Annotated in this window: 50 protein-coding genes (1 of these 50 running past the window's edge); 31 read left to right on the top strand and 19 right to left on the bottom strand. The window is 31.4% G+C overall.

Features of this window, described 5'->3' with window-relative positions; all coding sequences use genetic code 11:
- Both GCL60_RS01975 and GCL60_RS01970 read left to right on the top strand, forming a co-directional pair.
- Positions 1-560, top strand: the 3' end of a protein-coding gene (locus tag GCL60_RS01975) for a sensor histidine kinase (protein ID WP_153418183.1). It extends 1,132 nt beyond the left edge of the window; only the last 560 of its 1,692 coding nucleotides appear in the window; its start codon lies beyond the left edge, outside the window; the stop codon is at positions 558-560.
- A gap of 186 nt (positions 561-746) precedes the next feature.
- Positions 747-1,727 (top strand): RNA-dependent RNA polymerase family protein, encoded by a 981-nt coding sequence (locus GCL60_RS01970; RefSeq protein ID WP_153418182.1) that lies wholly within the window; start codon positions 747-749, stop codon positions 1,725-1,727.
- On the opposite strand, the gene GCL60_RS01965 is transcribed toward GCL60_RS01970, so the two are convergent.
- Both GCL60_RS01965 and GCL60_RS01960 read right to left on the bottom strand, forming a co-directional pair.
- On the bottom strand, positions 1,714-2,904 hold the full coding sequence (locus tag GCL60_RS01965; RefSeq protein ID WP_153418181.1) for a metallophosphoesterase: 1,191 nt from the start codon (positions 2,902-2,904) through the stop codon (positions 1,714-1,716). The two genes, GCL60_RS01970 and GCL60_RS01965, sit on opposite strands and share 14 nt — an antisense overlap.
- Before the next feature lie 18 nt (positions 2,905-2,922).
- The gene (locus tag GCL60_RS01960) at positions 2,923-3,921 is read right to left on the bottom strand and encodes an extracellular solute-binding protein (protein WP_153418180.1); all 999 of its coding nucleotides are present in this window, start codon (positions 3,919-3,921) and stop codon (positions 2,923-2,925) included.
- Positions 3,922-4,027: 106 nt separating this feature from the next.
- Here GCL60_RS01960 and GCL60_RS01955 point away from each other — a divergent pair, with 106 nt between their 5' ends.
- The 3 genes from GCL60_RS01955 (at position 4,028) to sppA (ending at position 8,417) form a co-directional block, all read left to right on the top strand.
- Positions 4,028-5,332, top strand: a complete 1,305-nt coding sequence (locus GCL60_RS01955) for a 30S ribosomal protein S1 (RefSeq protein WP_161998041.1) — start codon at positions 4,028-4,030, stop codon at positions 5,330-5,332.
- Positions 5,333-5,494: 162 nt separating this feature from the next.
- The gene (locus tag GCL60_RS01950) at positions 5,495-7,258 is read left to right on the top strand and encodes a 30S ribosomal protein S1 (RefSeq protein ID WP_153418178.1); all 1,764 of its coding nucleotides are present in this window, start codon (positions 5,495-5,497) and stop codon (positions 7,256-7,258) included.
- A gap of 118 nt (positions 7,259-7,376) precedes the next feature.
- Positions 7,377-8,417: a signal peptide peptidase SppA gene (sppA, locus tag GCL60_RS01945; protein WP_153418177.1), complete on the top strand. Its 1,041-nt coding sequence runs from the start codon at positions 7,377-7,379 to the stop codon at positions 8,415-8,417.
- Between the two features lie 4 nt (positions 8,418-8,421).
- Here sppA and GCL60_RS01940 read toward each other — a convergent pair whose 3' ends face one another.
- Positions 8,422-8,721 (bottom strand): YggT family protein, encoded by a 300-nt coding sequence (locus GCL60_RS01940; protein ID WP_153418176.1) that lies wholly within the window; start codon positions 8,719-8,721, stop codon positions 8,422-8,424.
- Between the two features lie 184 nt (positions 8,722-8,905).
- On the opposite strand from GCL60_RS01940, the gene GCL60_RS01935 reads away from it, so the two are divergent.
- The 4 genes from GCL60_RS01935 (at position 8,906) to GCL60_RS01920 (ending at position 13,122) form a co-directional block, all read left to right on the top strand.
- Entirely contained in the window at positions 8,906-9,910 is a 1,005-nt protein-coding gene (locus GCL60_RS01935; RefSeq protein ID WP_153418175.1) for a cyclic nucleotide-binding domain-containing protein, read from the top strand.
- A gap of 69 nt (positions 9,911-9,979) precedes the next feature.
- A complete protein-coding gene (locus tag GCL60_RS01930; protein WP_153418174.1) occupies positions 9,980-10,993 on the top strand; it encodes a chemotaxis protein in 1,014 nt (337 codons plus the stop codon).
- Positions 10,990-11,949, top strand: a complete 960-nt coding sequence (locus tag GCL60_RS01925; RefSeq protein WP_161998040.1) for a Crp/Fnr family transcriptional regulator — start codon at positions 10,990-10,992, stop codon at positions 11,947-11,949. The genes GCL60_RS01930 and GCL60_RS01925 overlap by 4 nt, the downstream gene beginning before the upstream one ends.
- Before the next feature lie 132 nt (positions 11,950-12,081).
- Positions 12,082-13,122, top strand: coding sequence for a trypsin-like serine protease (locus GCL60_RS01920; protein WP_153418172.1), 1,041 nt, complete (start codon positions 12,082-12,084; stop codon positions 13,120-13,122).
- 6 nt (positions 13,123-13,128) lie between these two features.
- On the opposite strand, the gene pstB is transcribed toward GCL60_RS01920, so the two are convergent.
- The 4 genes from pstB to pstS are packed head-to-tail and all read right to left on the bottom strand — an operon-like array spanning position 13,129 to position 16,924.
- Complete coding sequence (gene pstB, locus GCL60_RS01915) at positions 13,129-13,989, bottom strand: phosphate ABC transporter ATP-binding protein PstB (protein WP_153418171.1); 861 nt, start codon at positions 13,987-13,989, stop codon at positions 13,129-13,131.
- Positions 13,986-14,834, bottom strand: a complete 849-nt coding sequence (gene pstA / locus GCL60_RS01910; protein ID WP_153418170.1) for a phosphate ABC transporter permease PstA — start codon at positions 14,832-14,834, stop codon at positions 13,986-13,988. The genes pstB and pstA overlap by 4 nt, the downstream gene beginning before the upstream one ends.
- Positions 14,831-15,760 (bottom strand): phosphate ABC transporter permease subunit PstC, encoded by a 930-nt coding sequence (gene pstC, locus GCL60_RS01905; protein ID WP_153418169.1) that lies wholly within the window; start codon positions 15,758-15,760, stop codon positions 14,831-14,833. Before pstC ends, pstA begins: the two co-directional genes overlap by 4 nt.
- Positions 15,761-15,817: 57 nt before the next feature.
- Positions 15,818-16,924 (bottom strand): phosphate ABC transporter substrate-binding protein PstS, encoded by a 1,107-nt coding sequence (gene pstS, locus GCL60_RS01900; protein WP_153418168.1) that lies wholly within the window; start codon positions 16,922-16,924, stop codon positions 15,818-15,820.
- 303 nt (positions 16,925-17,227) lie between these two features.
- On the opposite strand from pstS, the gene GCL60_RS01895 reads away from it, so the two are divergent.
- A complete protein-coding gene (locus GCL60_RS01895; protein WP_153418167.1) occupies positions 17,228-17,887 on the top strand; it encodes a Dph6-related ATP pyrophosphatase in 660 nt (219 codons plus the stop codon).
- A gap of 10 nt (positions 17,888-17,897) precedes the next feature.
- Here GCL60_RS01895 and GCL60_RS01890 read toward each other — a convergent pair whose 3' ends face one another.
- A complete protein-coding gene (locus tag GCL60_RS01890; RefSeq protein ID WP_153418166.1) occupies positions 17,898-18,890 on the bottom strand; it encodes an ABC transporter substrate-binding protein in 993 nt (330 codons plus the stop codon).
- A gap of 216 nt (positions 18,891-19,106) precedes the next feature.
- On the opposite strand from GCL60_RS01890, the gene GCL60_RS01885 reads away from it, so the two are divergent.
- The 6 genes from GCL60_RS01885 (at position 19,107) to GCL60_RS01860 (ending at position 25,506) form a co-directional block, all read left to right on the top strand.
- A complete protein-coding gene (locus GCL60_RS01885; RefSeq protein WP_153418165.1) occupies positions 19,107-19,904 on the top strand; it encodes a substrate-binding periplasmic protein in 798 nt (265 codons plus the stop codon).
- Positions 19,905-20,048: 144 nt separating this feature from the next.
- Positions 20,049-20,825: an amino acid ABC transporter ATP-binding protein gene (locus GCL60_RS01880; RefSeq protein ID WP_272914804.1), complete on the top strand. Its 777-nt coding sequence runs from the start codon at positions 20,049-20,051 to the stop codon at positions 20,823-20,825.
- A 21-nt stretch (positions 20,826-20,846) separates the two neighbouring features.
- Positions 20,847-22,394: an ABC transporter substrate-binding protein/permease gene (locus tag GCL60_RS01875; RefSeq protein WP_153418163.1), complete on the top strand. Its 1,548-nt coding sequence runs from the start codon at positions 20,847-20,849 to the stop codon at positions 22,392-22,394.
- Complete coding sequence (locus GCL60_RS01870; protein ID WP_153418162.1) at positions 22,391-23,890, top strand: M17 family metallopeptidase; 1,500 nt, start codon at positions 22,391-22,393, stop codon at positions 23,888-23,890. Before GCL60_RS01875 ends, GCL60_RS01870 begins: the two co-directional genes overlap by 4 nt.
- A 270-nt stretch (positions 23,891-24,160) precedes the next feature.
- A complete protein-coding gene (locus tag GCL60_RS01865) occupies positions 24,161-25,015 on the top strand; it encodes a DUF2079 domain-containing protein (RefSeq protein WP_153418161.1) in 855 nt (284 codons plus the stop codon).
- The gene (locus tag GCL60_RS01860; RefSeq protein ID WP_237639041.1) at positions 24,985-25,506 is read left to right on the top strand and encodes a hypothetical protein; all 522 of its coding nucleotides are present in this window, start codon (positions 24,985-24,987) and stop codon (positions 25,504-25,506) included. Before GCL60_RS01865 ends, GCL60_RS01860 begins: the two co-directional genes overlap by 31 nt.
- A 5-nt stretch (positions 25,507-25,511) precedes the next feature.
- Here GCL60_RS01860 and GCL60_RS01855 read toward each other — a convergent pair whose 3' ends face one another.
- A complete protein-coding gene (locus GCL60_RS01855) occupies positions 25,512-26,639 on the bottom strand; it encodes a glycoside hydrolase family 26 protein (protein WP_153418159.1) in 1,128 nt (375 codons plus the stop codon).
- Positions 26,640-27,103: 464 nt separating this feature from the next.
- Here GCL60_RS01855 and GCL60_RS01850 point away from each other — a divergent pair, with 464 nt between their 5' ends.
- Positions 27,104-27,988, top strand: coding sequence for a follicular epithelium yolk protein subunit (locus GCL60_RS01850; protein ID WP_153418158.1), 885 nt, complete (start codon positions 27,104-27,106; stop codon positions 27,986-27,988).
- Here the strand turns inward: GCL60_RS01850 and GCL60_RS01845 are convergent.
- On the bottom strand, positions 27,982-28,278 hold the full coding sequence (locus tag GCL60_RS01845) for a hypothetical protein (RefSeq protein WP_153418157.1): 297 nt from the start codon (positions 28,276-28,278) through the stop codon (positions 27,982-27,984). The genes GCL60_RS01850 and GCL60_RS01845 overlap by 7 nt on opposite strands.
- 225 nt (positions 28,279-28,503) lie before the next feature.
- Between GCL60_RS01845 and gltX the strand changes: the two genes are divergently transcribed.
- The 3 genes from gltX to GCL60_RS01830 all read left to right on the top strand — a co-directional run bounded on the left by gltX (position 28,504) and on the right by GCL60_RS01830 (position 34,223).
- Positions 28,504-29,955 carry a glutamate--tRNA ligase gene (gene gltX, locus GCL60_RS01840; RefSeq protein WP_153418156.1) on the top strand — a complete coding sequence of 484 codons (1,452 nt, stop codon included), beginning with the start codon at positions 28,504-28,506 and terminating at the stop codon, positions 29,953-29,955.
- A 7-nt stretch (positions 29,956-29,962) separates the two neighbouring features.
- Complete coding sequence (locus GCL60_RS01835) at positions 29,963-32,722, top strand: M16 family metallopeptidase (RefSeq protein WP_153418155.1); 2,760 nt, start codon at positions 29,963-29,965, stop codon at positions 32,720-32,722.
- Between the two features lie 70 nt (positions 32,723-32,792).
- Positions 32,793-34,223 carry a sensor histidine kinase gene (locus GCL60_RS01830; protein ID WP_153418154.1) on the top strand — a complete coding sequence of 477 codons (1,431 nt, stop codon included), beginning with the start codon at positions 32,793-32,795 and terminating at the stop codon, positions 34,221-34,223.
- 2 nt (positions 34,224-34,225) lie between these two features.
- On the opposite strand, the gene GCL60_RS01825 is transcribed toward GCL60_RS01830, so the two are convergent.
- The 5 genes from GCL60_RS01825 to GCL60_RS01805 form a co-directional block, all read right to left on the bottom strand.
- Complete coding sequence (locus GCL60_RS01825) at positions 34,226-35,845, bottom strand: beta-ketoacyl synthase N-terminal-like domain-containing protein (RefSeq protein ID WP_153418153.1); 1,620 nt, start codon at positions 35,843-35,845, stop codon at positions 34,226-34,228.
- A gap of 252 nt (positions 35,846-36,097) precedes the next feature.
- Positions 36,098-37,183 carry a L,D-transpeptidase family protein gene (locus GCL60_RS01820; protein WP_161998038.1) on the bottom strand — a complete coding sequence of 362 codons (1,086 nt, stop codon included), beginning with the start codon at positions 37,181-37,183 and terminating at the stop codon, positions 36,098-36,100.
- A 35-nt stretch (positions 37,184-37,218) separates the two neighbouring features.
- The gene (locus GCL60_RS01815) at positions 37,219-38,238 is read right to left on the bottom strand and encodes an adenosine kinase (protein ID WP_153418151.1); all 1,020 of its coding nucleotides are present in this window, start codon (positions 38,236-38,238) and stop codon (positions 37,219-37,221) included.
- A gap of 65 nt (positions 38,239-38,303) precedes the next feature.
- The gene (locus GCL60_RS01810; RefSeq protein ID WP_153418150.1) at positions 38,304-39,302 is read right to left on the bottom strand and encodes a hypothetical protein; all 999 of its coding nucleotides are present in this window, start codon (positions 39,300-39,302) and stop codon (positions 38,304-38,306) included.
- 20 nt (positions 39,303-39,322) lie between these two features.
- Complete coding sequence (locus GCL60_RS01805) at positions 39,323-41,680, bottom strand: TonB-dependent receptor (protein WP_161998037.1); 2,358 nt, start codon at positions 41,678-41,680, stop codon at positions 39,323-39,325.
- 297 nt (positions 41,681-41,977) lie between these two features.
- Here GCL60_RS01805 and GCL60_RS01800 point away from each other — a divergent pair, with 297 nt between their 5' ends.
- Positions 41,978-43,627 carry an ArnT family glycosyltransferase gene (locus GCL60_RS01800; protein WP_153418148.1) on the top strand — a complete coding sequence of 550 codons (1,650 nt, stop codon included), beginning with the start codon at positions 41,978-41,980 and terminating at the stop codon, positions 43,625-43,627.
- Here the strand turns inward: GCL60_RS01800 and GCL60_RS01795 are convergent.
- Positions 43,624-44,028: a hypothetical protein gene (locus GCL60_RS01795; protein ID WP_153418147.1), complete on the bottom strand. Its 405-nt coding sequence runs from the start codon at positions 44,026-44,028 to the stop codon at positions 43,624-43,626. The two genes, GCL60_RS01800 and GCL60_RS01795, sit on opposite strands and share 4 nt — an antisense overlap.
- A 219-nt stretch (positions 44,029-44,247) precedes the next feature.
- Between GCL60_RS01795 and GCL60_RS01790 the strand changes: the two genes are divergently transcribed.
- The 5 genes from GCL60_RS01790 to GCL60_RS01770 all read left to right on the top strand — a co-directional run bounded on the left by GCL60_RS01790 (position 44,248) and on the right by GCL60_RS01770 (position 48,912).
- Positions 44,248-44,511 (top strand): glutaredoxin, encoded by a 264-nt coding sequence (locus GCL60_RS01790; RefSeq protein ID WP_153418146.1) that lies wholly within the window; start codon positions 44,248-44,250, stop codon positions 44,509-44,511.
- A gap of 52 nt (positions 44,512-44,563) precedes the next feature.
- On the top strand, positions 44,564-45,271 hold the full coding sequence (locus tag GCL60_RS01785) for a hypothetical protein (RefSeq protein ID WP_153418145.1): 708 nt from the start codon (positions 44,564-44,566) through the stop codon (positions 45,269-45,271).
- A 113-nt stretch (positions 45,272-45,384) separates the two neighbouring features.
- Positions 45,385-47,484, top strand: coding sequence for a transketolase (gene tkt / locus GCL60_RS01780; RefSeq protein ID WP_153418144.1), 2,100 nt, complete (start codon positions 45,385-45,387; stop codon positions 47,482-47,484).
- A gap of 5 nt (positions 47,485-47,489) precedes the next feature.
- Positions 47,490-48,053, top strand: a complete 564-nt coding sequence (locus tag GCL60_RS01775) for a phosphatase PAP2 family protein (RefSeq protein WP_153418143.1) — start codon at positions 47,490-47,492, stop codon at positions 48,051-48,053.
- Between the two features lie 34 nt (positions 48,054-48,087).
- Positions 48,088-48,912 carry a PDDEXK family nuclease gene (locus GCL60_RS01770; RefSeq protein ID WP_153418142.1) on the top strand — a complete coding sequence of 275 codons (825 nt, stop codon included), beginning with the start codon at positions 48,088-48,090 and terminating at the stop codon, positions 48,910-48,912.
- Here the strand turns inward: GCL60_RS01770 and GCL60_RS01765 are convergent.
- Positions 48,830-50,797: a hypothetical protein gene (locus GCL60_RS01765; RefSeq protein WP_153418141.1), complete on the bottom strand. Its 1,968-nt coding sequence runs from the start codon at positions 50,795-50,797 to the stop codon at positions 48,830-48,832. The two genes, GCL60_RS01770 and GCL60_RS01765, sit on opposite strands and share 83 nt — an antisense overlap.
- Before the next feature lie 216 nt (positions 50,798-51,013).
- Here GCL60_RS01765 and GCL60_RS01760 point away from each other — a divergent pair, with 216 nt between their 5' ends.
- The 4 genes from GCL60_RS01760 (at position 51,014) to GCL60_RS01745 (ending at position 54,516) form a co-directional block, all read left to right on the top strand.
- Positions 51,014-51,247, top strand: coding sequence for a KH domain-containing protein (locus tag GCL60_RS01760; RefSeq protein ID WP_148698833.1), 234 nt, complete (start codon positions 51,014-51,016; stop codon positions 51,245-51,247).
- 88 nt (positions 51,248-51,335) lie between these two features.
- Positions 51,336-52,505, top strand: a complete 1,170-nt coding sequence (locus GCL60_RS01755) for a hypothetical protein (protein WP_153418140.1) — start codon at positions 51,336-51,338, stop codon at positions 52,503-52,505.
- 168 nt (positions 52,506-52,673) lie between these two features.
- Entirely contained in the window at positions 52,674-53,879 is a 1,206-nt protein-coding gene (locus GCL60_RS01750; RefSeq protein WP_153418139.1) for a hypothetical protein, read from the top strand.
- A 160-nt stretch (positions 53,880-54,039) separates the two neighbouring features.
- Positions 54,040-54,516, top strand: a complete 477-nt coding sequence (locus GCL60_RS01745) for an Hsp20/alpha crystallin family protein (protein ID WP_153418138.1) — start codon at positions 54,040-54,042, stop codon at positions 54,514-54,516.
- A 265-nt stretch (positions 54,517-54,781) separates the two neighbouring features.
- Here the strand turns inward: GCL60_RS01745 and GCL60_RS01740 are convergent, their stop codons facing one another.
- Both GCL60_RS01740 and GCL60_RS01735 read right to left on the bottom strand, forming a co-directional pair.
- Positions 54,782-54,925 (bottom strand): hypothetical protein, encoded by a 144-nt coding sequence (locus tag GCL60_RS01740; protein ID WP_153418137.1) that lies wholly within the window; start codon positions 54,923-54,925, stop codon positions 54,782-54,784.
- Between the two features lie 447 nt (positions 54,926-55,372).
- Complete coding sequence (locus tag GCL60_RS01735; RefSeq protein WP_153418136.1) at positions 55,373-56,728, bottom strand: RNA polymerase beta'' subunit family protein; 1,356 nt, start codon at positions 56,726-56,728, stop codon at positions 55,373-55,375.
- A gap of 423 nt (positions 56,729-57,151) precedes the next feature.
- Between GCL60_RS01735 and GCL60_RS17245 the strand changes: the two genes are divergently transcribed.
- The coding region (locus GCL60_RS17245) for a DUF6242 domain-containing protein (RefSeq protein ID WP_202613983.1) at positions 57,152-57,671 on the top strand (520 nt) is incomplete at its 3' end.

Raw genomic sequence — 57,671 nt, 5'->3', positions numbered from 1 at the left:
ATATTGATACTATAAAAAATTACATAGATATTATAGAAAAAGTTGCGCAACAAATTGCAAAAATTGTATTAGGATTAAGATCCTTTTCCCGCTCAGGTGATCAAGATAAATTTATTTTAACTTCTTTACGTTCAATTTTTGATAATACTTTTATTCTTTGTTCTGAAAGACTCATACAAAGAGAAGTCAAATTAATTGACGAATTAAACGATAATAATTTATCTATAAATTGCCGTTCTGTTCAAATTTCTCAAGTACTTTTAAATTTAATAAATAACGCATGTGATGCTATTATGAATCAAAATGATAAATGGATAAAAATATTTGTGGATCAAACAGAATCCGTTATAAAAATCAATGTCATGAATAGCGGTGAAAAAATTTCAAAAGATATTCAAGACAAAATAATGCAACCCTTTTTTACAACAAAAGACATTGGCCAAGGAACAGGTTTAGGATTAAGTATTTCTAAGGGGATTATAGAATCTCATGGAGGAAAATTGTATTTAGACACTTTATCTAAGCACACCGTTTTTATAATAGAAATTCCAAAAAAATAACTGTTAACTTCATTTTATTTTACCGAAACAAGACATTATCAAATCTACTTTGGAGTTTGATAATGCAATTTAAAAAGACAAATAAATTGTTTTTTTACAAAGTCGGAAAATTTTGACTCTTTTATGAGATAATTTTATTATAATATTTATACCATCTAAGATCACAATTCTAGCTTGAGGGATTCCATGCCTGCTCATCATTGCCAAGATATAATGCGTATCTTATCAGAATACTCTTTAAAGTCTGAATTTAAGCAAGAGAGGCAAATTGCCAGAGAACTTTTTTCTATTTCAACGGGTAAAGTGAATGATGATGATCCTTTTTTTGAACAAAGAATGTTTTCTTTCCAAGAGTTTTTTATTTTTGAATATCGACTATCTGAAGGCTTTTCAGGTTCAACAGTTTTTGAAACATTTTTGTATAATGGGCAGTCCTGCTTTTCTCTTAAAGAAATAGCAAAATATGAACAATTTAGAAACTTCAGACATTCTCTATTTCAGGTTGAATATCATAAAGATGATTGTTTAATTGTAAAAGATTTAATTTCTGAGAGAGTAGATACTGTTTATCCCTTACCTGAATATTCTTTTGCTGGATTTGATTTAAAACAAATATTTGATGGCAGATTGATAAATTATGAAGGTAAGAATTATTTTACTAAAACATTTATATTACATTCTAAATTGGTTAGACATATCATTGAAAAATGTGTAGATGAATTTTTAAAAGGAAGTATATATTGTCAAGCACAAAAAATGATTGATTGGAGAGAAGAACTTGGTAGACGTAACAATTTATTATCATCAGTTACAAACCAAAAATTACAAATTCAAAATGCGGGGAGAAAAAAATCAATAGATTTACTTAACGTAACAAAAAAACTTGCTGAAATGCCAAGAATTATTAGTTCAAGAAATTTAATCATGTCCCTTGGCATGAAAGACGAAGCATCCCCGTTTGTTCCTGAAACCCCATTTTACGATATTTTACCTCTTCTCCATGGCCTCGCTTACTGTGAAATTAGAAGTTATCGTTACAAACATATAGATCCAATAAAAATTTATGAAATGGGTACAGACAAGCACCTTGATATTCCTGGAATACCTAAAGTACCAAAAAATATCATAGAAAGAGAAATAGATGACTATGGTGCTAAGCCTGCTTAAAAAAGATATGAGTAATTTCGGAATCAGAACCTAATCGTGAAGGCGGTCCCCAATAGCCTGTACCACGGCTAACATAAACCCACATTTTTTCATATAAAGTTAAACCTGGACGAAAATATTGAATAAAATGAATCATCCAAGTCATAGGCCACATTTGACCACCATGAGTATGACCGGAAATTTGTAAGTCATAAAAATTGAGTTTTGCAGCTTCAAATGCACTATTTGGTTGGTGGGCTAATAATATTTTTAAGTCAGATTTTATGGAAGCATTTTCTATAGATTTTATATAGTCTGTTTTCTCATTTTCATTAAATTTTATTGCAGCTAAATCTGTTAGTCCTGCAATAACAACATTTGCATTTCCAATAGAAATTGTTTTATTTGAATTTCCTAAATAAACACAACCAATGGATTGCATAAATTGAATCCATCCCGTTGCATCCCAATAATATTCATGATTTCCTGTAACATAATAAATGCCATATTTTGCTTTTAATGTTGATAGTGGTTCTACCCATTCTTTAATTTGATGAACAAAACCATCTACAAGGTCACCTGTGATTACAATGATATCTGGATTAAGAGAATTCACCCTTTCAACCACAGCATGAACATAACTTAAACCGATCGTTTGACCTATATGAAAATCAGTTAATTGAACAATATTAAAATCTTTTAAATCAGAATGTAAATTTAAAATGGGAACAAAAACTTTTTTTACCTCTGGCGTTTTTCTTGCATTATAAAAAGCAATTCCTGTTAAAATAGACGCACAGCCTACTGAAATCATGTGTAAAAAGCTTCGACGTTGGGAATGAATTTTATTTTTTTTAATTTCTTTTTCAAGAAAACTTTTTCTTTTAAAAAAATATATTACTTTATTTAAAAGAAAAAATAAATCTGCTATAAAAAAACATATTAAGAAAAAAAGCATGAGTCCTAAACAAGTATAACTTACCCATTCTAAATAATAGAAATAGTTAGGTAAATGTCCTTGCCAACGAAAAAATCTAGACCCCCAAAATCCTATGTTTAAAAGAAACATAAATATAAGAACAAGAATATAAACGTTTCTTTTTTTTTGAGGTTGAATAACTAAAAGAAAACACCTAACTAAATAGAAATAAGTAAAAATTAAAAACAAAATAAGAATAGTTATTCTTATTAAATCCATTATAAACCTCTTAATAGATTATTTTTTGTAAAAATCATTCAAAATATTTTCTATCCTTCTTGGAATAGGAATATCATCATCATAAGGCACCCAGTTTTTAGTTGCTGAACCTTCATAATTTAAAACGTTATAGCTTAAATAATTTTCATTTACAATTAAGGAGTCTTTTTTGATATTTAAATATTTTATAAAATTTTGAGCTAAAGCTTCTTGAACCGTGTCAGAAACAATCGCAATTCCGATTCTATCATAATATGTTACTTTAGAAGGCACTACAAATTTAAGATCTGGCACAACTTTTTTTAACCTAAAATAATCGGAACGAAAAATAACAGCTGCTTCAATTTTGTTACCTAAAAAAGCAAGCTCTAAAGGATAGTCAATATTTGCACTTTGAAGTTTTAAATTTTGTAACCATTTTAATGTGGGTTCGGGTATAAACCACGAAGCTGTTGTAATTTCTTTACCAGTAGCGAGTAATGCTAGCAGTAATTGATGTTTTGGAAAGTTAGAAACATATATTCTTTGTCTCCAATATGGAATTTCATCTGGAGATATTATCCAATCCCATGATGGTTGTGTTTGTTTTAAAATAAAATTCTTTTTATTATAAGCAATCCCCATTGGATCTGCCAAAAAAGTAAAATAGGAACGGCCATCTGAATTTAACCTTGATTTAACTTGCAATGGATACTTTCCCGCTACGTTAGCTGAAAAAGTAACATCTTCATTTAGAGATCTTAATTGGCGTTGTAAAAACAATCTTTGTAAGATTCGTTCATCGGATATCACAAGATCATAGTTTCTTAATCCAGCCCGTAACCTCGATTCATATTCATAACGACTTCCTACAAATTCAATCCTTACATTGCATTGGTTATCTTCTTCAAATTGCGAAATGATTTTTGGTGACATTACACCTATGGGAGCAAGAATATTTAAAATAGGCTTATAGGTAGCGGAATGAGCGATAAAAGGAAATAATAGGGTGATTGCAAAAATAAAAAATTGAGACAACTTCTGACTCCTTCCTTAACAATTGATCTTATATTCACATTATGGCACAAAAGCTTACGTAATGCTTGGCGCATATGTTAAAGCAAACAATAAGGACAAATCAGCAATGGCAAAATTTAGGTACATTGATAAAGAAGAAAACGCACGTGACCCTTTCGCTTCAGAAGCAGAAGAATCTAATGAATTTGAACAGCTACTACAGGATGATAAACACACGCCAACTTCACGTAGATACCGCATGGGTGAATCTGTTGAAGGAAGCGTTGTTTCCATTAGCTCAGAGTTTGTTTTTATTGACCTTGGTGGAAAAAGTTCCGCAACTTTATCCATAGAAGAATTTACAAGCGCTTCTCAATCTGTGCCTAAAGTAGGAGATACAATTTCTGCATTTGTCAGAACGGATAATGGCTCTGAAATCCTTTTAACACGCACACTTCGTCGCAATGAAGTGGATGATTCTTTATTAAGAAACGCTTTTGAAGCTAAAATACCTGTTGAAGCAAAAGTAGAAAAAGTGATTAAAGGTGGATTTGAAGCTACTGTTGGTGCAAAAAGATGCTTTGTTCCTTTAGGACAAATGGATCTAACACATTTTGATAATCCTGAAGTTTATGTTGGAAATACTTTTAAGTTTACAATTACTGAATTAAAAGGAAGAAACGTTGTTTTATCTCGTAAATCTATTTTACGCCAAGAATTAGACAGCAAAATTTCTTCTGCTCTCGAAAAACTTGAAGTTGGACAAAGTCATTTAGCAACCATTACGCGCTTAGTAGACTTTGGCGCCTTTGCCTCAATTGATGGAATTGAAGGACTTATTCCATTAAGCGAAATGGCATGGAAAAGACTTAAAAAAGCCGATGAAGCTGTTCGTTTAGGCGAACAAGTTAACGTTAAAATTATAAAAATCGAACGTACTCCAAAATTAAAAATAGCATTTACAATGAAAGAAGCTGGCGAAGATCCTTGGATATCCAATGCAACTCGTTTGCATCCAGGTGCCGTTCTTCAAGGAACAGTCGTTCGCATGATCGACTCAGGTGCTTTTGTAAATGTAGCAGATGGTGTTGATGGGCTTGTACCTATTCACCAAATTACATGGGAAAAAAGAATAAACCATCCTAAAGATATTTTAGCAGAAGGACAATCTGTTAAAGTTCATGTGTTAGCAGCTGATCTAGGCGCTCACCGCTTAAGTTTATCTATTAAAGGCCCTATGCCTGAAGAACTCATTAATAAATTCAAAGGTAAAAAACGCGATGAATTTTCAAATATGAGCGATGAAGACAAAGCTTTAATGAAACAGTGGGAAGAATATAAGTCAAACGAAGCTAAGGTGCTAATTCCAACAAATCGTGACGACACAAGTATCTTCGCTTCTGCTTTCAAACACGCAAAAAAGAAGAAATAATAATAACTATACAAGATAATTCAAATGTGCTACGTTCGTCCCGACTTACGCAATATTTTGCGTATCTATATTTAACGTAGCTATATCATTAGCTTTTTCCCGCAAAACAGCTCTTTCTTATACAAAATGTTTTACGGCTATTTAGAAAGGTATTCCGCTCATATGGCAAGTCTCCACTCCGATATTTCCAAGAAAAAAGTAAATTACAACTCCCTTGAATGGTTAGACGAAGACGTCGACTTCTTATCCCAAGAAGAAATTCCAGACGGATTTGCTGCTTTATTTAAAGCGCAAGAAGAATCCCAAAGCGTGATCAAAGAAGGTCAAGTTGTTAAGGGTCGCGTTATCGAAATTAAAGATGACAGCGTTGTAATTGATATCGGCCACAAATCTGCTGGCGAAATTCCAAAAAGCGAATTCACATCTGAAAACGGCATTTTCTCACTTAAAGTTGGTGATGTTATTGACGTTTTTGTTGACGTTTTTGAAGATGACGAAGGCGAACTTGTACTTTCTAAAGACAAAGCAGACATGCTTAAAGCTTGGGATCGTATTTCTGACGCATTCGAAAAAGACGAACTCGTTGAAGGTAAAATCGTTGGCCGCGTAAAAGGTGGTCTTTCTGTTGATATCGGCGTGAAGGCATTCTTACCTGGCTCCCAAGTAGATCTTCGCCCTGTGCGCAACCTTGAAAAACTTCTTGGCCAAGTTCTTCAATTCAAAATTATTAAATTCAACAAAAAACGTGGAAACATTGTTCTTTCACGTCGCGTACTTTTAGAGCAAGACCGTGAGCGTATGCGCAGCGAAACTCTAAAGGGACTACAAGTTGGTTCTTCCATGATCGGTATTGTTAAAAATATCACAGATTATGGTGCATTTATTGATCTAGGCGGCATTGATGGCCTTCTACATATCACAGATATGTCTTGGGGACGCCTCAATAGCCCATCTGAAGTTTTAAATGTTGGTGACGAAATCAATGTTAAAGTTCTTAGCTTTGATCCTTCCAGCAACCGCGTTTCTCTCGGCTTAAAACAACTTCAAAATGATCCTTGGGTTTCTGTAGCTGAAAAATACGCTTCCGCTCAACGCCTACGTGGTAAAGTAGTTAGTTTAACTGACTACGGCGCTTTTGTTGAATTAGAGCCAGGCGTAGAAGGCTTAATCCACGTTACTGAAATGACATGGAACCGCCGCATTAAACACCCAAGCAAAATTGTAAACATCGGTGACGAAGTTGAAGTTGTTGTTCTTGCTGTTGATCTTGAAAACCACCGCATTTCTCTTGGAATGAAACAAACAGAACCAAATCCATGGGAAATTGTTACTCAAAAATACCAAGTAAATGACGTTATTCGCGGTAAAATTCGCAATATCACAGACTTTGGTATCTTTGTTGGTATCGAAGAAGGTGTTGACGGTTTAATCCATGTATCTGACATCAGCTACACAGAACGCATTAAACACCCACAAGATCTTTACAAAAAAGGTGACGAAGTAGAAGCAAAAGTTCTTCAAATTGATGTTGAAAACATGCGCTTTTCACTTGGCATTAAACAATTAGGCGAAGATCCATATGAAGTTGCTGCGAAAAAACTAATGCCTGGAACAAAAGGCAAAGGTAAAATTACTCGCATGGCTGAATTTGGTGCCTTTGTTGAAATCGCTCCAGGTGTTGAAGGTCTTGTTCACACAACTGAACTTGAAAACCCAAATATAGCTATTGATACAGACATTGATTACATTATCCTAAGTGTAGATTATGCTGAACGTCGTTTTGAACTTTCACAAAAAGCAGCAACTCGCGGTCTAGATGAAACTCATAACAAAGCCATTCAAGCGGCTTTAAATAATGAAGCATCTCCACAAAATAGCTTTGCTGAAGCATTTGCTAGAGCAAAAGCAACAAAAGATAATATCTAATCTTTATATTATTTTTGATTCCCGAAAATTTTAGACTCTTGAATTTTGTGATACTGTAGCAAAGCTCAAGAGTTTATTTATTTTGGTATATAAATTCAATTCATTTTGAAAGGTATTTATGAGTTCTCATCAAGAAGATCAAAACACAATTTCAACAAAACGCTCTCATTCTTTTCTTACAGCAATCAAATCTGTTTTTGCTACTATTGGAGTTATTTCCGTAGTTTTATTTGTCATATTTGTTGGTATTATTTCTATTTCTATTTATAGCTTTTCAAGTGGAATAAAAACATTTTCCTCTTCAATGGGCGGAGCTTCAAGCTCAGCAAAAACAGGCCTCACTTTTACAACACCAAACACCTCTTCTCCTTATATCGCTGGGATTCGGCTTTATGGAGAAATTACTCCTGAAAATTCAGCATTAGTCATTGAAAAATTAGAAACAGCACGAGACGATAAACATGTTGTAGGTATTTTATTTGATGTGAATAGTCCAGGAGGCTCTGTTGTCCCAAGCCAAGAAATTTATGACACCATAAAAGAAATCACAAAGGTAAAACCTGTTGTTACTTATGTTAGAGAAGTTGCTGCAAGTGGAGCTTATTACTCAAGCGCATCCTCCAGTAAAATTATTGCAAATCGGGGCAGTATTATTGGAAGCATTGGTGTAATTATGAACGGATTTGAAGCAGATAAACTCATTCAATTTTTAAAAATAAATCCCTTTGTAATTAAAACAGGAGCCTTAAAAGACACAGGATCTCCAACGCGACCCATGAATGAAAAAGATAAACAATATCTTCAAGAATTAATTGAAGAAACAAGAATGCAATTTGTTGATGATGTAAAACAAGGCAGAAAAACAAGTGATGCTACTATGAAATTTATGTCTGATGGACGAGTTGTATTAGGGCCACAAGCATTAAACTTAAAATTAATTGATATCATAGGCACAAAACAAACTGCCATTTCCGAATTAGTTACTTTAGCAAAAGTAAAAATCACTCCAGATGTTTTTTATTATGATGATATACAATCATTTTCAGAATTATTTGCTCAAAAATTTGCAGGAAGCACAAACAATATAATTAGAGATTCTTTTTCTGAAAACTTCAAAAACACAAAATTACAAAATAAAATACCTAAAGCAGAATATTAATTAACTAAACGTAAAAGCCAAGATGATTTGCCACCGTTTGTACAATAATCATAAGACAACCAACAATTAATATTAAAACAATAGGTGACAAATCGTAAAATCCGTGTTGACTTCTAACAATAAGTTTTGGAAATTTTCTAGTTATGAATCGACAAGGTGGAGAAGTGAGAGCATTCAAAAATCCAACTAATGGATTTGATGGATTAGCCCCTACCAAACTTAAAATCCCAGTAATAATTAAACACAACATATAAAAATATAATAAATAATAAGCAATTTTAAATACAATCTCAATTAATAGCATGCCTCTCTCCTTGAGGAATCAAAAAATAGTTAAGAATAAATAAACATTTGATATTCTACCAAATGTTTATTTATTCTTAAAGCAAAACAGAATTTCGTCAATTTCACTTTAATATAGATTTTATCTTAAATTCCGAAAAGAATCCTAGGCTGATAATTCTTTTCATTGAAAATGGAAATCATAAGTGAAAAACGCAAGCATTGTGCTTCCACCTAAAACTATAGTTGTACAAGAAGGAGATGAAACAAAAGGAATTTATGTTATTCAAGAAGGAAAAGTAGAGCTTTTTAAAACTATTGAAGGACATGAGTATCCACTAGGAGAAATTGCAAGAGGTCAAATAATTGGCCTATCCACACTTCTTTCTAAAGAAAGACATGTTGTTACGGCAAGAACGGTTGTACAAACGGTTGCATTATTTTATCCATTAGAAGCCATAAACCCCTATTTTAACGAAGTGAATCCCATTATTAATATATTTATTAAATCAGCAACGGAAAGAATAAAGTTTTTTAGCCAACAGCTCATAGAAGTTAGAGTTAATGAAAAAAAACTCATTAAAAGTACGGGTTCTCCTCATCAACACGGCTCACAACTAGCCTATTTGCTTGCTGCCTTTGTAAGACAAGGAACAATCGAACATGATGATAACAAAATATATCCTTTAAAATCTTTTTTAGTAAACGGTGAATTAATTTTAAATAAAAAATTTGATTATTTAGAAAAAATATTTAATTTGTATTCTACTGGCGGTCTCATAAAAACCATATTTGATAAAAAATATGGTAACATCATATTATCTCCAAATGTTCAATTAATAGAAGATTTTGCTGTATTCTCAGCTAATATTGCAAAAAAAGGCCTCACTGGATTTATTCCCATTAAATGCCATAAATGGGTTAGTGGCTTAATTCGTATACATAAAAGATTCAAAGAAAATAGTGGATCATTTTTGAAAGTCGATTTTGCAAATTTAATAAATAAAGAATTGGGAAGAGAAGATGGCGATGATATTTTAGTACAGTTGCTATCTCTAAAACTTTTATCTGAAAAAGGCGCCGATCAAGCAAGCATGAGAATATTATTAAATGCATCTATGCTGCAAAAAAGAGTCATTTTTGAAAGTATTTCCCGTGGCATTAATGACATTGATAAAATAAAACCTGATGAAAAAAAGACAGTAGCCTAAATCCTTACCTCTAGAAATAAGCCATAATACCGATATAAGAAAAAGACTTATCCTTTTTTAGGAGATTGTGTGGTTAGCATCGGTAGACCCATGTTTCAAGTGGGTAGTAATATCTTTGAGCTAATTGAATTTACTGCAACCAAAACAAGTGCAGTAACATCTTCTGATAGAAAAACACCTATTTTATATGGAGTTAACGTTGCTAAAGTAAGAGAAGTCATTCGGCTTCCCACTATTGTTCCCTGCTTAACAAATGCCCCTGAAGTATTAGGCGTATTTAATTTAAGAGGCGCTCCCATTCCTGCAATTCATTTAGCTAAAGCTTTAGGTTATGACGATGAAGTCGTTACACCCACAAGTCAAGTTATCGTAACAGAGTTTTCAAGTAGAAAAGCGGGATTTGTCGTTGCAGGAACAAGAAGAATTAGAAGAGTTAGTTGGGATAAAGTTCTTCCTCCTTCAAGCGATGCTTTTAATACAATTACGGGAATGATGTTAATTGAAAATCAAGACTTTATTTTCATTTTAGATTTTGAACGTATTTTACTTGATATTGAAAGCAGAAGTGGAGGACAAGGAACTTCTTCATTTGCTATTGATAATCCCATGAATTCAAATCAAAATACAGGGATGGCTAATTCAGCTACTGCAAATAATAATAACTCACAAAATAATTCAAAAAGGCCTTTAATTTTAGTTGTTGATGACTCACCAACAGCAAGAAGAGCAATCTGTGAATTATTAAGAGGAATGCAGCTCGATATTATTGAGTATACCAACGCAGAGGCCGCATGGCAGGATCTTAGCAATTCAGAACCAGGATCTGATTTAAGCAAAGTACAACTTATTGTAAGCGATGTAGAAATGCCGAAGTTAGATGGATACTCCTTTGTGAAACGAATCAGAGGTAGTGAAAAATTAAAGAAAATGCCCATCATACTTCATTCCAGTCTTACGGGTGATGTAAACAAAGAACGTGCTAAACAAGCAGGAGCTGATGCTTACGTCGGAAAATTAAACCGCAAAGAAATAGTAGAAGCCTTAAAAGCAGCTTTACCACCTTCCTGGACAGGTGCATCGTGAAACCAGAAACCCTCACATTTGCTCCTAAACAAATCATTTTTAATGAAGGTGATCAAACAAATGGCATTTATCACGTTCAAGAAGGTGAAATTGAGATTTTCCGTATAAGAGAAAATACAGAAGTCATTTTAGGTACCTTGAAAGCAGGTGATGTTTTAGGTACGATCACACTTTTCTCTAGAGAACCAAGAACAGCAACGGCTCGTGCTGTTACTCAAACTGTGGCTATTTTTTATCAGAATGATGGTCTTGCCGAAGCCTTTAAAACTCTGCCTGGTTGGAGCCAAGCAGTCATGAAAGACGCCATTAATAGATTAAAACATGTAAATGATTTACTGATTGCTACAAAATTAAATGAAAAAAATTTACTTCGAAATATTGGAACATCTCATCATCATTCTGCTCAATTGGCTAGTTTACTTGCTTCTTTTGCACGTAAGTCCTGCATTATGAATGATCTTAACATTCCAATATTACAAATGAATGATTTTTTAACTTTAGCTGAAAATATTTTAATGAAAAAATTTAGCTATCTAGAAAATATTTATAAAGCTTTTATTGATTGTGGATTAATAAAAGAAATTGAAGATAAAAAATATGGGAAGATTTTATCGAATCCTAATCCTCAAATTCTCGAAGATTATTCTTTGTTTTCAATTAATGTTGTAAAAAAAGGAACAAATTTATTTACTCCAAAAAAATACCATCCATGGATGTCCTCTTTAGCAAGAATTAGTCGTAAAAATAATAATCAAAATAAGTTTAAAAAAAGTGAAATTGCAATTCTTCTCCAAACTGATTTAGGAAGACAAGATGGCGAAGTTATGATTGCCGATTTAGTTCAAAATGAAATAATAGAAGAAGCAAATGATTTTATTCAATTTGTCCCAACAAAACTTCAAAAAACAGTTGTATTTGAAAGTTTATCCCGAATCATTAAAGATATAAAACCTTAATTTAAATATTTTAAATTATAATCCAAATTTTCTTTTAATTAATTAAAAATATAGTAGTAAAAAAAACAACGAATATTTTATCTAAAATTAAAAAATATTTTCGTTAATAAAAATAATTTACATGAGGAAAACATGAAATATTTCAGTAATTTATTATTATTTTTTATTATAATTTCAAATACAATACACTCTTGCAATAAAAAAGAGAATGAGTCTATTAAATCAAATAAATACTGCGAAAATATAGACTCTTTATCCTATTCTAATAGCAACAAAATTGTAAATGGATGTGAGTTTAATGAAAATATATTAAATATTTTTCCAGAATCAAAAAGCGTTGTTTCTATTGTTTCTGGTTCAGGATTATGCTCTGGTACATTTATAGCAGAAAATATTATTTTAACAGCAGCACATTGTTTTGACATAAACAAATTATCTGAAAATAAAAAAACAATAGACAATGAAATTAAAAATATAACTATATATTCAGACTTATCTCATGAAATTTACCCTTTGAATAAAAATGAGTTAAATACTTCATCTATTTCATCTATAACCATACATCCTTTTTTCCAAAAATATTGTTCAAATAAAAACAATATTTCAAATGGATTTCATAAATGCAATTTTGCTGATTTAGCCTTATTAAAAACAACAAAAAAAGCCAGTGAAATAGGAGCAAAAGTATCTAAATTAACAACTAATGATTCTAAAGACGAAACCATTATTATTGTTGGATATGGAAAAAATAATGACATAGAAATACCTACTAAAAGAATAAAAAAATGGGCTTTTTCTAGAATTTATGAGTTTAATTTTATTCAATTTAGCTTAAGTAACATAACAGTTGACAATAATTCATATATTTCTTTAGGAGAATTTTATAAAACGATTATGTCACCGTTCATAACGCCCTCCTATTTAGATGATCCTAGAAAAGCATTTCTTTTTATTGAAGATGATAATTATGGAATTTGCCAAGGCGATTCGGGAGGACCTCTTTTTGTAAAAAAAGGAAATGAATTTTTAGCCGTTGGAGTAGTTCATGCAAATATTGGAAAAGCCCCTCAAATATGTGAATATAAAAAGAGCATAAATATTAATATTGGAGCTTATAGAGAATGGTTAATAAATGAAACTAAGTTATTAGGAGAAAATATTACTTTTTATTAATCTATTTTAACCAAATTTACCATGAACATAGTCAAGCGACTGTTTATCTTTAGGATTTGAGAAAAATGTTTTTGTATCTGATGCTTCTACAATTTCTCCGTTTGTCATAAACACAGTATCATCACTAGCGCGCATCGCTTGTTGCATATTGTGTGTTACCATAACAATTGTAAAATCTTTTTTAAGTTCCATTAAAAGATGTTCAATTTTTTGTGTAGAAATAGGATCGAGAGCAGAACAAGGTTCATCTAATAATAAAATATCAGGCTTTACAGCAATAGTTCTTGCAATACATAAACGTTGTTGCTGTCCACCAGAAAGTCCTAACCCTGAAGCATTTAAGTGATCCTTCACTTCGTCCCATAAAGCAGCAGCCCTTAAAGCCCATTCTACTCTATGTTGTAGATCTTTTTTACTTAGTTTTTCATGCATCTTAACAGCAAATGCAATATTTTCATAAATTGACATTGGAAATGGGGTCGGCTTTTGAAAAACCATTCCAATTTTTGTACGCAATTCATTTAAATCTACATTAGATTCAAGAATATTTTTTCCATGTACAAGGATGCTACCATAAGCTTTTTGCTCTGGATATAAACTATAAATTCGATTTATTGTTCTTAATAATGTTGATTTTCCAGATCCTGATGGACCAATTAGAGCCGTAATTTTATTTTTGCGAAAAGAGATATTGATATTTTTTAGACGATGTTTGTTACCATAATAAAAGTTAAGATCTTGAATAGAAATTTGTGAACTATCTCTTAATACAACCAAATTATCTAACCCCCCTTCTGTTTCGGGAATTCCTGATGAAGATTGACCTGAAAAAGCAGGATTTTTAGTAGAATTTAGAAAAAAGTTCATGAGCGTTTTCCCCCAGACTTAGCAAAATAGCGAGTTAAAATATTTAAAAATAAAACTACGACTGTAATAAGGAGCGCCCCACCCCAAGCAAGATCTTGCCAATTATGATATGGGCTCATGGCAAATTGATAAATAGTAACTGGTAGGTTCGCAATTGGTTGTGAAAGACTTGTACTCCAAAACTGATTGTTTAATGAAGTAAAAAGTAACGGAGCCGTCTCCCCCGAAATGCGAGCTATAGCTAATAATATTCCTGTTAGAATACCTTGTTTTGAAGCTCTCCAAGCAATGTAAACAATCACTCGCCACTTTGGTAAACCAAGAGCAATGGCTGCTTCTCTTAGCTCATTTGGCACTAAATTAAGCATGTCTTCGGCACTACGTGTAATGATAGGACAAGCAATCATAGCGAGAGAAATAGCGCCCGCAAATGCAGAGTAATTACCCATGGGATGAACAACAACCGTATACACAAATAGACCAACAATAATAGATGGTGCACTTAGCCAAACATCATTCACAAAACGAATCACAGAAGCAATTTTTTTGCCTCGTGCATATTCTGATAAAAAAGTTGCAGCAAAAATACCAACCGGAGTAGCAACTAAAACAGCAGCAACTGTTATAATAAAACTTCCCACAATTGCATTTCTTAATCCTCCTCCAATGGAATCGGGAGCAGGAGTATCCATAAAAAAGAAATTTAGACTTAATGCAGGAAAACCGTGAATAATTAAAGCATAAAAAATAGAACTTAATATTGTAATTCCAAATAAAACAGAACCAATACAAAGGGAAGTAAATATTTTATTATTAAGTTTACGAGTAACTTGATTTCTTTTCATGAATGCGCTCCTGCTTTCTTTCTATTGATACGTAACATAAGCAAACGAGCAAACGCTAATATTAAAAAAGAAAGTACAAAAAGAATCATTCCAAGCTCAAGCAATGAAGCTGGATATAAATGTCCGGTGGCTTCATTAAATTCATTCGCAATAGATGCTGAAATTGTTGTTCCAGGCATAAATAAAGATGAAGTTAATTCTTTTGAGTTACCAATAACAAAGGTAACAGCCATTGTTTCGCCCAGAGCTCTTCCAAGGCCTAACATAAGACTTCCAATCATTCCTTTACGAACATAAGGAACAATCACTTTGCGAACAACTTCAAAACGGGTTGCCCCAATTCCATAAGCGGCTTCTTTTAAAACTGCGGGAACAGAACGGAACATATCAATTAATGTTGAAGAAATATAGGGAATAATCATAATGGCAAGTATTAGTCCCGCTGTAAAAATACCAATACCTAATGGAGGCCCACCAAATAAGGTATTTAAAAAAGGGATATCTTCTACAGCTTCAGATACAACAGGTTGGATATGGTTAGATAAAAATGGCGCAAGAACTAATAAACCCCACATTCCATAAATAATACTTGGAATTCCTGCCATGAGATCAATTAATGTACGAACTATTTTGGAAATTTTTCCTTGAGAAATTTCAGAAATAAATACAGCAATGCCAAGGCTTAAAGGAACACCTATAATCATTGCTATAAGAGAAGTCATTAAGGTACCACAAATTGCACTCAATGCTCCAAAGTGCCCCTGAACAGGATCCCAAACATCACTAATTAAAAAATGAAATCCGAAGGCATGAATTGCGGGCGCACTTGCCACACACAAAGAAAATAGAACACACATGAGAAGCAAAAATGCAAACCATGCAAAAATCCGAGTTAAGTTTGAAAATAAAAAATCTCCCAAAACCATTCTCCAAATAAAAAGCTCAACATCAATTAAATAAGTGAATTCAAAACTCTGTTTTTATTATTTCCACAATGGTGATTTGTCTTTGTCTGATTTAATATCAGACGCCCATTTTTTTTGTATTAATTTATAAGTGTTTTCAGGAATAGGTATGTAATCTAAAGATTTTGCCGAGCCAGAGCCTTTTGTAAAAGCATAATGGAAAAACTTTAAAACTTCAGAACCTATTTTAGGATTCAATTGATTTTTATGGATAAGAATAAAAGTAGATGCTGTGATTGGCCAAGATTGAGCCCCTTTTTGATTTGCTAAAAGAACAAACATTCCAGGCGCTTTTTCCCAATCTGCATGTAAAGCGGCAGCTTGAAATGATTGTTGAAAAGCTTCGCTTACCTTCTTTTCATCTTTGAAATCTTTCGCATCAATTTGGGGAACGATATTGCCATCTGCGTTTTGGAGGCGAGCCCATGCTAATTTATTCTGCATAGCATATGCATATTCAACGTATCCAATAGAACCAGGTGCACGTTTCACCATAGTTGTAATACCTTCGTTTCCTTTTCCGCCAACCCCTGTAATTCCAGATGGCCAAGAAACGGCTGTACCTGTTCCCGCTTTCCAAATACCTGTAGTTGCTTTTTCAAGAAAATACGTAAAATTATATGTAGTTCCCGAAGCATCAGAGCGATAAACAACAATAATATTTTTATTTGGTAAAGTAACATGAGGATTTAGTTCAGCAATACGCTTATCATTCCAATTTTTAATTTGTCCGCTGTAAATTTCAGCAATTGTTTTTGCATTTAAAATAAGCTGACCTTGGCTAATACCCTGGATATTTGTAATTATAACAATACCGCCAATGATAGCTGGAAATTGGAATAATCCTTTTGAATCGAGATCGGAAAGTTTTAAAGGCATATCAGAAGCGCCAAAGTCTACAATTTTGCCTTCTATTTGTTTAATTCCAGCGCCTGAACCTGTAGACTGGTAATTAATTTTTGTACCATTTTCAGCATTATAGGAAGCAGACCATTTATAAAGTACCGGTGCAATAAAACTTGAACCCGCTCCAGTGACTAATTCGTTAGCGCTAGCAAATGAGCCGCTAGCAAAAGCAATCGAAATTGCCCAAAGTTGAGTAAAAGACTTTATTCGAAACTTCATAAATCTAACCCTCTAATATAACTCAAGAAAGAAAAGAGTCAATATTTTTGCCCTCAATTCTCAAACTTAGGGAGGGTTATTCTATTTTTATAGGAATTTATATTCCTATGTTGTTAAAAGAATTTGGCTATTAAGTGGCATTTGGCAAATTTCGAAATATTTTTGACACAAATTTGTCACATAAATTTTAATAGCTAGTATTCCTCTAGGTTTATTGTAAAAAAATAAATTTTTGAATATAGTTTGTCTGCTCTTCTGGCCTTATGGCCTATCTTTTTTTATTAAAATAAAGGAAAACTCGTCTTGGAACAAAATAACCTTTTTTGTGCTTGGAGTGGCGGTCATGATAGCTGCTTAAGTCTTTACCATGCACTAAAGACAAATCAAGTTAAATGCTTAATTGCACCTTTAATTGATACAGGAATGACACATAAGACAAATCACTTATCCCCTTCTCTTTTACGTGCACAAGCTGACCTTTTAAAAATTCCACTCCTTATATTTAATACTTCAATGGACGATTTTAATGAAAATTATAAACAAACAATAAATAGCCTAAAAAAATATAAAATATATTGCGGAGTATTTCCTTTTATTACAAATGAAGAACAAAAAGAACTTATGGAAAATATTTGCTCATCACAAAATATAGGGACTTTAACTCCTTTATGGCGTCGCGATAAGGAAGGAATTTTATCAGAATTTCTTGAATTAGGTTTTAAAGCTAAAATAATTTCAGTAAATGAAAAATATTTAACTAGAGACTTTTTATCACGTGATTTAGATAAAGAAATCATTGAAGAATTCAGAGCAAAAAAAGTAGATCTTTTTGGAGAAAATGGTGAATTTCAAACAATAATTTATCAAGCACCTTATTTTTCAGATCAATTGCATTTAAAAGATGGAGATATTAATCTTAAAAATGGGCATTGGATTTTGGATATAAATTTAGTTCATTCCTAAAAATGATTTTTTAGGGAATAAAAGAATTATTAATATAATTTTTTGTATTTGGAACCTTATCTATCAACTCTACTTTTTGCATCCAATTTGCATAATTTTCAAATTTTTTCTCATTTAAATTTCCCCATTTTTTAGAATCTGCTTTATATAATGGAGCTAAAAATTTAGCTGAAGCAGATACTAATTTTGTATCTAATTCTGGGACTTGTTTTATAAATAGTTTTGCGGCTTCTTCAGGATGATGGATTGCAAATTCATAACCCAAAGAAGTAGCTTTCATAAATTTTTTGATTAATTCAGGATTATTTTTTATCCTATTTTCGCTTGTTATGATTAAAGGAGATGGTTTATTTAATTCAGAAAAATGTTCTGAGGGACAATAAGTATCCACAAGAACATGATTTAATTCCGCTGCAAGAATATTCCAACCTTTATACTCCCAAGTAAAATCTACATTTTTTAAAGTTGCTGGTAAAAAATCTTGCGTGCCTGTTGTCATAATCTTAATTTTAGAAAAATCAGCTCCATTTTTCTGCATAATAAACTTTAATGTAGCATTTTCTTCAGGGCTTCCCCATCCTCCGTATCTCTTTCCTTCTAAATCTTTTACATTTTTTATGAGTGAGGACTTTCTCCACACAAAACAAGAGGTATCATTTTGAATTATGCCTGCTATCGCAACAATTGGCACATTTGCATTTCTAGCATAAAGTAAATTGTTCGCATAACTTATTCCAAAATCTGCTTTACCTGTTCCTACAAGAGCAGTCCCAGTAGTTTGAGAAGGATTTAAAATTTTAATTTGAATGCCTTCATCATTATAATAACCTTTTGATTTTGCAACGTAGAATCCTAAATGATTTGTATTCGGCTTCCAATCAAGTAATAATGTTACTGTTTTTAATTCATCGTGATAATCATGTTGTTTTATAACTGCATATGCATTTAATATAAATAAATAATTGAAAAAAAAGACCAATACAATTTTAAATATTTGTTTCATTTTCGATACCTTTCCAAATAAGACTTCATCTCTTTACTATTATAAAATTTTGTATTCAAGATATTTTTTAATGATTTTAATAAATCAAAATATTTATTAATCTTGATAATAATTAATTTGAAAGACAAAATTTTGACTTTTGCATCAAAAAACAATTTTTATAACTTTAAATATATAATATTGATTATTAATATTGAAATAAAGGATATTTTTTTAATGATCGTAATTTATATAAAAAATAATTTAATTTATAAATTTATAAAATTTTTTATATTATTATTATTTCAATTTATTTTTATTTTTAAAGTATTTGCTATTAAAAACACTTATGAAATTGAATTAGATAATAACCCCCCCTACTCAATTTTAGACTCTTCCTCAAAGCAAAAAGGAATTTTTTATGAAATAATAAATGCTGCATTTAAAGCAGCAAATATAAAATTTAAATTTTCTTTAAAAGAAAATTTAATTCATAGAACAAAAGAAGAAATAAATTCACAATTTGTTATTTATTATTTATTTAGAACTCCTGAAAGAGAATATAAATATCACTGGATACATCCATTAATAGAAGAGCAGACTTGTGTTTTTAATATGAGAACATCTAAAGAAATTACAAGTATAAATAATTTAAAAAATCTTCGGATAATAGGAACCCTTGCAGGCGGATCAGGAGAAAGTATATTAAGATCGTTTGGACTAGAGAATAAGATGTATTTTTGCCCAAGCGAAGAAATTTGCATTAATAGACTAAAATCACATGAAATTGAGGCCTGGATTGCACCCAAAGTAAAGGCTTTGTATTTTATAAATAAATACCATATTCAAAATGAATTAAATCATTTTTTCCAGATTTATGAAAGCCAAATTTGGCTTGCAAGCACTCTGAATTTGAGCACCAAAGACGAAGAAGAATTAAGGATAGCAATTCAAAAATTTATAAAAACAACACAATATTCTGCGATTATGAAAAAATACGATATGAGCTCATATCAGAACAACATTACTCATTAGACAACGAAACAACTCTTTTGGCCTTTAAAAATTTTAAAATCTTTTGTTTCCAAATCCTTTTAATTTATGTTACCTGCAATTCCTCGGTACTAGAGATTCATATTCTCTCGGCTTTCTCCTTCTGGAAATAAATTAGGAGTTTTTATGATGATTAGCGCAACAGGTGCTTATATTTCTATAAAGAATTTATCAAAAAGACATGGAAATCTTGAGGTACTTCGTAATATAAATCTTGAAGTGACTCCAGGAGAACTTACTGTTTTAATTGGACCATCAGGTTGTGGTAAATCCACTTTATTGCGCTGCCTCAATGGATTAGAAACTCTAGATTCAGGTACTATTGTAATTAATGGTGTCGTTCTTGAAAAAAATAAAAACTCTTCTCATTCTCAATCTGATTTTGATAAAAAAGCCCGTGCCATCCGTGAAAATGTTGGAATGGTTTTTCAAAATTTTAACTTATTTCCGCATCTAACTTTGCTTGAAAATATTACCAAAGCTCCTATCGTTGTAAAAAAAATGACTCAAAAAGAAGCCAAAGAAAAAGCAAAGGATCTCCTCGCTAAGGTTGGTCTTTCCACTCATGCCGATCACTACCCTTGCCAGCTTTCAGGAGGGCAACAGCAGCGAGCTGCTATCGCTCGTGCATTAGCCATGTCACCAAAGGCTATTTTATATGATGAGCCTACATCCGCACTCGATCCTGGCCTTGTTCACGAAGTACTACAGGTGATGAGAACGTTAGATAATGAAGGAATGACCCAAATCGTTGTCACTCATGAAATGAGATTTGCACGCGATGTTGCAGACCATATTGTCCATATGCAAGATGGAAAAATAGTTGAAATTGGGACTCCAGAACAAATTTTTACCTCACCAAGTGATGATAGAACTCGTCATTTTTTAAGAAATTTCAACTAAAAGAATGGAGAAAACTCAATAATGTTTAACTTCCGTTACCTCATTGTTTCTTTATTTTGTTTATTTATTCCTATTCTTTCTTACAGTAACGAAGATAAAAAAATATTAAAATGGGGAAGCGATGCAAATAGCGGCGCTCCTTATGTTTTTCGCGATGCAAAAGACCCAAATAAGGTAATAGGTCTCGATGCTGATATTATAAATGCCATTGCAAATCATTTAGGGATGAAAGCCGAATTTGTCCAAAATCAATGGGAAGGGCTGATTCCTGGCCTTCTTGCAGGAAATTATGACCTTGTAATTGATGGCCTTGAAATTATTGATGAAAGAAAACAAACGATCAGTTTTTCTGATCCTTATTACATAACTAGTGAACAAATTGTAGTAAATAAACAAAATTACGATATCAATAAATTAACTGATTTAAGAGGAAAACGAGTCGCAACTTTACCCGCTTCATTAGCTTATAAAATATTGGAAGATGTCGGTGAGGTTAAGATTGCCAAATATGATGTTGAGGTTAATGCTTATGCAGACCTCGCCATTGGTGACAGACTCGATGCCGTTTTACTTGATCTACCTATTGCTCAATATTATGCAAAACATAATCCTAAACTCAAATTTGTTGGTCCACCAGTTGGAAGAATGGAATATGGAATTGCTTTTCGCCAGAAAGATAAAGAATTACGTTTAAAAATAAATAAAGCCATAGACGAGCTTATTAAAAATGGAGAAATGCAAAATATCCTTGAAAAATGGGGTCTATGGAATAAAACCACTGCAGAAGAATGGGGTGTTTCCCCTGAATATAAAACCCAACCCGTTGCCTATCAAGATTATTTAAAACAAATTGGAATTGAGCACACTTGGGTTGATAAAGTAAAACAATATGCCAGTTTTTTACCCTTATTAGGTAAAGGAGCTATTGTTACCTTACAAATTTCAATATTAGCTATGATTCTAGCTGTAACTTTAGGTTTATTTATTGCAATTGTCCGTTTACATGCACCCCCATTTTTCTCTAAAATGGCTCTTATGTACGTCGAAATAATTCGCGGAACTCCATTATTAATTCAACTTTATATTATCTTTTATGGATTGCCTCATTTAGGGCTAAAATTAAGTCCTTTTTTTGCCGCAGTTATTGGATTAGGTTTAAATTATGCTGCAAGCGAAGCCGAAAATTATAGAGCCGGTATGACCTCCATTCCGCCAAGTCAACTAGATGCCGCTTACGCATTAGGGATGTCACGTTTTGAATCATTACGTCATATTATTATTCCGCAAGCTGTCCGTGTTGTAATTCCCCCAGTAACAAATGATTTTATTGCTCTTATAAAAGATTCATCTCTCGTTTCCGTTATTACATTAATTGAATTAACTACAATTTATAGCCAACTTGCCAGTACTTATTTTGATTATCTTGGCATTGGTTTACTTGCAGCAGCTGTATACTTTTTGATAGGATTGCCATTTGCACGATTATCAAGAATGGCTGAAAGACATTTTTCTGTAACAAACAGAAAAAAATTCAATAAAAACTTTGAATCACAAGGCGATTTTAAATGAAAACAAAAATTAATATCGAATTGCTTCCTTGTTTACCTAATCATAAAGAATCCTATTTTTCTTTAATTGCCGAAAATGCATTTGATCCCTCAAACATTACAAAATTTGCAAGCGATTTAAAAGAAGAAGGTTTTCTTGGAACTTCTAAAGAAAAAAAAATTTTTACCAGTAATAATAAAATCATCATTGCTTACGGAACTGATTCTACTAATGATAATTTAAATTTAAGTGGATTTCGAAAAGCAATTGGAAAAGTGATTTCCGAAGCCAAAGATCAAAATTTATCCTCTATTAACGTTGAAATTTATCCAACTCAAAACTCTGATATTGAATATATTTCATTTGTATTTGCGGAAACAGTTACTTTAGCATTATATTCTTTTGAACATATTTATTCTAACCAAATTTTTCCTCAGAAAAGACCTATTTGTGTGGAAGAGATAAAATTATTTATTCAAAACACAAATCAAAACTTAGAAAGTTTATCTAAAAATATTAGCAATGGAATTGATAGAGGACAAAGTTTAAACTTTGCTCGTTACCTAAGTGATTTACCATCGAATCAATTAAGACCTAAAGATCTCTCATTACTTACAAAAGAAAAGTTCACACAATTAAAACATACAAATTCAACAATTTTAGATAAAATTGAATTAGAAAAACAAGGATTTGGTGGAATTATTGCCGTAGGTAAAGGAAGCATTTACGAACCTCACTTAGCCATATTTGAATACAATCCTCCCTCTGCAAAAGATACAATTGTTCTAATTGGAAAAGGTGTTACCTTTGATACAGGCGGTTATTCCATAAAATCAAAAAAGCACCATAATGAAATGAAATATGACATGTGTGGTGCTGCTAATGTTTTTTCTGCTGCTTATATTGCTGCAAAAGAAGAATTTCCCATTCGAATCGTTTGTATGCTTGCCTGTGTAGAAAACACAATTGGAGATTATGCACAAAGACCTAGCGACGTATATAAAGCGTGGAATGGAAAATTGGTTGATGTCTATAATACAGATGCAGAAGGACGATTAATATTAGCCGATGTTATCGCTTTCGCAGCTTCTTTTTCACCTAAAATAATTATAGACATTGCAACACTGACTGGTGGAGCAAGTCAAATTGCCAGTAATATGGCTGGCATTTTATGTGTAAATAACGACTCTTTAATTTCAGATGTAAAAAAAGCGGGCGCTCTTGCAGGTGAAAAATTTATAAATTTAGAAATTTTGCCTGAAGCAACAGAAAATATTAAAGGAACAGTCTCTGATTACACAAATATGAATAATAAATGGAATGACGGTGCTGCAACAATGCACGCTGCTGCATTTTTAAAAGAATTTGTTCCTCAGAATGTAGATTGGATCCATATGGATATTGCAAGCATGTCCTATAATGGAAGAAATAATGGTTATCTTTCTTCTGAAGGTGCTAATTCTTTTGGCTCAAGAACAATAGTAAATTTGCTAAAAAAATATTCTGAATTAAATTAGAAAAATATTAGGATTATTAATAAAAATATTAAATAACTCAAGCAACATTTTATTTCCATTAACTTGGATTTTAAGTATTGTTCTTATTATTTTTTTTATATTCGGAATTTTTACAAGTGATATTCAAAAAGCATTATCTATTTTAATATTAATTTTTTTTTAACTAAAATAAATATTTCTAATCAAAGAATATTAAATATACATGAGAAAATAAATGACAAATTCTTTCTTTTTATAAATTGGATTTTTCAAAATCCTTGGAAAGTTGGAATGATAATATTTTTATTGCTTACTTTCTCGTATGGATTAAAAGGTTTTTATCTTACCGAAAGTGGTTATGATGTAGGTTTTTTCCTTCAAGCTCTTTCAAATCCTTACTATAATGGAATATTTCAATTTAAAACAATTTCTGGTATAAATTCTTTCTTTTTAAATCATTTTGAGCCTTTTCTTTTTCTATTATATCCAATTAAGTTTCTCCCCTACCCAAGTTTTTTTCTTTACTGTCTTATTTTCTTTTTTATTGCTTTAACTTTTATTTTTGGAATTAAATTTATAAACAAAGAAACTAATTTCCCTATTGAAATAAAATTTTCTTTGTTATTAACATGTGCCACCTCTCCATTTTGGATAGGTGTTATATCCTATGAATTTCATGAGTTTTCATTTATTCCATTTTTATACTTAATGTTATTTATTTTTTGGTATAAAAAATCTTACTACAAATTTTTATTTTTTGCCTTACTGTCGCTTTGTTTTAAAGAAACCATCTCAATTACTTTTATATGGTCAGGTCTTTTGCTCATTTTATTTTCAATTAAAAAAGATAAAAAATTTGGATTTACTTTATTTATTTTAGGGGTTATTTTTTATTATATTTATTTTAAAATAATCCTAGTAAATTTAAAAGAAAGCTCAGACACAAATTTTATAGGCTATTATGCTAAACTTGGTAATTCCATGTTTGAAGTGGCATTATCTCCCATTTTAAAACCTCATGTTTTTATTCAATCTGTAATGCAATTTAAAAATTTAAGCTATTTATTTTGTTATTACTACCTATTTTGTTATATATTAAAAAAGGATGGAAATCATTGCTGTTTGCTATTCCAACCATTTTTATAGTGATTTTAGCTGAATATAGAAATCAATATGGAGCTGAAGTTCTCATTCCTCTTTGTTTATGCGCTTTTTATAGTTTAAATAATAGTTTTAACAATAATCAATTAAATGATTTAAAATCATATTACAATAGATTAATTATAGGTTCATCTATATGTCTATTTATCTATTTTATTAATATAAATCCAATAAGAGAAATTAAACATTTTTTAAGAGAACCTCAAAATATTATTTTTACATATAAACTTCAATCTATCCCTTTAAATGAAAAAGTTATTACGAATACAGATAATACGTATCCATTTATTGCAAACAGACCCGATTTAATATTAGTTGAAAATTTGTCTAAGTATTCTGAAGAAGAAATTAAAAAAATAAAATATTTTGCATATAAAATAGATGAAAATCAAACTCAAAAAATTTTTTTACCAGATAATGCGAAACTTATATCTCAATTTAAAAACTTTTATCTTTATAAAATTGAATCAAATTAATCTTTTTATGAAAAGACCTTAGTTGCATTTTGTCTAGCATTTAAAAATCCAATATTTTCTTTATAATATATTTCATTTAAGCTTTTAATTGTTTTAAACTCGTTATCTGAATGATTTAAAGCATCATTATTAACTGTAGCTCTTGCTGAATGAAGATAAATACCGGAGTCAATGTCTTTTTGTTTACTAAAATTAAAATAAACAGCCATTCTTAAATTATATCTTTTTAAATTTTCCTTGTTAGATAACCATTTAAATGTGTCTTCAAGCCAAAGTGATTTTTTACTTGCATTAAAAGTATTTTTTATTTTAGCAGATGTTCCAAATTCGCAGATTCCCAAGGGCTTATTAGATAAAGCATTCATTCTTGACATGGGCTCATCAAATATTTCAAAAAAGGATTTCCAAGAACCGTGCCCTCCCCAATTATAACCATCTAGACCTAACCATTCCGTATAATCATCACCAGGATAATAATTTTCAAATGGTTGTGTATTTAAATCTACACAATTCGGTGAAAAAATAAATAAGACTTGTTCTTTATTTAATCCATAATTACGTAAATAATTATAAACATAATGCCACATTTTTATAAATTCTTCTGGGTTTGAATACACTCTATAGTGAATATTCATTTCATGTGCAAAACGAATAAATATTTTTGGACTTCCATAAATAGGACTTGCTTTCGCAATGTTTAAATATTCTTTAATAGACTGACAACAACGAGCTAAATAATTATCAAATAAACCTGTATAAATTCTTTTACACATATCTTCAGGTGTTTTTTCAATTGCTCCTGTTGAAGGATACCAACTTAACAAAGGAATTCTTCCTGAATTCCAGAGATTTAAAGGTATTGTATAAAAAAGAGGTATGACCATATCGTATGGAGTTGATCTATAGTCAAACATGGAAAAAAAATGAAAGATATCATGTTTATGTCCAACATAATCTTCAAATTTGTTCAACTCATTAAGATATTTAATTTTATAACTTATTTCATTACAAATGCCTGTTAATAAATTTATATTTTGATCATCTAATGAATTTGCATTCAAATTCATAAACTTTAAAGCAGGATAAGAAGCCCCAAAAAGTAGCATGGATTTTAATATTTTTCTTCTATTCATTATAAATTCCAATTTAATATTTATGAATACAATTAAAGTAAAATAATAAAAATAAATTATTATTTTGTAACAAAAATATGAAATGACATAATTTATTTATTTTATCAATCAATCATATAAATTAATTTTATTTTAATAATAAAGTTAGTTATTTATTGGTTTAAAGTTACAAAGATGTTTTTTAAGCTTTTTAAAAAAGCAATTATCTAAAATTTAAATAATTATGATTTGAATTTTATTTTTATAGATATATTCATTTCATAAAAATTATTATTTATTTTAAAATAATCAATTTACTATTGTATATCCTATAATTTTTTAATATTAATTTAATCATTTCTTAATTATCTTTATTTTACAATAACAAATCTAAAAGTCTCTTTCGGTTGCTATTTTTTATTTTTTTATTAAATAAAAAAATATCAATATAATTAAATACATAATTACTAATTAGGAGTTCAAATATGACAATTTTAATTTCAGCAATTGCCGGTTTAAATTTAGCATCTTCTAATGTTTCAACTCAAGGTAGTGAGTTTCATGTAATTACGGAGCAAGAAAGAAAGACTTTTCAAATAAATGATATTCAATTAAAAAATGCTGTTTCAAGGGCATTTGGACAAGCTCCAACGGATGCTTTTGTAAAAAGCTCTGATTCGTGGCCAAACAAAAATTGGGCTGATTTATATTCAAGATATAACTGGCCTCAAGTAACAACAGTACTTCAAGTAGAAAATGCAAAAATAATAGATATTTCTTCTAAACCTGTCATCATTGCATCTCGATTTTTTCAAAATAAATCAACAAAACCTGCTACATTTACAGCAAATATTACTGAAAACGTAGCAAATACAATAGAAAGTAATTGGAATTCTTCGCAATCAATTACAACAGGCTTGTCTTTCACAGAAAAAGTTGAAATTGGCATTGAAGGCATAGGTAAAGGAGGATTTGAATCAACACAATCTTTCAGTATGTCAGATACTTGGGGTAAAGGCGGTTCCTCTAGCCAAACGACAACAGTGGGCTCATCATCAGGACTTTCAATTCCTTTAAATCCCGGAGAAGCTGTTACTGCTCAGCTCATAGCTACCCGCGGATCTATGAAAGTAAGAGTTCAATATAAAGTTTACTTAACTGGAGCAACTGCAATTAACTATGAAAGAACCTATCAAGGACACCACTTTTGGGCTCTTCCAATCCAAAATGTAATGGGTTCTGCAGGAATTCCAAATTATCAAATTGTAACACAAGATATTGAAGTGGGTTATTATTCAGACGCATCTGTTATTGTACAAGATAGCTATGGAGTAACAAAAGCATTTGTTCCTGCTGTTGTTACTCAATAATTTCTTAAATAAGCTGGTATTTCTATATCCATTTCAAAATGAAATTTTAATTTAAATTTACATTCATAATTATGTTCACCTTTAACAAGGATATCAAACTCATCATTTGATATTTCTTTTATAGAGTGAACATAATCATTTAATTGACAATGCACTTCAACATATAATTGAGCAGCACTCGCTACATCTCTTGAAAAGACAGTGACATCTTCAATCCAAAGATCTTTTTTTAATAAATCTTGTTTAAATACTTGAAAGTAAAAACCTCTATCCATACTGCCCTTATTCATAATCTTTGATCTTCGACCCCTTACGAACGCTGAAAGGTAAATTTCATTTTTTAAATGTGAAGTTTATCCTTAAGCAAAAGAATTTGTCTTCTTTCAGAGGAGTATACGGGCCACCTCTTATTTTGCAACTAAGACAATGATTTCTATCGTTGCCAAAGGAATACAACCTGAGGTAAAGCCTAATGTCATGGGATAATGATCCCCAATTACTCTAGGAGCCTTTCCATGTTGCAAACAAATAAAGAAGTAAGAGTTCGAATTGCCCCAAGCCCAACAGGCGATCCCCATATTGGAACTGCTTATATCGCCTTATTCAATTATGTATTTACTAAAAAAAATAATGGAAAATTTATTATCCGCATTGAAGATACCGATCAAAAAAGATACCGCTCCGATAGTGAAGCGATGATCCTTGATGCCCTAAAATGGGTGGGTATTCAATGGGACGAAGGCCCTGATATTGGTGGTCCCTATGCTCCTTATAAACAAAGTGAAAGAAAAGAAATATATAGAGAATATGCAGAATCTCTCATTCATAAAGGGCATGCTTACCGTTGTTTTTGTACAACACAAAGATTAGATATTTTAAGAAAATCACAACAAGCACAAAAATTACCGCCTGGTTATGATCGCTTATGTCGTGACCTACCTCAACAAGATGTCGAACAAAAACTTGCTGAAGGCATCCCTCATGTCATTCGCATGAAAATGCCGACAATTGGCAAAACATCTTTTAGAGATACATTACGCGGCAATATTGAATTTGATAATGATGGTGTTGACGATCAAGTTCTTCTAAAAACAGATGGATTTCCAACGTATCATCTTGCCGTTGTTGTAGATGATAATTTAATGAAAATCACTCATGTTATTCGTGGAGAAGAATGGATTTCTTCTACTCCAAAACACATTATGCTTTATGAAATGTTTGGCTGGGATAAACCAGAGTTTTGTCACCTTCCTTTGTTACGTAATGCAGATAAATCAAAAATATCAAAACGGAAAAATCCTACTTCAATAAATTATTATAGACGTAAAGGAATTTTACCTGAAACCCTTAGAAACTTTTTAGCGCTAATGGGATGGAACTTTGGGGATAATGTTGAAAAATTTACCACACAAGAAATGATTGAAGGATTTACTTGGGAAAGAATGACTCTTGGTGGTCCTGTATTTGATCTTAAAAAATTATCTTGGTTAAACGGACAATATTTAAAACTAGAAAGTAACGAAAAATGGCTTTCTAATTTAAAAAATGTTGTTTTTAATGATGAATATTTATTAAAAATAATTCCACTTATTAAAGAGCGCGTTGAAAAATTTGAAGATTTTATAGATAATACGGCTTTCTTTTTTCAAGGAGATTTAAATTACACAAATGCTCCTCTTGTTCCAAAAGGAAGAACTGCTACAGAAATCGCAGGTTATTTAAATGACCTTGTCCTTAAACTTGATATTTGTGAGAATTGGAATCACAATGAAATACATCAAATTTTTAATCAGTATTTAACTGAAAAGGAATTAAAGCCTAAAGATGTATTTATGCCTATGAGAGTTGCTGTAACAGGAAGTAAAGAAACACCACCACTTTTTGAATGCATCGAAGTTTTAGGAAAAGATATTGTACAAAGAAGAGTACGACTTGCAATTGATTTTTTAAAAACAATGAAAGAGTAAATTGAGAATGCACAACCTTAAAAGTCAAATTATCCATCGTTACCTTCCTAATGGAATGGAGGTTTATCTTCATCCATCGGATTTTGCTCCTATTGTTTCCATTCAAGTTTTAGTGAAAGCAGGCTCTATCGACGAAGATGATAAAGAAGTTCAAGAGGGCGGTATTGCTCACGTTTTGGAACATATGCTTTTTAAAGGTACAAAAAAATATCCGAATACAGGACAAATAGCTTCTACAGTTGAATTTGAAGGCGGTGATATCAACGCCTATACCACATTTGATCACACAAATTATCATCTAACAGCACCTTCTTCTTTTGCCTTAAAAGGAGCGGAATTATTGTTGGATGTCGTTCAAAATAGTTTATTGGACAAAGAAGAGCTTGAAAGAGAGCTCGAAGTTATTATTGAAGAAATTAAGCGTAGTCGTGACAATCCTAATGCCGTCGTATCACATAATTTGTTTTCCCTCTTTTATGAGGGCACAAGAATGGCAAAACCTGTCATAGGTGATCAAGCTATCGTTGAAAATTTTAAAAGAGAAGAAGTTTATCATTTTTATAAAAAATGGTATATTCCTAATAATATTATTTTTATTGCCACTGGTGATTTTAATAACGAAGAAATGTGGGAACATCTTTTAAAACTTTCAGAAGATTTTTTACCCCAAACAGTACCTCAACGGGAAAGACCACCTCTTCCAATTAATGAATCCCAAAAACAACCAACAGCAAAAATTGAACGAGGCGCTTGGCAAGAAGCAAGAGTTCAAATTGCAACGACTGCTCCTACTTTAGAGAGCCACGACATGCCTGTTTGGGATGTTTTTGCTTCCATTCTTGGCGAAGCTGATTCTTCTCGCTTAACTCGTATTTTACGAGACGAACTTCAACTGATTACAAGCATTGATTGTTCTTGTTATACTCCAAAATACCCAACTGGCCTTTTAGGAATTGGATTTTTTGGAATGGCAAAAAATGCCATGCACGCTTTAAAAATTATTGTTCAAGAAATTCGCCGCCTGGCTGAAGTTCCTCCTACAAGAGAAGAATTAACTCGTGTGCTAAATACCTTAAAAGCCCAACGTATTTATTCGCGTGAAAGCATGGACGGTATTTCGCGTTGTGCGGGAATGAGTTTACAAACATCTCAAAAATTAGAATTTGAAAATTTGTATATGGAATCTGTCTCTAAAGTAACTACAGAACAAATCCGCTTAACTGCACAAAAAGTAATGAGTCAACTTGAAGCAGGTAACTTTCATATTTCCGTTGCTCTTGCAAAAGAATCTTTACCAGAAATAACAGAAAAAGATTTTATTGATTCTGTTTTTCATGCTGTAAAAATGACTCATCATAATGAAGAGCCTCTAGAAGCAAGTTTACAAAAAAGCAATAGCCCAAATTATTCTAAAGAAAGTTGGATTGCTCTATATGACAGAAAAACATCTGAACTAAATGCCGATGTAAAACAAATTAAAATTCAACTTCCTTTTGGTAAAACATTAAAAATTAATTATCGACTTTCAAAAAGACTTCCCGTAACAAGCGGTATGCTTTTATTAAAGGGTGGTCTCATGAATGAGCCAAAAAATAAAAATGGTGTTAGCGGTCTTATGGCTAGCATGTTAACAAGAGGAACTCAAAGACAAAATTATCGAAAATTTATTGAAGAACTTGAAGATAACGCTTCTAGTATTAGTGCATTTTCTTCTCGTGATCTCTTTGGAATGCGATTTGATTCCATTAGTGAAAATAGTTTAAGAACCGCTCAAATGCTTTTGGATTGTTTCTTTAGACCTGAGTTTTCACAATCTGAATGGCAAAGAACATATAAAGAAACAATTGAAGTTTTAATTGCTCAAAAAGATAGCCCTGCAGCGCGTCTTGCTAGAGTTTCACAGCCTTTATTATTTCCAAATCACCCTTATGCACTTTCGGGTATAGGTTCTGAAAAATCTTTAGAAAACGTAACAAAAGAAGATGCTCAAGAATTTTGGTCGCAACTTTTTCATGCAAAAGAATTTGTTTTTTCTGTTGCTGGTGATTTTGATTTACGTTCCTTTGTGAATTTAATTGAATCTGAATTTAAAACTTTCTTTGATTCTGAATATGAAAATAAATTACTTGAAAAACAATTTGAACCTCAATTTCCTGTTCAAAATGATCCTCTTGTTGGATTTGATGAACTTGAAAGGGAACAGGCACATATTACAGTTTCATTTCGATCCTACCCAATTTCAGATTCCAGAAGAACGGCGCTAGAACTTGGTGCGAATATTCTAGCAGGTCAAGGAGGTAGATTATTTCTTGATTTAAGAGATAAAAAATCCCTTGCCTATACTGTAAGTGCTTCACAATCTCCTAATGTTTTAGCAGGTGTTTTTACCGCCTATATTGCGACAGCTTCACACAAAGCAAAAGAGGCCATTGAAGGAATTAAGCTTCATATAGAACGTTTAGCCACAGAACCACCTACAGAAGATGAATTAAAGCGCGCACAAAGATCGGTCCTTGGATCTCAAAGCATAGAGTCTCAGCACCATAACTACCAAGCTTCTCAGTTAGCAATGAGTGATGTTTATGGTCTTGAATTTGATAATTTTCTTCGTTTTTCCGAACGTGTCAATGCAGTTACTCCTGAAATGATAAGTAACGTGCTAAAATCTTTATTAAGTGAAAATCCTCCTATTATTTCGATTGTAGGCCCTCGGGAAACTTGGACTCCAAAAAACGACGATCCTGTTTTAAAATGGGATATAAATTAAGGAGTCCCTTAGATTTATGAATTAAAAATAGAACTGTTTCCTACTTTTGCATTAAAGGAAAATTAAAAGTATGGATTTTAAGTTTTTCTTCGATCATTCTAAAGACGCTTTATTTTTAATTGATAGATCTGGCAAAATAAATTCTTCTAATCTCGTTTCACAAAAACATCATTTGACTGAAGGAAAAGATTTATTTTCACTTTTAGTTCCAAGTGAACGAGATAAAGTAACAGAAATAGTTCATAATTTAATAGATAAAAATTCAAATGAAACTGTGTTAATAGAATTATCTTGTTTCCCAGAAATGCTCTCAAGGTCTCGCTGGAAAATAACATTTATTCCTGAATTAAATCAAACTGCATTTTGTTGTGAAGAATTATCTCAATATTCACCCGAAGATTTTTTATTACATACAGGATTAATGAAAATTATTTTTGATAATGATCCTAACTTAATAGCTATTATAAATAGGGTAGGACAATACTTATTTGCTAATAAAGCAATATATGAATTTGCAAATATTCAGACTCCTCATAACATAGAAGTCCTTAATCGTATGTTAGAAGATAAAGAATTATGGCTTCCCGGTAGTGAAGAAACATCTGAAGCATCCGAACTAAAAATATCTGAGATTGAATTAACAACAGATCCCGCCGGAAATGCGACATGGTTTGAAAATATTAAAGTGCCCATAAAAATGACTTTTGGTGAAGAGGTTACATTAATTATTTCTAAAAATGTAACAAATTGGAAAATGTCTGAAAAAAGACTTGTTGATCACCAACAAGCACTTTTTCATTCCAATCGGTTATCTTATTTAGGTGAAATGGCAGGGCAAATTGCTCATGAAATTAATAACCCCTTGACTATTATTCTTGGCAACTCACAAATTATGAAAAAAAGCATAAAGGGTGAAGTGAGTGAAGAAAATGAAATGTTATTAAAATCAATTCAAAAAATTGAGTTTATGGTTGAAAGAATAACAAAATTAATTAAAATGATGAGAACTTTATCAAAACAAAATAATATACTTCCTCAATCTAAATCCAAAGTTTTTGATCTTGTTAGTTCCGTCATAAGTACTTTAAATGATAAATTTAATGCATATGAAATAGAAATTTCAACAAATACAAATAATTTAGAAAGAACAGAAATTCTTTGTTATCCAACAGAATTATCCCAGGTTATTTTAAATATTTTGTTAAATTCAATTGATGCAATTATTTTAAGTAAAAGAACAGAAGCTAGAAAAATATCTGTTAACTTAGAACAGAAAAAAAATGAAATATTAATTAAAATAACAAATAATGGAGATGAAATTTCAAAAGACATTGCGGATAGAGTTTTTGAACCCTTTTTTACAACAAAGCCTGTTGGACATGGAACAGGGCTCGGTTTAAGTATTTCAAAAAGAATTATTGAACAGCATCAAGGCAATATTAGTTTTGAAAGTAGTATAGAAAAGACAACCTTTATTATAACTCTTCCTATTAGTGACTAATATTACTTAACTCTTGCAATAACACAACTTGTTGTTCCACCTAACCCCATACTTAATTTACCACAAATTAATCCATCTTCCGGTGCAGGAATTTCAACAACCTTATCTAATAATAAATTTCGATTTAAAGATGAAATTTTAGGATTCACATTTGCTGGATTGATTCCAGAAGGTAACAATTGATAAGTGTTTTTATCTGTCTTTTTTGTTCCTAAAAGTTGAGCTGTTAGTTCCCAACCACCGCCAACAGACATGCCGTGACCAAATATTCCTTTACGCGCCGAAATATAGGCAGATTTTGGAGCAAATTCTTCTATTAAATTAAATTCATTCCAATCTCCAGGAGTTCCTGTAGCATGCATATCCCAGAGATTAATTTTAGAAGGACTGATATCTGCATTTTCAAATGCTCTACGGATAGCAAGCTTTGGACCTTCTTTTGAAGGTGTAATGATATGTTCAGCATCACTACTAACTCCCGCTCCTAAAATTTCAACGGAAAGAGGTTCAATCTCAAATTTTTTCATAGCGTCTTCAGCTGCAATAATCCAAGTACATGCCCCACCAGAAATATGAGTGCCTCTCAAATCGCAAAAGGGAACTCCGTGAGATTCTCCTAAAACAGCCAAACGTCCATTATAGAAAGCAGAAATTAATTCATTAGAAGGATTGGCATCGGTAGCACCAATAATGGCGAGATCCGTTCTTCCAGATTGAATTTCTAGTAAAGCATTGTCAATCATGGTTCCAAAAGAAGCACATGCTCCTGCAAAACCTGTCGAAGTCCCATGTAAATTTAATACCATAGATGCTTGGGCTGCTGAAACGTTAGGAACATTCCACAATAAATTTGGAGATGTACTTTCCCAAGGAGGCGTAGGGGCATGGTATTTATCTAAAAGTAATTTACGAGCTTTTGTTTTGGATCGAATTAAAGCCAATTTTGCGGCATCGATATCAACGCCAACAACAGGAAGAACTTCAATTTCTTTTAATTCTGTTAAATATTTCTGATATAAGTCAGATTGATCTATCCAATAAGCATTCCAAACTTTTAAAGACTCATATCTTTCAAAAGAATCTACCGGAAAGGTATTTGGATTGATAGGTGCTTTATTATCTATGGATTCGCCATTTAAATGGGCTTTGCATTTTTCATTCCGAACGGGATCTGCCCAGAATGAATTCCATTGAAAAAATCCAGCATCGGTTTCTCTTGCTGCTTTGCAAATTACAGGCAAATCGGCAAGACCATTTGCATATTGAATTGTAAGACGCGGATCTAGAAGTTTAATCGCTCTCTCTAAGCCAGGCCTTGAGTTAATGGCATCAATTAAACTCCCCATTGAATACTTTACAAGATCACCACTTTTTTCGTTTAATAGAGTGTACCTTTTGGGGCCATGACGCTCTTCAAGCCAATTTTTATATTTAGAAAAATCAAATTTAGGAATTCCAGCTAAAAATACACTTGAAAGAGATTTTTTCAAAGATAAGGAGGATTCTCCTTTTTCAACAACAGAAAGAAATTCATCCAAATTTGAAGCGCCAGGAGCGACTACTGATGCAGCATAAAGAAAAACTTTCCTACGCTTAGAAGGAGAACTTGAATTTATAGTCATGCGACACTTCCTCTTTGGTTTAATAACAACCAGAAGTAAATAAATCAATATAACCTAGTTTAAAAGGGGAACACAAGGTATTTAACAATAACGAGCATTAAGTGACAAGGCTCCCTTTAAAAATCAAAATAATTTTGCATATTAAAATAACTTACACAAGTCAGTTTATTTTTTTGTAATGCTAAATTTAATGTCATTTTTAAATGGGAATCTATTTAAAAACAAGGTTACGAAAGGTATATTGACGATTATCTAGTCGTTTCTTTTTTTACTTGTATCATTAATCACGGCAAGCTCAGATTTGCCTTTTGGTGTAGCATACCATTTTTCAGCAATAATTTTATATTCATTTCCTTCTTTACGCAAATAAAGATATTTTCTACCAAAATCTTCTTTATCTGGAGAGGAATACTTTTGCAAAAATTCAACGAGTAATTGATTTCTAAAAGAAAGGATTTTAGGTTGACTTATTTCTACTTTAATTTCACCTTTACGCAATTTTGAAAGCTTTTGTTTTAATTCATACCAACCTTCTTTATTTTTGCCTAAAGATTGAAAATTTTCTGAATAATAGCTTAAGTATTTTTCAAACTCAGAATCTTCCCAACTTTTTCTCCAAGATTGAATCATATCATTTACCTTACTTCTCTCTTTTAATAAGGAATCATGTGAAACAACTTGCATTTCATCAACAATTACCACTGGTGTTTGGTATTCGGAAACATATTGAGTTATGTCTAAGACGTCTTCATTTTTTAAAGCAACACATCCTTCTGTATCGAATGGACGTTGCATTCTATCATCACTATCCACACCATGAATCCAAATTCCTGATCCTGTCTTACGTTGTCTTTTATCGAAAATATTAGGGTAATCTAGAACAAAGGCTCTTGGACCATATTTTTTAGCCTGATTTCCCCATTTTTGAACTAAATGAGAACCTTCTTTTTGACCAACGATAAAATAGATGCCTTCAGGTGTACGATTGTCACCTCTAAATTTTTTATCGCCCTGCTCTTTTCCTGTAATTGCTAAATAAGATTTCACAATCACATAACTTCCGTTTGCAAGAATTTTAAATACGCTTAATTTATGGAGATTTTTTTCTACAACGATGGCATGAGTAGGCAAATAAGCCCCTAAACTTATGAAAGCAGAAGGAACTTCATTTAAGGCTACAACTTTATTATCATTTGAAAGGTTTACGTTAAGAGGTTTATTTAAATTTAAAGGCTTATCAAGATAAACCTCTGATAATGCTGATTTTGTCAATCCCAAAAGAAGTGCAGCTGTTAAAATAAATTTTATATTTTTGATAATACAGAATTTTAACTTCACCGCACAACATCTCCATTCGAAATAGAAATGAACTATTATCTAAGAATAGCTTCCACTTGCGAGCGAATGTTTGAAGATAGGCGCACTCCCATATACGAAACGGTATCTGAAGCCAAAAGTGTTGCAATTTGCCCAGATTGTTGAAGGGTTAGGCCACTACATAGACCAAACATAAACCCACCTGCAAACATATCACCCGCTCCTGTTGTATCGGCAACTTCAACTTTTTTTGCAGGAATAAAGATTACATTTTCATCATGGGCAATATATGCCCCTTTTTCACCATCTTTTACAACAGCTATTTGAATTGTTTTACATAGTTCCAAAGCGGCAGCTTCAGGTTCTAATTCCATTAAAATTCTTGCTTCTTCTGCATTTAAAAAGACTAAGTGGGTTTTTTCTAAAAGGGTACGAATTGTTTTTTGCCCGTGTCTTTTTATGACAAAAGGATCTGCGACATCAAAAGCAACTTTAACATCATTTAATAAAGCATAATCAATGGCTGCATGAAGAGCATCGATCTGATTTTGAGTGTCTAACATATACCCTGTTGTAAATAATATTTTTGATTTTGCAATATCTTCAAACGGAACAAAGCTTGATTTATAGCTACGACATGCTCCTAAATAAGTATTTAAAGTTCTTTCTCCATCTGGGGTAACAACAACTAAACAAGTTCCAGAATGAACATCATCTATAATTGATAAACGATTTATAATCCCAAGTTCAGCCATACGACTTGCAAATGCTTTTCCATATTCATCATTACCAACACAGCTACTATAACTTGTTTTTAATCCTAAAATAGCCATACCACGAATGGCATTAGAAGCGCTGCCACCCAATTCAACTTCAGGTTTTACATTACCTAAATTTTGCAAAACTTTTTTTTGAGTTTCTTCGTCGACAAGTTGCATGACTCCTTTTGTCATGCCAAACGTTTTTAAATCAGCATCATTTGCACGCACAAGAAGATCAATTAATGCATTTTCAATGGAAACAACGTCAAGGGAATGTCTCATTTGTTCTAATGAGAAAAAAGAATTTTGAATCATGTCAACCTCTATTATAACTTTGTCAAAACAATTCTATGACAAGTAAACCTGTCATATGAAAATTGTTACTGTGTTGTAAAGGGGCCGAGAATTTTAAAGTCAACTCCACCCAATAAGTCTCTTACAATAACAAAACCACCAGCGCTATTCCCTGAACCTACACTAGGATTCCATGTTGTAGAAGCAGACGTATCTAAATTTAAATTTCCGCTAGTAACGTACCATTGCACTCTGCTTTTCGCGGAAAAAATAGAATTTGAAGAATCTCTTGGTGATGGAATGGAAGGAATTGTAATATTTGCGTTAATTGAATTATCATTTCCACCTGAAATAGTTGAACCTGTTGGTGATATACTTGAAATTTGGATTGGATTATTTGTTACAGCTAAACCATTTTGTATTGAAGTTTTTTTAGAGGAAGAAACAGCCGAAGGAAACGATGTCGAAGACCACCAAGATGCTGTTGGATCAGGTAAAAAGTAAAAAGAATAAAACCCCTGATCACTTGAAGAGCCTGTGTTTACCGTATAACTTAATTGGAATCCAGGAATATCTCCCACTTGGTTCATATATGATGTTAAATTTGTTTCTGTTAAGTTAGAGCAATTAACGGTGTAATCAAATAATGTAACACGAAATGGTGTTGTTTGAATAGCAGTTGATGTTGAAGAAGAAAAAAAGAACGATGATGCAATATTTGTTCCTGTAGTACCAGCAGATACACCTCTTGCTCCAGCTCCTCCGCTTAAATAATTAGCTCCAATTGCAAATAAAACGATTCCATTTATTGTAATTGTTGGAGTTTCTGAGGTTGGAGAAATAGCAACAATATAAAAATGAGTAGTTGCACATGATGTAGAAGAATTTGTTAACCGCAAAGGAAATTGTTGAGTAGAAGTATTAGAAGTTATTCCAGACGGAAAGACAGTACTATTTTGAAATAAAGAAGCAACTACCCTAACTTTATTAATTTTATAATAACTATTATCTGTATCACTACAAGAGTTCATTAATAAGATTACAAAAATCGAAAAAAAGTAAAAATAATTCGTTTTTTTAAACATTTTTATTCCTTAATTATATATTAAAATTTAGCTATAACTCCAATTGATGGTATTATTGGCAAACCTGTAACAGAAACTGTTTTAGAATAATCACGATTAAATGTTGTATTTGTTACGTTACTTCTGTTAAATAAATTTAAAATGTTTAAATAAGATGTTAATGTCCAATCTTTAAATAAAAAGTCATACTCTGTTCTAAAATCAACTTCCATATAATAAGGATTTCTAACATCATTTTTATTTACTAAATAAGTGTTTCCATCGGGAGAAGGAGAATAAACACCTGTATTTTGATTATATGTTCCTCCTGAAACAGAAGAATATGGAGACCCAGTCATATACTGAAAACGAGCTCCTGCATTCCATCTACTTGTAATTTTTTGTCCATAAACAATATTTAATGAATGTGTTCTATCATAATCTGAGTTTCTCCAGATTCCAGAACCAGGATCTCTTACCTCTGCTAAACTCAAACCATAACTAATCCATCCAAACCAAAAATCTGAAGGTTTCTTCTTTAGAAAAACCTCTACCCCTTTTGCTCGAGATTGAATTGAATTTTCGTACTTATTATTTGAATTATTTATTGCTGGTCCAGTTAAGTTATCACTTGTTTTATACCAGAGTTGAAGATCAGTAGAATAATTATCTAAAAATTTTGATTCATGTCCAACAACATATTGAATATTTTTCTCTAATTGTAAATCTGGATTTCCATAGCCGGGAATTGTATATTGAATTGCTGGAAGCTGACTATAATATCCAACTGCTGCTTTTAATGTTTGGCTCTCCGTTACGTCAAAACGAACACCAACTCTTGGATCTACAGATAATTGTTTCGTACTTGGTCCTTTTAATACGTTTACTCCAGGATTTATTTTAATTTCTTTAATAGGTGAATAAATAATATCTAAATATGTATCTCCATAAAATTGATCTGTACTTATGGTATTTTTTACTCTAGGAGCAAGCTCTGGATCAAAATAAATAGTAGGATCGCCACTTGGATACTGAACAACATCAATCCCAACAGAGTTATGAACATACTTAGGTCTAATTCCAATCGAATATGTGAGTAGTTCATTTATTTTTTTATCAAGTGAAACTCCAAAAACAAATAAATGGCTTCGAGCATCTATTTGGTCCCCAAAAATATCTTGTTGAAAAACTAAGTAACGTTGTTCAAATGTAAAATGTAAACCATATCCATCTTTTAAATTTAAATTATACCTTACACCAGATACTTCTGTGTAGTTATAAATGCTAAAACTATCTTTTCCAGATGCAGTATCGCTGTTACCAAGATTTCCAGATAAAGAAGCTCTATCAGCAGCTCCTAATAAATAAGCTTGCCATGTTCCGTTAGAGTGATTTCCATTAAAAACAAATTGATAATCTGTTGCTTGTGGTATGGTAACAAAACTCGAATTATTTGCTAATTTTTGAATTAGTGGTTTATATAATTCTAAATAAGTTCTTCTCACTCCTAAACGATAACCAATAGCATCATTGTCTTTTTCTGATGTTGTCGTTTTTGTTGCTTCTTGATTATTATTTGTTTCTGATTCATTTGTTTTCACATCTGAGTTTTTTGAAAATGCATTTCCTTCTAAATAAATTCCACTTTGAATCATTCCTAATTCAAATTCCCCAGAAGTGCGTTGTGGAATATTTCCTGGACTTTTTAATTGAATAACGCCACCAAGAGTATCTGTATACTTTGCACTAAATGCTCCAGGATAAAAATCCATGGACTCAATCATTCGTGAGGGAATGATGGTTTGAGCACCGCCAAAATGAAATACAAAAGGTAACAATAAATCATCATAATAATATGAATTATCGCCAGGAAGACCACCTCTCACAACAATATCTGCACTACCTGGACTTGCAGGCAAAACAGAAGGTAATGTTTGAAGTGTTTTTACTGCATCTCCTGCCACACCCGCAGTATGTGCAATCTCATCTCCATTAAACGAATTTTGTGATATTTCGTTTTTTCTTTTTGCACGAATAATTCCGTAACCACTGTACTCTGGCGCTGGCTCTAAAGAATATGGAGATTCGCTTTCTAATTTTCCATTTTCTATTTTTATAATTAAGTCCTGATAATTATCCGCTCGAATGACGACACCTTTAGAAGTTTTACTTACTAAAATCGAAAAATTTCCATTTTTATCCGATCTAGTTGTCACTTCTTTATTACTTTGGTCAAAAATCAAAGCGTCTCCAATAGGACTTACACTTCCTAAAGGTCTAATAATTCCTTTCACTAAAATTTTATTCTCTTGTGCACTATTTTGAGGCATTGTTTGTGACAAGGCCAAAAATGGAGTAGAAGAAATTAAAATCACAATGGGCAAACACTTTTTAAGCATAATTTCAAACCTATAATATTTAAATGAAGCTATCATTTTAATGTTCTGTCAGTAACTTTACATAATTTTATTATGAATTTCAAAATCTTCAAAAATAAGAGCTTGAAAAATGGCGCATTGAATTGCTTAAAATTTAATCAATTTTTATTTTAACTGATTTTGTAAGGACACAATTTACAAATTGTTATTTAAAATATAAAAAATAGTTCTCAGATATGAAATAATATTTGAATTTTTTATATTTGATTTGGTTTTTAAGAATTTTAATTTCATAATATAACTACTAAAGGATTCTTTGTGATAAAAAAAGAAGCTCTAAAAAATCTTCTAACCCCAATTTATTTGAAACAACCTTTTCAATTAAAAAACTTTTATTTATGGTTAACACTTTCTCTTTTTTTAATATTAAGGCTAATATGGTCTGCTTATTTTCCAATGGCAAATGACGAAGTATATTATTGGGATTGGTCTCGACATATTCAATTAAGTTACATCGATGCGCCTCCTTTTGTCTCTTGGATTTCCTATTTAGGAGGACTTTTATTTCAGGGATCTTTTGGAGCGCGGTTTTTTCTTCCCTTTTTACACTTATTCTCTTCTATTTTTATATTATTGAGTTCTAAGACAATTGCGGAAATAAATCAAAAAAATTTCACAAATGAAAATGCATTATGCGCTTTAATTCTGTTCCAATTAGCACCAGTATTTAATTTGGAAGGTATCATTTTATTGCCTGATGCATCACTTTTATTCGCAATTTCTGGTGCTTTATATTTTATTTTAAAAGCATTTTTAATATCAAATAAAAATCAAACTTCTCTTTCTATAAAATATGGTTTCTTTTTTGGTATTTTTCTTGGCATCGCTGCTTTATCAAAATATCATGCCCTACCCATAGCTGTGGGCTTTTTTCTTGCATCACTTATATTGCGTGGAGTAAGAAATTCTTTTCATGATTTTTCATTTTGGTTTGTAACCGCTATTGCAGCTGTAGTTGTGTCGAGCCCTGTTTTTATTTGGAATTATTTAAATAATTATGCATCATTTCATTTTCAAAGCCAACACGGTTTTTCTGGATTTTCTTTTCACTATAAACCTTTTTTAAAATATATTTTTGGAACTATTTTTTATTTATTACCTTGGTTTTTTATTCCTTTATTTTATTTTTCGATAAAAGGAATTTTAAAGAAATCTTATTATAAATCAATAAATCTTTTAACAACTATCCCATTTTTAATTTTATTTACGATTATTTTAAGCTCTGCTTTAGGTAAACAGGCATTACCCCATTGGACTATGCCTGGATTTTTATTATTAATCCCTTCATTTGTTCTTATTTGGAATCCACTGACAGGGAAAAATAGAAGTACATGGATTCGATTATTTAAAGTTACTTTATTTCTATCCGTAGTGATCCCAAGTATTTTATGTTTTCCAAAGTTTAATCTATTGCTTATTAAGGGATATACTTTTGTCAAAGGAAATGCGGACGACCTTTTTCAAGCTTATGCATGGATTGATTTACAAAAACAACTTTTAAATCAAGAAAATATAGAAATAAAAAGCGCTCCCTATTATGAAACCATTGAAAGTCAAAACTGCACAAATCAATATCAAATTGCTTCTTTAAAATGGTATTGGGCCGCACAGCTCGCTTTTCATTTTGAAAATAAACCGCGTGTTTATAATTTTGACTTTGTGAATACTTCTTTTTACTCTTGGCGTGACAAGCTATATGATTTAGCAAATTGTAAGTTTATCATTATTGGTAGCAGAGACCATTACAATAAAAACGATATATTAAAAATAATGAATATCGAAGAGACTAAAGAATTTAATATTTCTCCATATAATGGAGAAAATATTATATTTATAAGAGGAACTATGAAAGATAAGTTCACATTAAAAGAAATATACGATAACAAAATAAAAGAAGTAAAGTATTAAATGAATTTTTGAAGTTTTTCTAAAACATCATGAAGGGCACAACGAACGATTTCTATTTCCCAAGTATGGCCTTTTGCCGATTGTTCTAGTTCAGTAACCCATGCAATAAGTGTTTTGGTTATTTCCGTAAAAGACTGACCTTCTTTTAATTCAAAGTCATCATCTGATATTTGTTCTAAATAGGCTTTCCAAGAGGATTGAGGGGCATCTAGCATATTTACTAAACGATTCAAACGTTTTGTTTGATCTTGTCCTTCCCAGTCGCCACTAACTTGAAAGGGATACCAATCCAGTTCATGTCTGTGAAGCCATAGATGAGCTCCATTACTCAACGCAATTCTACGAAAGTCGTCAGGCAAGGCATTTTGAAAACCATCAGGCCTTTTCCAGATTACATGCATGATACTATCCTCATTTGCTCTAATAAATAAAAACACACCCTTTGGTGCATAATTTTAAACCCTGATAATACAACTCAAAAAAAAATACACAAGCTTAAAAAATAAATTACCGAAATCACAAGAAAGGATGACAACACGTATCACTTAGTATTACTATTCGCAATAAACTCTGTTTTATTTCTAATAGGGTTTAATTGTTTAATAAAAGGAGTATCCCATTTGAATAGAGTCAAAATTTACACCACAAAAGTTTGTCCTTATTGTAATGCAGCGAAAAATCTATTTAAAAAACTAAATGTAGATTTTGAAGAAATCAACTTAGATGATGATCCCGATCTCCGTGCAAAATTATCTATGGAGAATAATGGATGGCGTACTGTTCCTATGATATTTATTAATGATAAATTTATAGGCGGTTTTGATGACACCAATAAACTTTATAAAGAAGGAACTCTTTTAAAGTTACTTGGGCTTAGCGAATAAATAATATTTTAAGATTAAATACAAAAATTAATTCACTCAAAAAGTAACAAATATGAAACACTTTGTATTTTCAATATCAATTATTTCTTTAATATTGAATAGCTGCGCAGTAGGCTTCAGCAATAAACAAAATTATATTCCAGAAGAATTTTCCAAAGTTTATATTCCCTCTGCCAAAGATTCATCTATTTATTCTGGTAATTCTAGCAGATTATCGCAGTCTGTTAGACAAAAAATGGCATTGAGAACAGATATTCAAATGACGGATCTTGAAAATGCAAGATGGGCTTTACAAATTAAAATTCTTGATAGAAAACAAAGCATTGTCGCCATTGAAGATTGCAAAAATCCCTCTACAGCCAGTGTTGCCAGCGGCGCCTATAAATGCTCCCTTATTCATCCTGAACTTAACAATTCAAATACAACTTCACCAACATCTTATAATCAACCCACAAAATCTCCTTCACAAGAGAAAATCTCTTTGGTTGTTCAAGTGAAAGCGATTGACCTAAATAGTGGTGCTACAATGTGGGCAAAACAATATGCTGCAAACAATATTCCTGAAGTTGTTTTTAATGAAATTGGAGATACGGACGGTAATACGCTAAAGTACATGCAATGGACGCCCGATTTGCATGTTTTACGTTACCAAGAAGCAATTAATAATGCCGTAAAAAGTTTCTCTGAAGCCATCTCTTCCGATGTCCAATCTATGATTTTTGAATCTATGCCTAAAAAAGGGACTGTAGAAAAAAAATAATTTACAAAATCATCCCATAATAAAAACAACCTAATTCTTGTTGATAAAATAGATATCTAATTGTAGTTTTGGCACGTTTTATAGAGAATAACCCATGCAGGAGAACTCCAGCTATGTTTATGAAATTTGTTTCAGATCATAAAAAAGACTTAGAAAATATTGCCGTTGCCGTGCGTATTTTAGGAATGGATGCTGTTTTAAAAGCAAAATCAGGACATGTTGGATTGCCTTTGGGGGGTGCTGAAATGGGCACCCTTCTTTATTTTGCAGCAATGAATCACAATCCAAGTAACCCAAATTGGATTGATCGCGATCGTTTTGTTTTATCAGCGGGTCATGGAAGCATGCTTCAATACGCCCTTCTCCATTTATCAGGATATTCCCTATCAAAAGAAGAAATTATCCAGTTCCGTCAACTTGGAAGCAGCACGGCAGGCCATCCAGAATATGGCCACACACCTGGAATAGAATGCACAACAGGTCCTTTAGGACAAGGTATTTCACACGCTGTTGGTATGGCGCTAGCAGAACGCATGCTTGCTTCTCGTTTTAATGAAAAAGATTCTTCTTTAATTGATCACAGGACATTTGTTATTGCAGGAGACGGTTGCTTAATGGAGGGAGTCAGTTCAGAAGCTTGTAGTTTTGCTGGCCACCATAAGTTAAATCGTTTAATTACTCTTTATGATGCCAATAATATTACAATTGACGGAACAATTGATATTTCATTTACGGAAAATGTCGCTAAAAGATATGAATCTTATGGATGGAATGTTTTACATGCCGACGGAAATGACTTTTTATCCTTAGCAAAAGCTATGGAAAAAGCATTCGAAAACTCCAATTTACCAAATGGAGAAACAGGACCAACATTAATTGTTTGCAAAGGAATTCCTGGGAAAGGTTCACCTAAATGGGAAGGAAAACCTAAAATTCATGGAAACCCCATGACTGCAGAAGATGTCATTGATGCCAAAAAACATCTTGGCATTGAAAATACAACTCCATTTTATATCCCAGATTCCCTTATAGAATCAGCTCATAAGCTTATTCATTTCCGCAAAGAAAAATACAATAAATGGGAAGTTTCATTTAAAGAAACAGAACAAAAATGGCAAAAATCAAATAGCAATAAATTAGAATTATGGAAAACTCATTTTAATGATCAATTTGTTGTTTCTTTAAAATCAGAATCTTGGGCTTTAGCAAAAGGAAAAATGGCAACTCGAGTTGCTAGTGGAAAAGCATTATGTGAATTGGCAGCAGAAAATCCAAGACTTGTTGGCGGATCAGCAGATTTAGCGGGTAGTAACTTAACAACCTTACCAAATACCTCTTTTATCAATAGCAAAGATTTTTCAGGTAGAAATATACACTTTGGTGTAAGGGAACATGGAATGGCAGCTATTTGTAACGGAATTACATTGCATGGCGGATTTCAAGCTTATTGCGCTACCTTTGCTGTCTTTTCTGATTATATGAGACCAGCCATTCGACTTGCTGCCATAATGAAAACGCCAACACTATTTATATTAACTCATGATAGTTATGCCGTTGGTGAAGACGGGCCTACACACCAACCAATCGAACATGCTGCTTCATTAAGAGCAATTCCTGACCTACAAGTTTATCGCCCTGCAGATACTCTAGAAACATTTGTAGCTTGGGAAAATGCAGTTGCAACTTATAATAAACCAACTGCTCTTTTATTAACAAGACAAGATCTTGAAGATTTAGACAATCATTTACAAGCTCCTAGAAAAATGGAAAATGTAAAAGAAGGTTTAGTTAAAGGAGCTTACATGCTGAAAGATTTTTCTGAAAATGAAAAATCTGAAAAAATTGTTTTAATTGCTTCAGGAAGTGAAGTTTCTTTAGCATTACAAACAGCTCGCGAGCTAGAGAATAAATCTCTTGAAAATGCCTCAGGAAATAAAGTAACACTTTCAATCCGTGTCATCAGTTCTTGTGCTCCTCAATTGCTTGTTGAAAACCCTGTTACATTAAATAATTTGTTACCTAAAGAGCTTCCTATTATTGCTATAGAAGCGGGTTCTACTCAAAGTTGGGGCGAAATTGTTGGAAGAAATGGAGCTATCTTTGGAATGAAATCATTCGGAGCTTCTGCACCAGCGCAAGATCTAGCAAAACATTTCGGATTTACTCCTGAGAAATTTGGATTATTTATTTTAAACCATCTTAAATTAAGGTAATAAGAATGACTGCTATAAAAACGAAGTCATTACAAATTTTGCAAAAAGCAACAATAAAAAATACAAACTTAATTTATTTTTTATGTTTATCATTTGTTTTTATTATTAATATTATAATAAATTCAAAAGAATCGTATAATACATGGATAGAAATAATTGGTACAATTCTGCAAATTGCAATTCCCATGTATGTCTTAGTTCCTGTTATTTGGAAAAAAGATAAAGAGGGAACAATTCAAATGCTACGTTTGCTACTGGTTGTAGTAGGAATTACTTGGGCCTTTAAATTAGGCTTAAGTCAAGTATTTGGAATCAATGATATGAGACCTAGAGGAGGCTCCATGAGCTTCCCTAGTGGCCATACTACAGGAGCTTTTTCAGGGGCAATATTTTTATCATTAAGATATGGCTGGAAATACGCTGCTTTTACCTTACCTCTCGCTTTTTTTGTTGGGTACACTCGTATTTATGCTCTTGCACACTGGCCAATAGATGTTATAGCGGCTATCATATTATGCTCTGTAAGTGGTTTTTTACTTGTAAAAAAATATCAAAAAACAGAGGCTTAAATTTTTAACTAACTAATATAACTAGGAAACACGGATGTTGCCTCAGTTCTTGAATGATTTTATCAATCAATTTTCACAAGTTTTTCTAGTTACCTTATTAATATGTTATATTATTACCTATATTTCTATTTTTTTTCTTCTAAAAAATGAAAACTTAAAAATTAAATTTATTAATTTTCTTGCAAACATCTTTTTTATATCTGGGTATTTATATTTAAACAAAAATAACATTCATTTTTTAAGTGTAACTTTATATCTAAGTTCTTCCATATTTTTTTTCTTTTTAACAACAAAGTTATTTTTAATAATTCACTATATTTTTCAAAAAATAACCCATTTTTTTAGCAAATCAAAAAAGAAAAAAATAAATTTAAAAGCAACTCGTATAACAAAAGAAAAATCTAGTATTCATAGTCCACAAAGAAGATCGTCTCCCTTTGGAACACCTCAAGTTATGACTTCTTTTGGTCTTAAAGTAAGAAGTAAAAGTGAAGTATTTATTGCTGAAAAGCTTTTTGAAAAAAAAATTGAATTTAAATATGAAATTCCTCTTTCTGCAGGAGGAAAAACGTATTATCCTGATTTTACTTTATATGTAGGAAATAATGAAATTTATTGGGAACATTTTGGAATGATGAGTGATGAAACTTATGCGGAAAAGACAGAAATTAAAATAAAATGGTATAAAAAAAACTTTCCTAATAAACTAATTTGGACAGAAGAAAGCTCTCAACTTATGCCACAAGTTCATGATATTGTAGAAAAAATAGCGAAGTCTAAGCGGCACCCTCAGATTCATCAGATTCTGAAGCAGATGCATGATTCAAAGGGACATGCATCTCAACATCGCCGTATTTAATTTGCATTTTACCATTGCTATTTTCAATAATAAATGTTTCGTCTTCAATTTGCATTTCAAACGTTTTTCCATCTGCAATTGTCTTAAATGGAATTCTAAAATCAGAGCCATCCGATAAAATAACCATAAAATATTTACCACGTACTTGAATAGATATTTTATTTCCAGAATTTACATTCTCTGATTTAACATCCTCATCGAGACCCATCGGTGCGGCAGAATCTTCACTTATAACTTCTTCTGCTGGAGGTGGAATTTCTCCAGCCTGAATAGTTGTATCTTCTCCTAATCCATGATCAATGGGCTCTGGTGTACTTTCTTCTCCTCCCGGTGCAGCCGCTTCTTCTGCAGGGGATTCTGAAGGCGCGTCCGTAGGAGGAGCTTCAGAAGTTGCCGTATCATCAACAATATCAAGATCTTTTACTTCTACTGAAGGTTTTTCTTCGCTAGTGGCATCTGCGGGAGGCTCACTTCCCGCCGCTTCGATTGCAGGCTCTTCTCCAACCGCAATTTCTTCTTCTTTCATAGTTTCCTCCCCTACTGGGACTTCTCCTTCAGCGGTATCTGTCGCAACAGCATCGTCCGATGGAGGAGAAATTTCTTCAGTAACAGACTCGTTTTCTTTAGGAACTTCTTCTACACCTGCTACTTCTAAAGGAGCCTCTTCCGCAGGAGCGGTTTCTTCTCCAACCTCTAAAGGAGCTTCTTCTACCGAAGCTGTTTCTACAGGTACTGTTTCTGCTCCTGCAACCTCTAAAGGAGGTTCTTCAGGTGTAATTTCGGAAGGAGTAGCCTCTACAGCCGCTATTTCTAAAGGCGCTTCTTCTTCAGCTGGTGATGCATCGCTTGCTATCGCTTCTTCTGCTGCGGGTGATGCATCGCTTGCTATCGCTTCTTCTGCTGCGGGTGGTGCATCGCTTGCTATCGCTTCTTCTTCAGCTGGCGGTGCATCGCTTGCTATCGCTTCTTCTGCTGCTGGCGGTGCATCGCTTGCTATCGCTTCTTCTGCTGCTGGCGGTGCATCGCTTGCTATCGCTTCTTCTGCTGCTGGCGGTGCATCGCTTGCTATCGCTTCTTCTGCTGCGGGTGGAATTTCTTCATTTTGTTTATTTAATGGTTCTTCTAAAGGAGATTCTGTTAAAGGAACAGCTGCGGTATCTTCTGTTAATTCTTCTGGCTCTGCGCTTTTAGATTCTTCAACCTGAGCAGGTTCCCCATTTTGATTTGAAAATCCTGCTTTTTGAATAGATTCTTTAAATGTATTTAAACCTATTCTTGCAACAACATCTGCTAAAGATTCATTTTCTTGTTTATTTTGTGAATAGGTGTCGAGCATGATCGAAATAGCTTCACCAATTTTTGGTCTAGGTATTCCTTCTGCAACATATTCAGCTAATTTTGGTTTATCTGAAATTCTTCCACCAATAAATAAACGGTAACCACCCTTTTCACCAATAACATGAATATCATCTGTTGCAGATGCCACGCATGCGGTTGCACAACCGTTCATACCAATATTTAAAGCTTGAAAAGATTCTTTAAATTTTTCATTCAACATAGGTGAAATTTCTATAGCATCTCCTAAAGCATCTTGCTCGCATTTTGAGCAAAGCTCACCTAAACAAGCCTTAGGAGATAAAATAGAATGGTTGCGATAATGTTTTAATAAAATCCCTGATTTTGATAATTTTGCATGCAACTCCAAAAGCTTCTCTTTTGGTACCATAAAACCAATTCGTTGATCTTCTGTCACTTTAAGAAAGACAGAAACATCATCTGCAACATCACAAATAAGTCGGAGTTGACTGCCATTATAAACGCCGCCAGCAGCTTCAGCGAGAACAAATAAATTTCCATTTTTTAGCTCAAACTGCCCAGAAGACAAAATCCAACCCCCATACAATACGACAGTTAAGGTATCGTTTACTTGCCATAGAACTTGAGTGGGCTTACATTGTGTTGAAATATAAATTTATTTTGGTTACTAAAGCATTTCAGGCTTTGAACCGATAAAGTTCCGTCCGTGAATTTGCTTGTTCCTGCTGTCCTGTTACTTTTTAGGAAGGAGTTTCCAACTATGTCCACCTCCTCTGCGTCTTCCATGCGAGAATTAATTGAATATGTAGCTAAATCACTTGTAGATAATGCAGACAAGGTTGAAATTAACGAAATTAATGGCGCTCAAACAAATGTAATTGAATTAAAAGTGGCAAAAGAAGATGTAGGAAAAATAATTGGTAAAAGCGGTAGAACAGCTGATGCCATTAGAACTATATTAAATTGCGGAGCTGCTAAACAAAATAAAAGATATATTCTTCACATTATCGACGAATAAAATTTTCATTATGTATTAATTTATTGACATTATTGGCGATAACTCATTTGAAAAAAATAACCAATATTATTTTAATTTGAGATGAGTTATGAAAATTTTTCAGCTTTTTCTTATTTCTTTTTTTTGCTGTTTGTTGCTTGGATGTAGTCATAAGCTAGGATCGACAACAACAGTAAATATAGATTTACTTTCGCTGCATAATTCAAATGGTTTATCAGAAGATTCTTCTATAATTCCTATTTTAATTCCTATCAAAATTACAAATTTATCTGGTGTTATTTTACAAAAAAATTTAAATTCAGAAACAAACTCAATAGAACTACCAAATGGAAAATTTCATATACAGGTCGGATTTTTTGCTAAAATAATCCAAAACGAATCATCTGATATTTGTGATAATAACGAAACTGAAACAAATTCTTTTATTTCTAAATCATTTTATTATACAGAATTTAATAGCGATTTTGAAAACATAATAAATAATGATTCTATAAAAATTCAATTTCAAAATCCACTTCAATCTATTTCTTTTGGACATTTTGGATTTAAAATTTATGATATGCAAGGAAATCCTGCACGCTATGCAAAAATTTTTTATGTAGACTCCATTAGTGGTGAAAAAATAAAAGACCCCTGTTCTCATATTCCATTAAGTGATATTAGCGATGATGAAGGTAGAATCGCAGTTGATCTTCCGATTTATAATTATTCTTCACAATTAAAGTTACAGGTAATACTAGAAGAAGATGAAGTTTCTAAAGAGTTTTTATTTTCTTTTAACCCCCAAAAAAACCAAGCACAATTTTATAAGTTGAATATGTCAAATAATTTGATCTCTTCTTATGACGAACAAACAGAAAGTTTTCTAGAAGATGGAACTAGTATTTCTTATAGAAGAGATATTTTAAATAAAAATCCTCGATTTCCAGATATTCCTAATTTCAAAATTCAAATACCAAATCAAGAAGATGGTAATTTATCTTTACTAGATAACTTAACAGATAATATTGTAATAAATAGCTATGATTTAATCACAAAAAGAAGTTTTATAGTTTATTGCCAATTTTCAAAAATAAATCACGATGATCAAAAAATTATTCTTTTGCCAATTCAAAACTGTAATAAACCAGTCGCAAATATTTTTGAATTTTTAAATAAATTTGATAAAAAATTAATAATTGAAGCAAAACTTATGGACTCTGAAAATTTTATCGCTTCAAATAATTTAGAGGATGTTAAAATCATTCTTAAAAACTGAAGCTAATTTGACATTATTTTTTATAAAAAGTGAATTTATATAAAAATAACGAATAAATTCATATATGAAATATAAAAAAATCTAAACATCATGAAAAATCAACTAAAAACCATGAAAACCGATAAAAAATTTGAATAATATTAACAAACTTTTTCGGAAAGGAGTTCAATGAATACCATAAAAATATTTCAAAAATATTTGTTTTTATGTTTATTTATAATCCTTTCAAACAATTTTATTTCTTGCCATCATTATAGTGGGCAATCCATAAACTTTCAGGTAAATGCTCCAAGCTTAAATAATCATAACCGCTCTTCTAGCTATACTTCTTTTATAACTAGACAAATTCCTATTCAAATTACAAATTCAAGTGGATTTAATCTACAAACAACTTTAAACTCAGGCTCAAATAGTGTTCAATTGCCAACAGGATCAATTCATATTAAAATTGGATATTTAGCTGATGGTTTAAAATCATCTCAAACTACATGTGATAATAGTGGCTCAAATAATAGTTCTGGAGATGATAATAAGGTATTGTATACTGAATTTGAATCCGATTTCACCATAAATAGCAGTACAAGTTCAATAAATATAAATTTTCCAAATCCATTTACAGAATTTTCATTTGATCATTTTGGATTTATAATAATCGATGCTTCTGGAAACCCTGCTGTAAACGCTCAAGTATATTATGTCGATCCCATTAGTAATCAAAAAATATATAATCCATGCAAAGGGATCCCTGAAAATGGCACTACCGACTCTTTAGGAAGATTTGCTGTCGATCTTCCTGTTTATAACAATTCAAAACAATTTTATTTTAATGTAGTATTAAGTGATGGTACCACACAAAATTTTAAACCTACTTTAGCAAGAGGTGCTTCAAAGGCACAGTTTTATTTTATGAAAATGGCTAGCGGATCATTGACTGCAATGAACGATCAAACAGATAGCTTCTTAGGAGATGGTTTTACAATTGCCCAAAGAAGAGATACTTTACTAAAAAATCCAAGATTCCCAGATATTACTTCTGCTACTTTAAATTCTCCAGACTACGATACAGGTTTCGCAAGCTTATACCCTAATTATACACAAACCGAAAATCAGTATGATTTAATTTACAGAAGAAAATTAGTTATCATGTGCCAAATTCTAGATAGTAATAATAATCCAATTTCACCATTTTCGAACTATCAAATATGCAATAATTATTACCCTGATATTGGATTAATTACTTCGCCAAATCTTTCTTCTGGCTCAAGTTATAATTTAAATGTTTATTATTATGATACGGAAGGTTATTGCCCCTTATCCTCAACTTCTGGTTGCACTGCTTCAATTCCACTATCTAAAAATTTTATGTATAAATAGCAAATGTAATCATATATTTAAATTGTCAAGTACCCTAAAATTAAATAAATTATAAATTTTATTAATTGAAAAAGCTTTACAAACAATTTTATCGATTATGTTTACTTATGTGGAGGAAGAAAAACTCCATTAAATTAAAAATATTTCTAGGAGAAATATCATGTATTATAATAGCATTAGAAGACATTGTTCTAATAAAAATAATTCGTTACCTTTTTTTGGATTTCACAATGAAGTTGGTACTTTATTACATTCTATTCTTAAAGACCATATTAAAAATACGGAAACAGAAGAAAAAGGAGAAGTTTGGTTTAAACCTAATATAGATATTTTTGAGACAAAAACACATTATATAGTTACAACCGAATTAGCAGGAGTTGAACAAAAAGATATTCAAATTTTGATTGAAAAAAATATATTAACAATTTATGGTGAAAAGAAAAAAGCGGAAATAAATAACGAAACAACCGTATTTAGAAATGAAAGGAGTTTTGGAAAATTTAGTCGTTCGATTGAGTTTCCTGAAAAAGCAAATCCTGAGGTTACAGATGCTCAATTTAAAGACGGTATTCTAACTATTAAAATAGAAAAATATATTCAAACTGAAGCTAAAAAAATTGAAATTCGTACCGCTTAATTGCTTTTTTTCTGATTCTCTCTATATGAATCACACTCTTCATTAGAGTGAATCAGAAATTTCAACAAACGTATTAAAAACATTACTGGTTTCTAATTCCTATTTAATTGATTTGGTAATTGGTAATTGAACAAATTCTAATAGGTGTCTTATATCGAATGCCCAAGCTAATGAAAATTATAATTTACAGCCATTTGCCCTGATAAAGTAACAGTATATTCAATTTCCGCTTTTATTTTTGCTAATTTTCCATACATGGATACTTTCATACACGTGTTTGGTGGAACAAAAAAATCCCACCTGCTTCAGGCGAAAATTTCTCTGCGGTTGATTTTGATTCATCTCTCCCAAAAGTATAGGTGTCTGTAAATGAATAAATTGCAGAAACCTCTGAACCTAATTTATCCATTCCAAAATTAATCCCAACCAACACCTAGCATTGTTGCTTAGAAGCATCCTTAAGTCCACTTTATGGAAAAGGGAATTCTCAATACAGCGAGAAGATCTTGGAGCCATTATTTGAGTTATATTTGTCCTATTGTCAAAAATATCTTCCACAATTAATTCTAAATTAACGTTAGATTTAACAATTGTACTTTTGAACTTTAAATAGTAATTTTGACATCATCTCATTCATATTTTTTGTATAAATTACAAATATTTACATAGACAATTCAGGTACAATAATCACAAAAATATATTTTACAAATTTAACACCAGTAAATATTTAAAAAAAGCTTATAATTAAATTATGATGATAAGAAATCCTTTAGACTCATAAAATTAAGAACATTTTATAATAAAAATATTAATTTCATAAGTATATATTGATATTTTTATTTAATGAAAATTTATTCTAAAATAAATAATAAATTGATAAATCAAAATTATAAATAAAATATAAACCTGAATTTCCAGTAAAATTATACCCATTAGAGTTATCCTCACTATAATCAAGATATCCTATAGCAGAATAAATACTTCCACCTAAGCCAAAATTATCAAAAATATTATAAATCCCAATTAAAGTAATACCTAAATTCATATTTTTATTAACTTTAGGATTATTATTAATCGATATGCCAGAAATTGAATAATTATTACTATACATTGTTAAAGGTGAATAATTAAATGAAGATAATATAAATCCTGTAAATTCAGTTACTGGCTTATATTTTAAACCATTTTCAATTCCGAACTCTAAAGAATTTAATTTACTTTCTAATTTATAATTTCCAATTAATGAATTTCTCTTAGTCTCCTCTAACCGAGTATTAACTCCTAAAACATATTTAACAGAATTATATAAATCTAACAAAGGTATTAAGATGCTAATTTTTGCGTTATATCCTGTATAAGTTGTTTCAAAAATTCGAATATTTGAATAACCTATATTTAAAATAATATCAAATAAATTTTTATTATTTTTATAATCAATATTTCTTGATAAATTTTCGAATATTATCGGCAATGTTGTTAATGCATATATATTTTCTATTTTAGAACTATCTGGTTTTCTTTGATAATTTAAATAACTATTTTTATAAATTGTATATTCAATTCCAGGATTAAGATTTATTTGATTTTTTATTACTTTTACGTTTCCACAAAAAAGTATTATTTTAGTATAAAACTTGTTTTCTTTATTCTCTCTTTCTATATATATATCAGAACCAGGTTCAATAAGTATTCGAATTTCATTTGTTTCTAAGACTATACTATTTTTTTTAAAATCATGATTATAATTAATTTTAAATGTTTTAATTCTTACACTTCCAAAATTTAATTTGGCATATTTAGCATAATTATTTTTTTCTGATGAACCTTGAACTACAAGATCTGAAGAAGGCAATAAATACCAAACTCCAAAATTTTGTTTTGATATTTTCAAAAGGCCAAGATTATCTGTAATAAAGTTAGCGTATCCTAGATTAAAATAATATGGTAATGTGTAAATATTAAATCTTTCATTATTATTCTGAAATATTGTCCCTCCTAAATACACAGGTAAAATCTCATGAGTGTAGGTTAATACTGGTAAGCTGGTATTTTCAACTTTCCATTGCTGTAATTCACGATCTTCATTCTGTAGTTTAATCTCTTTTGCAAAGCTGCAAACTTGAGAATCTAAAACTTCATCAGCTAAGCTAAATTGGGGAAAAAATATTGTTAGTAATAACAATTCAAAATAAATTAAAATTTGTTTAAACATTTTGTTCCTTATCAAAATATTTACTTTACTTCGTAATTTTTTTTAATATTCAATCCGTTGTTATAATTTTATCATATTTTAAAAATATTTAATCTATTATTAAAAATTAAATAACGTAATATTATTTTTATTTTTTGATAGAAACTACAAAAGTGAAATATTTGCCGTAATTATAATTTGACGATGAAAAATTATTAAATTATAAGATATGGAATTTAATAACAATTAATCAAGTAAATTCAGATACTTATTTGCGCTTAATAATAATTCCAATAAGTTATTAATTTTAAAAATCATTTAGATTTTTTAAGCTTAATTTTTTTAATGTATATTTTTCCTATTAATTTATAATTAAATATTTTTAACTTTTAATTTCAAAATATATTAAAATAAATAAAGTAATAAGATTTATCTGAGTAAAATATGAAACGAATAAAAATTCTTATAGCATTATCATTTCAATTATTTATATTAGTTGTTAGTTGTTTCCCAATTATACCAGAACCTAAACCTCCCTTACAGCATCCTAATATTAATGAATTTTCAATTCCTTCTCAAATCTCTAGCTCAATCTCTGGAAATAATGTCAATGTTGTCATGCCTTTTGGGACAAATCTAACCAGCTTAGTTGCTACATTCTCTCTCTCTGCTGGCGCTTCTGCTAAAATTAATGGAACTACACAAGTTAGCACCACTACCGCTAATGATTTTACCAACCCTGTTACCTATACAATTACTGCTCAAGATGGAGTTTCTAACAACAGCTACACTGTTACTGTTACAAACGCCTCAAACTCAGCCGCTCAATTGACTGCATTTTCAATTCCTTCTCAAATCTCTAGCTCAATCTCTGGAAATAATGTCAATGTTGTCATGCCTTTTGGGACAAATCTAACCAGCTTAGTTGCTACATTCTCTCTCTCTGCTGGCGCTTCTGCTAAAA

This window comes from Silvanigrella paludirubra, from assembly GCF_009208775.1.
Lineage (GTDB): Bacteria > Bdellovibrionota_B > Oligoflexia > Silvanigrellales > Silvanigrellaceae > Silvanigrella > Silvanigrella paludirubra.
Note: the sequence above shows the minus strand (reverse complement) of the source record. Positions and strands in the feature narration are given on the sequence as shown.

Bases quoted from the DNA above. Each gene is read 5' to 3' on its own strand.
- GCL60_RS01845 (WP_153418157.1), bottom strand. From the start codon at position 28,278: ATGAATAAGGGCAGTATGGATAGAGGTTTTTACTTTCAAGTATTTAAA.
- GCL60_RS01835 (WP_153418155.1), top strand. From the start codon at position 29,963: ATGCACAACCTTAAAAGTCAAATTATCCATCGTTACCTTCCTAATGGA.
- GCL60_RS01755 (WP_153418140.1), top strand. From the start codon at position 51,336: ATGAAAATTTTTCAGCTTTTTCTTATTTCTTTTTTTTGCTGTTTGTTG.
- GCL60_RS01890 (WP_153418166.1), bottom strand. From the start codon at position 18,890: ATGAAACAAATATTTAAAATTGTATTGGTCTTTTTTTTCAATTATTTA.
- GCL60_RS01815 (WP_153418151.1), bottom strand. From the start codon at position 38,238: ATGATTCAAAATTCTTTTTTCTCATTAGAACAAATGAGACATTCCCTT.
- pstC (WP_153418169.1), bottom strand. From the start codon at position 15,760: ATGGTTTTGGGAGATTTTTTATTTTCAAACTTAACTCGGATTTTTGCA.
- GCL60_RS01740 (WP_153418137.1), bottom strand. From the start codon at position 54,925: ATGGATAAATTAGGTTCAGAGGTTTCTGCAATTTATTCATTTACAGAC.
- GCL60_RS01805 (WP_161998037.1), bottom strand. From the start codon at position 41,680: ATGCTTAAAAAGTGTTTGCCCATTGTGATTTTAATTTCTTCTACTCCA.
- GCL60_RS01875 (WP_153418163.1), top strand. From the start codon at position 20,847: ATGTTTAACTTCCGTTACCTCATTGTTTCTTTATTTTGTTTATTTATT.
- GCL60_RS01775 (WP_153418143.1), top strand. From the start codon at position 47,490: ATGACTGCTATAAAAACGAAGTCATTACAAATTTTGCAAAAAGCAACA.
- GCL60_RS01955 (WP_161998041.1), top strand. From the start codon at position 4,028: ATGGCAAAATTTAGGTACATTGATAAAGAAGAAAACGCACGTGACCCT.
- tkt (WP_153418144.1), top strand. From the start codon at position 45,385: ATGTTTATGAAATTTGTTTCAGATCATAAAAAAGACTTAGAAAATATT.
- gltX (WP_153418156.1), top strand. From the start codon at position 28,504: ATGTTGCAAACAAATAAAGAAGTAAGAGTTCGAATTGCCCCAAGCCCA.
- sppA (WP_153418177.1), top strand. From the start codon at position 7,377: ATGAGTTCTCATCAAGAAGATCAAAACACAATTTCAACAAAACGCTCT.
- GCL60_RS01870 (WP_153418162.1), top strand. From the start codon at position 22,391: ATGAAAACAAAAATTAATATCGAATTGCTTCCTTGTTTACCTAATCAT.
- GCL60_RS01970 (WP_153418182.1), top strand. From the start codon at position 747: ATGCCTGCTCATCATTGCCAAGATATAATGCGTATCTTATCAGAATAC.
- GCL60_RS01885 (WP_153418165.1), top strand. From the start codon at position 19,107: ATGATCGTAATTTATATAAAAAATAATTTAATTTATAAATTTATAAAA.
- GCL60_RS01850 (WP_153418158.1), top strand. From the start codon at position 27,104: ATGACAATTTTAATTTCAGCAATTGCCGGTTTAAATTTAGCATCTTCT.
- GCL60_RS01830 (WP_153418154.1), top strand. From the start codon at position 32,793: ATGGATTTTAAGTTTTTCTTCGATCATTCTAAAGACGCTTTATTTTTA.
- GCL60_RS01940 (WP_153418176.1), bottom strand. From the start codon at position 8,721: ATGCTATTAATTGAGATTGTATTTAAAATTGCTTATTATTTATTATAT.
- pstB (WP_153418171.1), bottom strand. From the start codon at position 13,989: ATGAACTTTTTTCTAAATTCTACTAAAAATCCTGCTTTTTCAGGTCAA.
- GCL60_RS01810 (WP_153418150.1), bottom strand. From the start codon at position 39,302: ATGTTTAAAAAAACGAATTATTTTTACTTTTTTTCGATTTTTGTAATC.
- GCL60_RS01950 (WP_153418178.1), top strand. From the start codon at position 5,495: ATGGCAAGTCTCCACTCCGATATTTCCAAGAAAAAAGTAAATTACAAC.
- GCL60_RS01750 (WP_153418139.1), top strand. From the start codon at position 52,674: ATGAATACCATAAAAATATTTCAAAAATATTTGTTTTTATGTTTATTT.
- GCL60_RS01760 (WP_148698833.1), top strand. From the start codon at position 51,014: ATGCGAGAATTAATTGAATATGTAGCTAAATCACTTGTAGATAATGCA.
- pstA (WP_153418170.1), bottom strand. From the start codon at position 14,834: ATGAAAAGAAATCAAGTTACTCGTAAACTTAATAATAAAATATTTACT.
- pstS (WP_153418168.1), bottom strand. From the start codon at position 16,924: ATGAAGTTTCGAATAAAGTCTTTTACTCAACTTTGGGCAATTTCGATT.
- GCL60_RS01865 (WP_153418161.1), top strand. From the start codon at position 24,161: ATGATAATATTTTTATTGCTTACTTTCTCGTATGGATTAAAAGGTTTT.
- GCL60_RS01770 (WP_153418142.1), top strand. From the start codon at position 48,088: ATGTTGCCTCAGTTCTTGAATGATTTTATCAATCAATTTTCACAAGTT.
- GCL60_RS01855 (WP_153418159.1), bottom strand. From the start codon at position 26,639: ATGAATAGAAGAAAAATATTAAAATCCATGCTACTTTTTGGGGCTTCT.
- GCL60_RS01965 (WP_153418181.1), bottom strand. From the start codon at position 2,904: ATGGATTTAATAAGAATAACTATTCTTATTTTGTTTTTAATTTTTACT.
- GCL60_RS01825 (WP_153418153.1), bottom strand. From the start codon at position 35,845: ATGACTATAAATTCAAGTTCTCCTTCTAAGCGTAGGAAAGTTTTTCTT.
- GCL60_RS01745 (WP_153418138.1), top strand. From the start codon at position 54,040: ATGTATTATAATAGCATTAGAAGACATTGTTCTAATAAAAATAATTCG.
- GCL60_RS01880 (WP_272914804.1), top strand. From the start codon at position 20,049: ATGATGATTAGCGCAACAGGTGCTTATATTTCTATAAAGAATTTATCA.
- GCL60_RS01785 (WP_153418145.1), top strand. From the start codon at position 44,564: ATGAAACACTTTGTATTTTCAATATCAATTATTTCTTTAATATTGAAT.
- GCL60_RS01795 (WP_153418147.1), bottom strand. From the start codon at position 44,028: ATGCATGTAATCTGGAAAAGGCCTGATGGTTTTCAAAATGCCTTGCCT.
- GCL60_RS01920 (WP_153418172.1), top strand. From the start codon at position 12,082: ATGAAATATTTCAGTAATTTATTATTATTTTTTATTATAATTTCAAAT.
- GCL60_RS01735 (WP_153418136.1), bottom strand. From the start codon at position 56,728: ATGTTTAAACAAATTTTAATTTATTTTGAATTGTTATTACTAACAATA.